Source organism: Methylobacterium sp. P3_A11, assembly GCF_056403155.1.
Genome location: NZ_JBFUGA010000012.1, coordinates 1 through 55,763 on the forward strand (window position 1 = coordinate 1; position 55,763 = coordinate 55,763).

Annotated in this window: 53 protein-coding genes (1 of these 53 running past the window's edge); 27 read left to right on the forward strand and 26 right to left on the reverse strand. The window is 68.7% G+C overall.

Annotated elements, in window-relative coordinates; translation table 11 throughout:
- The coding region (locus AC1DXK_RS05795) for a DUF1236 domain-containing protein (protein ID WP_477297141.1) at positions 1-369 on the forward strand (369 nt) is incomplete at its 5' end.
- 298 nt (positions 370-667) lie between these two features.
- Here AC1DXK_RS05795 and hrcA read toward each other — a convergent pair.
- A complete protein-coding gene (hrcA, locus tag AC1DXK_RS05800; protein WP_457105681.1) occupies positions 668-1,723 on the reverse strand; it encodes a heat-inducible transcriptional repressor HrcA in 1,056 nt (351 codons plus the stop codon).
- Positions 1,724-1,890: 167 nt separating this feature from the next.
- Between hrcA and rph the strand changes: the two genes are divergently transcribed.
- Genes rph through hemW form a run of 3 tightly spaced genes read left to right on the forward strand, consistent with a single transcriptional unit; the run spans position 1,891 to position 4,444 of the window.
- Positions 1,891-2,604: a ribonuclease PH gene (gene rph, locus AC1DXK_RS05805; RefSeq protein WP_457105599.1), complete on the forward strand. Its 714-nt coding sequence runs from the start codon at positions 1,891-1,893 to the stop codon at positions 2,602-2,604.
- The gene (rdgB, locus tag AC1DXK_RS05810) at positions 2,601-3,230 is read left to right on the forward strand and encodes an RdgB/HAM1 family non-canonical purine NTP pyrophosphatase (protein WP_457105600.1); all 630 of its coding nucleotides are present in this window, start codon (positions 2,601-2,603) and stop codon (positions 3,228-3,230) included. Before rph ends, rdgB begins: the two co-directional genes overlap by 4 nt.
- A 38-nt stretch (positions 3,231-3,268) precedes the next feature.
- On the forward strand, positions 3,269-4,444 hold the full coding sequence (hemW, locus tag AC1DXK_RS05815; RefSeq protein WP_457105601.1) for a radical SAM family heme chaperone HemW: 1,176 nt from the start codon (positions 3,269-3,271) through the stop codon (positions 4,442-4,444).
- Here hemW and AC1DXK_RS05820 read toward each other — a convergent pair whose 3' ends face one another.
- Complete coding sequence (locus tag AC1DXK_RS05820; RefSeq protein WP_477297144.1) at positions 4,445-5,710, reverse strand: penicillin-binding protein activator; 1,266 nt, start codon at positions 5,708-5,710, stop codon at positions 4,445-4,447. It lies immediately after the preceding gene.
- 134 nt (positions 5,711-5,844) lie between these two features.
- Here AC1DXK_RS05820 and rsmI point away from each other — a divergent pair, with 134 nt between their 5' ends.
- Positions 5,845-6,816: a 16S rRNA (cytidine(1402)-2'-O)-methyltransferase gene (gene rsmI / locus AC1DXK_RS05825; RefSeq protein ID WP_457105603.1), complete on the forward strand. Its 972-nt coding sequence runs from the start codon at positions 5,845-5,847 to the stop codon at positions 6,814-6,816.
- Positions 6,813-7,202 (forward strand): YraN family protein, encoded by a 390-nt coding sequence (locus AC1DXK_RS05830; RefSeq protein WP_457105604.1) that lies wholly within the window; start codon positions 6,813-6,815, stop codon positions 7,200-7,202. Before rsmI ends, AC1DXK_RS05830 begins: the two co-directional genes overlap by 4 nt.
- A 107-nt stretch (positions 7,203-7,309) precedes the next feature.
- On the opposite strand, the gene AC1DXK_RS05835 is transcribed toward AC1DXK_RS05830, so the two are convergent.
- From AC1DXK_RS05835 to AC1DXK_RS05845, 3 genes are all read right to left on the reverse strand, one after another.
- Positions 7,310-7,699, reverse strand: a complete 390-nt coding sequence (locus tag AC1DXK_RS05835) for a response regulator (protein ID WP_457105605.1) — start codon at positions 7,697-7,699, stop codon at positions 7,310-7,312.
- 258 nt (positions 7,700-7,957) lie between these two features.
- Positions 7,958-9,070: a L,D-transpeptidase family protein gene (locus tag AC1DXK_RS05840; protein WP_457105606.1), complete on the reverse strand. Its 1,113-nt coding sequence runs from the start codon at positions 9,068-9,070 to the stop codon at positions 7,958-7,960.
- Positions 9,071-9,146: 76 nt separating this feature from the next.
- Positions 9,147-10,076, reverse strand: a complete 930-nt coding sequence (locus AC1DXK_RS05845) for an extensin family protein (RefSeq protein ID WP_477297147.1) — start codon at positions 10,074-10,076, stop codon at positions 9,147-9,149.
- 183 nt (positions 10,077-10,259) lie between these two features.
- Here AC1DXK_RS05845 and AC1DXK_RS05850 point away from each other — a divergent pair, with 183 nt between their 5' ends.
- Positions 10,260-12,347, forward strand: a complete 2,088-nt coding sequence (locus AC1DXK_RS05850) for a M3 family metallopeptidase (protein WP_457105608.1) — start codon at positions 10,260-10,262, stop codon at positions 12,345-12,347.
- Between the two features lie 66 nt (positions 12,348-12,413).
- Entirely contained in the window at positions 12,414-13,295 is an 882-nt protein-coding gene (locus AC1DXK_RS05855; protein WP_457105609.1) for a hypothetical protein, read from the forward strand.
- A gap of 418 nt (positions 13,296-13,713) precedes the next feature.
- Here AC1DXK_RS05855 and AC1DXK_RS05860 read toward each other — a convergent pair whose 3' ends face one another.
- Positions 13,714-14,106, reverse strand: coding sequence for a DUF2267 domain-containing protein (locus AC1DXK_RS05860; protein ID WP_457105682.1), 393 nt, complete (start codon positions 14,104-14,106; stop codon positions 13,714-13,716).
- 324 nt (positions 14,107-14,430) lie between these two features.
- Between AC1DXK_RS05860 and AC1DXK_RS05865 the strand changes: the two genes are divergently transcribed.
- The 6 genes from AC1DXK_RS05865 (at position 14,431) to AC1DXK_RS05890 (ending at position 21,616) form a co-directional block, all read left to right on the forward strand.
- Positions 14,431-15,174, forward strand: coding sequence for a (Fe-S)-binding protein (locus tag AC1DXK_RS05865; protein WP_457105610.1), 744 nt, complete (start codon positions 14,431-14,433; stop codon positions 15,172-15,174).
- Positions 15,171-16,742 (forward strand): lactate utilization protein B, encoded by a 1,572-nt coding sequence (locus tag AC1DXK_RS05870; protein ID WP_457105611.1) that lies wholly within the window; start codon positions 15,171-15,173, stop codon positions 16,740-16,742. Before AC1DXK_RS05865 ends, AC1DXK_RS05870 begins: the two co-directional genes overlap by 4 nt.
- Complete coding sequence (locus AC1DXK_RS05875) at positions 16,739-17,332, forward strand: LutC/YkgG family protein (RefSeq protein WP_457105612.1); 594 nt, start codon at positions 16,739-16,741, stop codon at positions 17,330-17,332. Before AC1DXK_RS05870 ends, AC1DXK_RS05875 begins: the two co-directional genes overlap by 4 nt.
- A gap of 70 nt (positions 17,333-17,402) precedes the next feature.
- Positions 17,403-18,263 carry a transglutaminase-like domain-containing protein gene (locus AC1DXK_RS05880; protein WP_477297150.1) on the forward strand — a complete coding sequence of 287 codons (861 nt, stop codon included), beginning with the start codon at positions 17,403-17,405 and terminating at the stop codon, positions 18,261-18,263.
- 733 nt (positions 18,264-18,996) lie between these two features.
- A complete protein-coding gene (gene ilvD / locus AC1DXK_RS05885; RefSeq protein ID WP_477297152.1) occupies positions 18,997-20,727 on the forward strand; it encodes a dihydroxy-acid dehydratase in 1,731 nt (576 codons plus the stop codon).
- Positions 20,714-21,616, forward strand: a complete 903-nt coding sequence (locus tag AC1DXK_RS05890) for a tetratricopeptide repeat protein (RefSeq protein WP_477297154.1) — start codon at positions 20,714-20,716, stop codon at positions 21,614-21,616. The genes ilvD and AC1DXK_RS05890 overlap by 14 nt, the downstream gene beginning before the upstream one ends.
- Positions 21,617-21,740: 124 nt before the next feature.
- On the opposite strand, the gene AC1DXK_RS05895 is transcribed toward AC1DXK_RS05890, so the two are convergent.
- Together AC1DXK_RS05895 and xth are read right to left on the reverse strand one after the other, a co-directional pair.
- Positions 21,741-22,364, reverse strand: a complete 624-nt coding sequence (locus AC1DXK_RS05895; protein ID WP_477297156.1) for a glutathione S-transferase family protein — start codon at positions 22,362-22,364, stop codon at positions 21,741-21,743.
- A 71-nt stretch (positions 22,365-22,435) separates the two neighbouring features.
- Complete coding sequence (gene xth / locus AC1DXK_RS05900) at positions 22,436-23,230, reverse strand: exodeoxyribonuclease III (RefSeq protein ID WP_457105617.1); 795 nt, start codon at positions 23,228-23,230, stop codon at positions 22,436-22,438.
- Between the two features lie 95 nt (positions 23,231-23,325).
- Between xth and AC1DXK_RS05905 the strand changes: the two genes are divergently transcribed.
- Entirely contained in the window at positions 23,326-24,012 is a 687-nt protein-coding gene (locus AC1DXK_RS05905; protein ID WP_477297158.1) for a ceramidase domain-containing protein, read from the forward strand.
- Positions 24,013-24,167: 155 nt separating this feature from the next.
- On the forward strand, positions 24,168-25,208 hold the full coding sequence (locus AC1DXK_RS05910; protein WP_457105619.1) for a hypothetical protein: 1,041 nt from the start codon (positions 24,168-24,170) through the stop codon (positions 25,206-25,208).
- Between the two features lie 9 nt (positions 25,209-25,217).
- On the opposite strand, the gene tgt is transcribed toward AC1DXK_RS05910, so the two are convergent.
- Both tgt and queA read right to left on the reverse strand, forming a co-directional pair.
- Positions 25,218-26,351 carry a tRNA guanosine(34) transglycosylase Tgt gene (gene tgt, locus AC1DXK_RS05915; protein WP_457105620.1) on the reverse strand — a complete coding sequence of 378 codons (1,134 nt, stop codon included), beginning with the start codon at positions 26,349-26,351 and terminating at the stop codon, positions 25,218-25,220.
- Complete coding sequence (gene queA / locus AC1DXK_RS05920) at positions 26,348-27,412, reverse strand: tRNA preQ1(34) S-adenosylmethionine ribosyltransferase-isomerase QueA (RefSeq protein ID WP_457105621.1); 1,065 nt, start codon at positions 27,410-27,412, stop codon at positions 26,348-26,350. Before queA ends, tgt begins: the two co-directional genes overlap by 4 nt.
- Positions 27,413-27,510: 98 nt before the next feature.
- Here queA and AC1DXK_RS05925 point away from each other — a divergent pair, with 98 nt between their 5' ends.
- From AC1DXK_RS05925 to AC1DXK_RS05935, 3 genes are all read left to right on the forward strand, one after another.
- Positions 27,511-27,768 (forward strand): hypothetical protein, encoded by a 258-nt coding sequence (locus tag AC1DXK_RS05925; RefSeq protein WP_457105622.1) that lies wholly within the window; start codon positions 27,511-27,513, stop codon positions 27,766-27,768.
- A complete protein-coding gene (locus AC1DXK_RS05930) occupies positions 27,765-27,983 on the forward strand; it encodes a hypothetical protein (RefSeq protein ID WP_457105623.1) in 219 nt (72 codons plus the stop codon). Before AC1DXK_RS05925 ends, AC1DXK_RS05930 begins: the two co-directional genes overlap by 4 nt.
- 97 nt (positions 27,984-28,080) lie before the next feature.
- Positions 28,081-28,968: a cation diffusion facilitator family transporter gene (locus AC1DXK_RS05935; RefSeq protein WP_457105624.1), complete on the forward strand. Its 888-nt coding sequence runs from the start codon at positions 28,081-28,083 to the stop codon at positions 28,966-28,968.
- Between the two features lie 8 nt (positions 28,969-28,976).
- On the opposite strand, the gene AC1DXK_RS05940 is transcribed toward AC1DXK_RS05935, so the two are convergent.
- From AC1DXK_RS05940 to coxB, 10 genes are all read right to left on the reverse strand, one after another.
- Complete coding sequence (locus AC1DXK_RS05940; protein WP_457105625.1) at positions 28,977-30,233, reverse strand: SfnB family sulfur acquisition oxidoreductase; 1,257 nt, start codon at positions 30,231-30,233, stop codon at positions 28,977-28,979.
- 44 nt (positions 30,234-30,277) lie between these two features.
- Entirely contained in the window at positions 30,278-31,390 is a 1,113-nt protein-coding gene (gene sfnG, locus AC1DXK_RS05945) for a dimethylsulfone monooxygenase SfnG (protein ID WP_457105626.1), read from the reverse strand.
- A 212-nt stretch (positions 31,391-31,602) separates the two neighbouring features.
- The gene (locus AC1DXK_RS05950; protein ID WP_457105627.1) at positions 31,603-32,367 is read right to left on the reverse strand and encodes an SURF1 family protein; all 765 of its coding nucleotides are present in this window, start codon (positions 32,365-32,367) and stop codon (positions 31,603-31,605) included.
- Positions 32,364-32,738 carry a DUF983 domain-containing protein gene (locus tag AC1DXK_RS05955; RefSeq protein ID WP_457105628.1) on the reverse strand — a complete coding sequence of 125 codons (375 nt, stop codon included), beginning with the start codon at positions 32,736-32,738 and terminating at the stop codon, positions 32,364-32,366. Before AC1DXK_RS05955 ends, AC1DXK_RS05950 begins: the two co-directional genes overlap by 4 nt.
- Positions 32,739-32,890: 152 nt before the next feature.
- Positions 32,891-33,751, reverse strand: coding sequence for a cytochrome c oxidase subunit 3 (locus AC1DXK_RS05960; RefSeq protein ID WP_457105629.1), 861 nt, complete (start codon positions 33,749-33,751; stop codon positions 32,891-32,893).
- Between the two features lie 147 nt (positions 33,752-33,898).
- Positions 33,899-34,510 (reverse strand): cytochrome c oxidase assembly protein, encoded by a 612-nt coding sequence (locus AC1DXK_RS05965; RefSeq protein ID WP_457105630.1) that lies wholly within the window; start codon positions 34,508-34,510, stop codon positions 33,899-33,901.
- A gap of 10 nt (positions 34,511-34,520) precedes the next feature.
- Positions 34,521-34,685 (reverse strand): hypothetical protein, encoded by a 165-nt coding sequence (locus AC1DXK_RS05970; protein WP_043348492.1) that lies wholly within the window; start codon positions 34,683-34,685, stop codon positions 34,521-34,523.
- Positions 34,686-34,690: 5 nt separating this feature from the next.
- A complete protein-coding gene (locus AC1DXK_RS05975) occupies positions 34,691-35,641 on the reverse strand; it encodes a heme o synthase (RefSeq protein ID WP_457105631.1) in 951 nt (316 codons plus the stop codon).
- A 213-nt stretch (positions 35,642-35,854) separates the two neighbouring features.
- The gene (gene ctaD, locus AC1DXK_RS05980; protein ID WP_457105632.1) at positions 35,855-37,483 is read right to left on the reverse strand and encodes a cytochrome c oxidase subunit I; all 1,629 of its coding nucleotides are present in this window, start codon (positions 37,481-37,483) and stop codon (positions 35,855-35,857) included.
- A gap of 50 nt (positions 37,484-37,533) precedes the next feature.
- The gene (gene coxB, locus AC1DXK_RS05985) at positions 37,534-38,373 is read right to left on the reverse strand and encodes a cytochrome c oxidase subunit II (RefSeq protein WP_457105633.1); all 840 of its coding nucleotides are present in this window, start codon (positions 38,371-38,373) and stop codon (positions 37,534-37,536) included.
- 386 nt (positions 38,374-38,759) lie between these two features.
- Here coxB and fdhD point away from each other — a divergent pair, with 386 nt between their 5' ends.
- Complete coding sequence (gene fdhD / locus AC1DXK_RS05990; RefSeq protein WP_457105634.1) at positions 38,760-39,599, forward strand: formate dehydrogenase accessory sulfurtransferase FdhD; 840 nt, start codon at positions 38,760-38,762, stop codon at positions 39,597-39,599.
- Positions 39,600-39,624: 25 nt separating this feature from the next.
- Here the strand turns inward: fdhD and AC1DXK_RS05995 are convergent, their stop codons facing one another.
- Positions 39,625-40,233, reverse strand: a complete 609-nt coding sequence (locus AC1DXK_RS05995) for a hypothetical protein (RefSeq protein WP_457105635.1) — start codon at positions 40,231-40,233, stop codon at positions 39,625-39,627.
- 787 nt (positions 40,234-41,020) lie between these two features.
- Here AC1DXK_RS05995 and gltB point away from each other — a divergent pair.
- Together gltB and AC1DXK_RS06005 are read left to right on the forward strand one after the other, a co-directional pair.
- A complete protein-coding gene (gltB, locus tag AC1DXK_RS06000) occupies positions 41,021-45,736 on the forward strand; it encodes a glutamate synthase large subunit (protein ID WP_457105636.1) in 4,716 nt (1,571 codons plus the stop codon).
- Between the two features lie 98 nt (positions 45,737-45,834).
- Positions 45,835-47,268 carry a glutamate synthase subunit beta gene (locus AC1DXK_RS06005; RefSeq protein WP_457105637.1) on the forward strand — a complete coding sequence of 478 codons (1,434 nt, stop codon included), beginning with the start codon at positions 45,835-45,837 and terminating at the stop codon, positions 47,266-47,268.
- A 25-nt stretch (positions 47,269-47,293) separates the two neighbouring features.
- Here AC1DXK_RS06005 and AC1DXK_RS06010 read toward each other — a convergent pair whose 3' ends face one another.
- The 3 genes from AC1DXK_RS06010 to galE form a co-directional block, all read right to left on the reverse strand.
- Complete coding sequence (locus tag AC1DXK_RS06010; RefSeq protein WP_477297165.1) at positions 47,294-48,727, reverse strand: SGNH/GDSL hydrolase family protein; 1,434 nt, start codon at positions 48,725-48,727, stop codon at positions 47,294-47,296.
- A gap of 79 nt (positions 48,728-48,806) precedes the next feature.
- Entirely contained in the window at positions 48,807-49,997 is a 1,191-nt protein-coding gene (locus tag AC1DXK_RS06015; protein ID WP_457105639.1) for a lytic murein transglycosylase, read from the reverse strand.
- Positions 49,998-50,001: 4 nt separating this feature from the next.
- On the reverse strand, positions 50,002-50,994 hold the full coding sequence (gene galE / locus AC1DXK_RS06020) for a UDP-glucose 4-epimerase GalE (protein WP_457105640.1): 993 nt from the start codon (positions 50,992-50,994) through the stop codon (positions 50,002-50,004).
- Between the two features lie 174 nt (positions 50,995-51,168).
- Between galE and galU the strand changes: the two genes are divergently transcribed.
- Positions 51,169-52,038, forward strand: coding sequence for a UTP--glucose-1-phosphate uridylyltransferase GalU (gene galU, locus AC1DXK_RS06025; protein ID WP_457105641.1), 870 nt, complete (start codon positions 51,169-51,171; stop codon positions 52,036-52,038).
- 261 nt (positions 52,039-52,299) lie between these two features.
- Here galU and AC1DXK_RS06030 read toward each other — a convergent pair whose 3' ends face one another.
- Positions 52,300-53,202, reverse strand: a complete 903-nt coding sequence (locus AC1DXK_RS06030; RefSeq protein WP_457105642.1) for an N-formylglutamate amidohydrolase — start codon at positions 53,200-53,202, stop codon at positions 52,300-52,302.
- 207 nt (positions 53,203-53,409) lie between these two features.
- On the opposite strand from AC1DXK_RS06030, the gene cpdR reads away from it, so the two are divergent.
- From cpdR to AC1DXK_RS06050, 4 genes are all read left to right on the forward strand, one after another.
- Complete coding sequence (cpdR, locus tag AC1DXK_RS06035; protein ID WP_003603128.1) at positions 53,410-53,766, forward strand: cell cycle two-component system response regulator CpdR; 357 nt, start codon at positions 53,410-53,412, stop codon at positions 53,764-53,766.
- A gap of 122 nt (positions 53,767-53,888) precedes the next feature.
- The gene (grxC, locus tag AC1DXK_RS06040; RefSeq protein WP_457105643.1) at positions 53,889-54,158 is read left to right on the forward strand and encodes a glutaredoxin 3; all 270 of its coding nucleotides are present in this window, start codon (positions 53,889-53,891) and stop codon (positions 54,156-54,158) included.
- Entirely contained in the window at positions 54,151-55,008 is an 858-nt protein-coding gene (locus AC1DXK_RS06045) for a carbon-nitrogen hydrolase family protein (RefSeq protein WP_457105644.1), read from the forward strand. Before grxC ends, AC1DXK_RS06045 begins: the two co-directional genes overlap by 8 nt.
- A 20-nt stretch (positions 55,009-55,028) precedes the next feature.
- The gene (locus AC1DXK_RS06050) at positions 55,029-55,481 is read left to right on the forward strand and encodes a DUF1178 family protein (RefSeq protein WP_457105645.1); all 453 of its coding nucleotides are present in this window, start codon (positions 55,029-55,031) and stop codon (positions 55,479-55,481) included.
- A gap of 25 nt (positions 55,482-55,506) precedes the next feature.
- On the opposite strand, the gene AC1DXK_RS06055 is transcribed toward AC1DXK_RS06050, so the two are convergent.
- Positions 55,507-55,763 carry the 3' portion of a disulfide bond formation protein B gene (locus AC1DXK_RS06055; protein WP_457105646.1) on the reverse strand. The gene runs 232 nt beyond the window's last position, so the window shows 257 of its 489 coding nt (coding positions 233-489); the start codon falls outside the window, past its right edge; the stop codon is at positions 55,507-55,509.

Sequence of the window (55,763 nt, forward strand, 5' to 3'; positions counted from 1 at the left end):
GGCGAACGCGGCAACCGCGACGCGGCCGGGCCTGATCGGGGCGGTCGCGGTTCTGCCGGGGAGCGGGGCGGTCGGGCCGGCGCCCGCGAGCACGGCTCCGTCCGCGGCGCGGTCGGGCGGCTGGATACGCGGCAGCGGACGGAGTTCCGCAGCTCGATCACCCGCCTCGGTGTCTCGCCGCTCCGGGACGTGGCTTTCGGCTTGGCGGTCGGCACCGCGATCCCGCGGTCGGTGACGCTGCACCGGCTGCCGCCGGCCATCGTGTCGATCGTGCCGGAATACGAGGGCTACGAGTTCATTCTCGTGCGCGACGACATCGTAATCATCGATCCCGACACCTACGAGATCGTCGACGTGATCCCGGCCTGATCGGCAGCCGCGCGCCGGCCAGCGAGGGTTCTGTACGGCGCGCGGCGTTTTTCCCGAAATCGCGATCGAGACCCGCCTCGGATTGCACCTGCGCCGAGTCTGGCGCGGGTCCGTCCTCAGCGCGCCATGGCATCGAAACCACGTGACATTCAGACCGCCTCGATCACTCGTCAGACAGACGTAAGGACCACCGCATCGGCGCTGCGGTTCAAGCCTCGACCGGCGGACGTCGCGCGGGGTAGCCGCCTGCATCGTGGCTCCCGCCGCCGGCACGGTTGGCGCGGCCAGCGTCGCCGCCTTACCGTCCACCGTCCAGCAACTTCGAAACGACGCGGGCGGTGTAGTCGACCATCGGCACGATGCGGGCGTAATTCAGTCGGGTCGGGCCGATCACCCCGACGACGCCGACGATCTTCTGCGATCCGTCCCGGAACGGCGCGGCGATCAGCGACGAGCCCGAGAGCGAGAACAGCTTGTTCTCCGATCCGATGAAGATGCGCACGCCGTCGCCGCCCTCGGCGCGGGCCAGGAGGTCGATGACATCCTTCTGGGTCTCAAGATCGTTGAACAACAGGCGAATGCGCTCGAGATCCTCGACCGCGCGCAGGTCGTCCAGCAGGTTGGCCTGTCCGCGCACGATCAACTGGCGCGCCTCCATGGGGCCGACCGGCGTCGCGAGGCCGGCGTCGACCAGGCGCTCGGTGATCGCGTCGAGTTCGCGCTTCATCGCCTTGCGGCCTGCCTCGATCTCGGCGCGCAGGGACCCGAGGGTGCGGCCCTGCAGGCGAGCGTTGAGGAAATTCGTCGCCTCCTGGAGCGCCCCCGCCGGCAGGCCCGGCGGCAGGTCGACGAGACGGTTCTCCACGGAGCCGTCGTTCGAGACCAGGATCACCAGGGCGCGGGCCGGGTCCAGGCGCACGAACTCGATGTGCTTCAGGTTCACGTTCGCCTTGGTGGTCAGGACGACTCCGGCCCCGCGGGAGACGCCCGACAGCATGGTCGATGCCTCAGCAAGCGCCGTTTCGAAGGTGTGCCCCGAGGCGGCGGCGCGCATCTGGGCCTCGATGCGCGTCTGCTCGTCCTGACTGACGTCGCCGAGTTCGAGCATCGCGTCGACGAAGAACCGCAGCCCCAGCTCGGTCGGGAGGCGTCCGGCCGAGGTGTGGGGCGCGAAGATCAGGCCGGAATGCTCGAGATCCGCCATGACGTTCCGGATCGAAGCCGGCGAGAGCGCCATCGGCAGGATTCGAGCCAGATTGCGGGAGCCGACCGGCTCGCCCGTCGTCAGATAGCTTTCGACGATCTGCCGGAAGATCTCACGGGCACGCTCATTGAGGGCGGCGAGCGCCTGCATGGATTGGCCGTTGGAAAGGTTGGGACTGGGGTGTGTCACGCAATCATCCTGTGGTCCGATCATGTCCAACCGTCCCGCCCGGATCAATCCGTAAGGCGATGCTTGCCCGCGGTGGCGCGCCGGCCTAAGAGCCCGGCCCTCGACACTCTCGACAGAAGGGGCCCGCAATGCGGCCTTCCAAGCGTGCCGCCGACGAGCTGCGGCCCGTCACCCTGGAGCGCGCGGTCTCGCGCTACGCCGAGGGGTCCTGCCTCGTCAGCTTCGGCAACACCCGGGTGCTCTGCACCGCCTCGCTGGAAGAGCGGGCACCCCCGTGGCTGCGCGGCTCGGGTAAGGGCTGGGTCACGGCCGAGTACGCCATGCTTCCCCGTGCGACGCACGAACGCACCCGCCGCGAGGTCGGTTCCGGCAAGCCCTCCGGGCGCACGCAGGAGATCCAGCGGCTGATCGGCCGATCGCTCCGTGCGGTCACCAACCTTCCGGCCATGGGCGAGCGTCAGGTGACGATCGACTGCGACGTGATCCAGGCCGACGGCGGCACGCGGACAGCCGCCATCACCGGCGCCTGGCTGGCCCTGCACGACTGCTTCGCCTGGATGCGGACGCGCTCGATCATCTCGGTCGATCCGCTCCGCGATCACGTCGCCGCCGTGTCCTGTGGCCTGTACAAGGGGACCCCGGTCCTCGACCTCGACTATGCCGAGGACTCGGCCGCCGAGACCGACGCCAACTTCGTGCTCACCGGCCGGGGCGGCATCGTGGAGGTGCAGGGCACCGCCGAGATGGAGCCGTTCACGCAGGAGCAGCTCATCGACCTGCTTGGTCTGGCCCGCGCCGGCACCGATCGGCTTGTCGCCCTCCAGAAGGAGGCCCTCGCGTGAGCCGGCGCCTCACCGGGAAGGTGGTGATCGCCACCCACAACGCCGGCAAGCTCGTCGAGATGCGCGAGCTGCTGGCGCCGTTCGGGGTCGCGGCGGTCTCGGCAGGTGACCTCGGCCTGCCCGAGCCTGAGGAGACCGGCACGACGTTCGCCGAGAATGCGGCGATCAAGGCCCAGGCGGCCGCCGTCGCCACGGGCCTTCCCGCCTTCGCGGACGATTCCGGCCTGTGCGTGGACGGCCTCGACGGGGCGCCGGGCATCTTCTCGGCCCGCTGGGCTGGCCCGACCAAGGATTTCGCCGGCGCGATGGCGCGGATCTTCTCCGAACTCGACAGGCGCGACATGGCGGACCGCCGAGCGCACTTCGTCTCGGCCCTGGTGCTCGCCTGGCCGGACGGCCACACCGAGCTGTTCGAGGGCCGGGTCTTCGGCGACCTGGTCGCGGCGCGCGGGACCGCGGGCTTCGGCTACGACCCGATCTTCCGGCCGGACGGGCACGAGTGCACCTTCGGCGAAATGACGGCCGAGGAGAAGCACGGCGTCGATTGGCAGAAGGGGTATGGCCTCTCGCACCGCGCCCGGGCCTTCGTGAAGCTGAGCCGGGCCTGTCTCGCGTCCGGAACCTGATTGCCAAACGGCACGTCCGCGCTCACATCCCGGCCATCATGTCATTCAACGGCCCGGACCACCCGACCCGCGACGCGGGCTTCGGCATCTACCTGCACTGGCCCTTCTGCGCCGCGAAGTGCCCATACTGCGACTTCAACAGCCACGTCCGCCACGCGGGCGTGGATGAGCCGCGCTTCCTCGCAGCCTTCCGCGCGGAGATCGCCCACACCGCAGCCCGCACCCCCGGCCGAACCGTTACCAGCATCTTCCTCGGCGGCGGGACTCCCTCGCTGATGCAGCCTGCGACGGTGGCCGGCCTGCTTGAGGCCGTGGCGGCCCACTGGCCGGTCGCAGCGGACGCCGAGATCACCCTGGAGGCCAACCCGTCGAGCGTCGAGGCCAACCGCTTCCGCGGCTACCGAGCGGCCGGCGTGAACCGGGTCTCCCTGGGCATCCAGGCCCTCGACGACGTGTCGCTTCGAACGCTGGGCCGCCTGCATGACGCCGCGCAGGCCTTCGCGGCGATCGACTTGGCGCAGTCGGTCTTCGAACGGACGTCCTTCGACCTGATCTATGCCCGGCCCGGCCAGACTTCGGAGCTCTGGCGGGCGGAACTCGGCGAGGCGCTGTCCCGGGCCGCCGAGCATCTCTCGCTCTACCAGCTCACCATCGAGCCGGGGACGCCGTTCCACGCCCTGGCCGCGGCCGGCAGGCTGGTCACGCCGGACGACGATGCCGGGCGCGTGCTCTACGATGTCACCCAGGATCTCTGCGCGAAGGCTGGCCTCCCGGCCTATGAGATCTCGAACCATGCCCGGCCCGGCGCGGAATCGCGCCACAACCTGCTCTACTGGCGTTACGGCGAATATGCCGGCATCGGCCCGGGAGCCCATGGGCGGCTTGTCACGTCCGGCGGCCGGATCGGGACCATCACCGAGCGTTCCCCGGAAGGCTGGCTGGCCCGGGTCGAGCACGACGGCCACGGCGTCGTCGCGACCGAGGCGCTGTCGGCCGCCGATCAGGCCGACGAGTTCCTGATGATGGGCCTGCGGCTCCGCGAAGGGATCGATCCGGACCGCTACGCGGATCTGAAGGGGCGCCCGCTGAACGGCAACCGTGTGGGCATGCTGATCGGCGACGGCCTGCTGGCGCGGCTGCCCGGCGGTCGCATCGCCGCCACGGCCCAGGGGGCGCCGGTCCTGAACGCCCTGGTGGCCGACCTCGCGGCCTGATCAGATCCCGGGCTTCGCCAGGACCCGGGGTGCCGGGCTGACCGGGGTCGCGGCGTTGTTGCGGATCTCGTAGACCGCCAGGGCGCGCTCGCTCTGCCCGTCCGGCCGGAACCGGAAGGTCCCGTCGATGCCTGCGAAGCCCGACCCGTTGGTCAGGGTCGTCTCCGCGAAGCGCTGCGAACCGTACCGGCGGGACAAGGCGCCGACGAGCATGACGGCGTCGTAGGCCAGCGACGCGACCCGCGGCGGCACGGCGCCGAAGCGGGCTTGATAGCGGTCGCTGAAGTTGGAGAAGCCGGTGCGGTCCGGGCCGGCGAAGCGGCCCCCCTGAAGGGCGGGGAGCGCGAAGAGTGCCGGCTCGTTCCAGAGGGCAGTCCCGACGGGGCGCACTCGGGCCGGCGAGAAGCCGGCCTTGGTGAGCGCCGCCGCCACGGTCGGCATGGCGTCTGCCGTGTCCGGGATGAACAGCGCGTCGGCGGTGGCGCCCGGCCCGGCGACGACCCGCGCCAGCCGTTCCACCGCAGCGACGGGTGCGCCCGCCGGGTAGCGCTCCACGGCGGCCACCCGCGCACCCTTGCGGGCGACGGCCTCCCGGAACTCCGCCTCGACGGCGTTGCCGTAGGCCGTCTCCGGAATCAGCGCCGCGAAGGACCGCTTGCCATCGGCGACGGAATCCTCGACCGCGCGGTCGACCTCGGGTTGGGGCAGGAAGCTCAGCAGGTAGACGCCGCGGTTGGCCACGGTCGCGTCCGTCGAGAACCCGATCACCGGCTTGCCGGTCGTCTTCGCCACAGTCGCGGCGGCTTGGACGGAGCCGGCGAAGAGCGGCCCCAGCACGATCTCGGCCCCCTGACGCAGCGCATCCTGGGTCGCGTCCCGGGCACCGTCCGGGCTGCCCCGGTCATCCTCGACCAGGATCGTGAGATCCGGCTGCTGCGCCTCGTCGAAGGCGAGCTGCGCCGCGTTGCGCATGGCCGCGCCCACCGTCGAGCCTTGGCCGGTCAACGGCAGCACGAGGGCGACCTTCACGGTGCCCGCGCCGATGCGCGCGCCGCCGCCCGCGGCGGGCAAAACCGGCGCGGCTGGCGTGAGCGCCTGCGCCTCCGGTACGGCGGCCGGCGGCGTCAGGTCGGCCTCCGGTCCCGGCCGGCGCCGGGCCAGATCGGTGCCGACGCAGGCGCCCAGCGACAGCAGGACGGCGCCCATCGCAGCGGACCGGGCGGTGACGCGCACGAGACGGTCCCGCGCGCTTGTCGGGCGCGCCATGGCGCGAACTCCTTCGAGCATGAAGGCCAGCCTGACTGCCGGATTTCGAAATGTAAACGCGGTGCCGCGGACTTGCCCCCGGTTGCATGACCTTGCCGCGACGCGCGGCGGCCGGTGTGGCAAGATCGCCGGTGATGACCCGCCGATTCGAAGACCCTGGGCTCGCCGCCCCGACCCGAGGCCCGTCCCCGAAGCTCGCCCCCGACCGACCGCGCCGCACCACTTTTACGGCTTTCGGCCTCGCGAGCGAGGCCGAGCCCCTGGCACCGGGCCTGCACATCGTCGCGACCCCTATCGGCAACCTGCGCGACATCACGATCCGCGCGCTGGCGACGCTGGCGGCCGCCGACGCGGTCCTGGCCGAGGACACCCGGGTCACCCGGAACCTGCTGGCGCATTACGGGATCACGACGCCGCTGCTCGCCTATCATGAACATTCCAACGACGCGGTGCGCGAGCGGATGGTCGCACGGCTTCGGGCCGGAGAGGCCCTGGCTCTGGTCTCGGATGCCGGCACGCCGCTGGTCTCCGATCCCGGCTACAAGCTCGTTCAGGCCGTCATCGAGGCCGGGATCGCCATCACGCCGGTTCCCGGCCCGTCGGCGGTGATGACGGCGCTGGTCGCAGCCGGTCTTCCCACCGACCGCTTCTTCTTCGAGGGCTTCCTGCCGCAGAAAGCCGGTGCCCGACGCAACCGTCTCGAGGCCCTGCTCCACGTGCCCGGAACGCTGGTCCTGTTCGAGTCGCCCCACCGCTTGCCGGACATGCTGACCGATGCCGCCGCGGTACTCGGCCCGGAGCGTCCGGCGGCGGTAACCCGCGAACTCACCAAGCTCTACGAAACCATACGGCGCGATACGTTGGGCAGCCTGAGCGAACGGTTCGCCCAGGAAGGACCGCCGAAGGGTGAGATCGTCGTGATCATCGGTGCGGCAACCGCCCCGGAGCGGCCCACGGACAGCGATGCCACCCTGGACGCGCTGATCCTGGCAGCCCTCGAACGGCACTCGATCAAGGACGCCGCGAGCCTCGTGGCCGACGAGACCGGCCAGCCCCGCCGGCTCATCTACACGCGGGCGCTGGCACTTGCGCGGGGGCAGGGATGAACGGGGTTCTGCCGGACCGCTCCGGCAGGCGCCGCGCCGCCTATCTGCGGGGCCACCACGCCGAGTGGCTCGCGCTCGCCGCCTTGATGCTCAAGGGCTACTGGCCGATCGGCCGACGGGTGAGCTTCGCCGGCGGCGAGATCGACCTCGTCGTGAAGCGCTGGAACACCGTCGTGTTCGTGGAGGTGAAGGCGCGCGCCCGGCGCGACGATGCACGGGAGGCGATCGACGCGGCCAAGCGTCGTCGGTTCTCGCGGGCGGTGCGCGCCTGGATCGGACGCAACGCATGGAGTGGCGGTGCGACGTTCCGCGCCGATGCCGTCTTCGTCGGCGCCCGGGGCTGGCCGGCCCATGTCGAGAACGTCTTCCCGATCGAAGGGCTCTGAGGCGCCGATCCCGAGCGGTCGCACCCGCGCGGTCGGGAGGGAGCGGTCAGGCAGAGGGCAAGGGCCGGAGGGAGGCTGCGGGAGCAGCCCCCGGGCGGGCGCCAGCGTCAGGCGCGGGCAGCCCGGATCGCTCCGATCAAGGTGCGCTTGAGGTCGGCCTGGCTGAACGGCTTCTGGACGACAGGCCGATCGCGGAACGGTTCGCGAATGCCCGCGCCGCCATAGCCGGTCGAGAACACGAGCGGTAGATCGCGCTTCGCGATGGCCTCGGCCACCGGATAGATCGGCTCACCGGCGACGTTCACATCGAGGATGGCAACCTCGAATGTTTCCTGCGAAGCCATTTCCAAGGCTGAGGACAGCCGCGCAGCAGGCCCCACGACGGCACAGCCGAAATCGAGGAGCATGTCCTCCAACAGCATCGAGATCGCGGCCTCGTCTTCGACGACGAGAACGCGGACACCTTGGAGAACGTCATCGTTGGGGTCAGCAATCACGCCGGGCCGTCTTCCCTTCGAACGCCCCCGTCACCGGGGATCTTGCCGTGCGGTTTGTCGAGCCCCGCGCACCTGTTGAGCAGCGTCCGGATGTCTGAACGCGGCTCGAAGGGCGGCCCGCGAGACTGCACGAGGGGTCGCCCGTATTCAGCAGTGTGTCAAGCGTTCTCGGCCCGTTCCGGATGCCAGTGACGCCGCTATGTTAACCGATGATACATTTTTGTGCGCGGGGTCGCGCGAGCGGGCGTCCGCTGCGGGTCAATCGTCCTTGAAGCTGACCTTGGCCCCGCGCGTCACATGAGACGCGAGATCACGCACGTTCCAGTTGGTCAGTCGGATGCAGCCGTGGGATTCGGTCTTTCCGACCTTTTCGGGCTCCGGCGTGCCGTGGATCCCGTAGCTCGGGATCGCCAGGTCGATCCAGACCAGGCCAACCGGATTGTTGGGGCCTGATTGGATCGTGAACTTGTGCTGTGCTTTCACGCCCTTGAACGCGTATTTCGGATTGTAGGTGTAATCGGGATCGAAGGCGACGCCCTTCACCTTGGTGTCGCCGCTGGGCGCCGGCTTCTCGGCGCTGCCGATCGAGGCGGGATAGTAGGCCAGGAGCTTCCCGTTGGCATCGAAGGCGCGGACGTCTCGGCTCGACTTGTCGACCTCGATGCGCTCCACTTTCGGTTCCTGAGGAAGGTCCTTGCCCTTCGGCTTGTCCAGGCCCATCGGATCCACGGCCGCGACCACGATCGTCGTTCCCGCCTTGTCGAGGGGCTTGCCGGGGTTGAGGGCGCTGACGAGATCGCGGCCCATGTGGAAGCGCTCGGCCAGCATCTCGCGGGGGTTGGTGTAGTCCAACGCCTTGAGATCGGCCTGCTCCTCCATCTTGGGCGGGATCCGGTCGACATAGGGTCCCGACGCGTCGGAATCCGTGACGGTATAATCCGTCACGACCGGTTTATCGCTGGAGGCCTGGAGCTTGTCCCAGACCTCCTGCGTCAACGCCTGCGTGGCGGGAAGACCCTGTGCCACCGCGAACGCCGAGAGCGCGCGCCGGTAATTGTCGCCTTTCAGGCCGTCGATCGCCCCGGGATAGAAGTGCGCGCGATCGAGCAGGACCTGCGCCTTGATGATCAGCGCGTCGGGCTTTTCGTCGGAAGCCTTGATCCTGCGCGCCCGGGCTCCGGATTTCGATCCGTTGGCCTTGCCGGAGTCGGGGGAGGCCAGGGATGCGGCATTCACCGCATCGGCGGTGAGCGGCGCCTTCTGAGGCGTTTGCTCCTTCTTGACCTTGGCCGGCCGCGCCGCCGCGCCATGTGCGGCGACGCAACTCGCCAGGAGAGCCACGCAAACCGGCCGCCAGGATGTCGGGATCATCGACGTCGTCATTCCCGGGAGCGGGCGCGCTCCCGAGCCATGAAATGCCGAGTCCGCCGGAACGTTCCACGCGAGGCTATTCGCAGAGACGGTGACCGGCGCTGCGCTCGCGCTCGTCGAAGTGGAGATGGTTGGCATGGGCCGCGTTCGTGCCCGGCCCGAGGACGGTCCGAAAGAAGCCGCAAGCCTTGGTTCGGACCGAACCGAGGAACTGCGCCTCCTCCGATCCGTCGGGCATCGCCTTCACGGGGATGGTCGCGCGGCCCGCAAAAGTAAAACCCATGATGTCGGCGGCGTTGGCGAAGGCGTGCTCGCTCAGCTTGGCATCGAGGTCGTGGTTCTGGCCGCGGCACACATAGGACCCGCCGAGTTCGAGGCCGGTCAGCGGATGCTTCAGAGTCCGCTCGGCCTCGACCTGCACCTCGGTGACCCAGCGCGCCAGCGCTTCGGCGGCGCGGCAGGTCAGCGTCGCGCCCTGGGGCAGCGCAACCCCGTCGGCGAACCGCGTCACCTTGAGCGGCAGCGGTGCGGTGCATTGCCCCTCCGCGATGGGTGGTAGCGGCTCGAAATCGACGCCGAGCCGCTTCAGTCGCGTCCGACAGGCCGTATCGTCCGGCGGCGCCACCTTGAGGGCCAGGGCCGCCTCGCCCGTCAGTTCCGGAGGGCGCCCCGGCGGTGTCGGCGGCGGCGACGGAATCTCAGGTCTGGCCGTTTCGGTCGGCCTCTCGCCGCCCGCGTCCTTCGTCGGCTCCTTGGCTGGTAGTGAGACGGCCGGCGTCAGTTCCGGCGGACGGGCCGGCGGCGTCGGGAGCGCCAACTTCGCAGCGGCGGGCGGCTTTAACGCGTCGGGGCGCTCCGGGGGCAGAGGCGGCGGGGTCGGAACCGTGGGGGCCGGTGCCTCGGCCGCCTGGCTTCGCGCGATCGGAAACAGGCAGAGCGCATGGGCGAGGGCAGCGCCCGCCAGGAATGCGGACGGTCGGCGGATCGACAGGATACGTCCCGGCATGGGGCCTCGAAGCGTGGGCGTGGGCCTCTACAAACGAGCGAGACGCCATTCGGATCGCACCCGACCGGTTGACGGCCGCGTCGAACGGGCCACTGTCTTCCCGATCGTGCCCCTGCACCCCATGTCGGCGCGCTGGCGGGGCGATGGGATTCGCCGTCGCGGGGACGTACCGTTGAGGATCGCATGTCGGACGCAGTAGAGGCCGGGCTTCCGAGCCTGCCGCAGGACAATCCTTTCCGCGAGGCGCACTGGAGCACACCGCACGGACTTCCGCCCTTCGATCGGATCCGTCCGGAGCATTACAGCCCGGCCTTCGACGCGGCCCTCGCCGTTCACGACGCGGAGATCCGCGCCATCGCGACCCGGACGGACCCGGCCACCTTCGGCAACACCGTGGAAGCGATGGAGCGGGCCGGCCTCGCCCTCGATCGCGTGGCCGGCGTGTTCTACAACCTGACCGGCAGCCACACGAATCCCGAGTTGCAGGCCATCGAGCGGGAGATCGGTCCGAAGCTCGCCCGGCACGGCAGCGCCATCTACCTGAATCCCGACCTCTGGGCGCGGATCTCGGCGATCGAGGCCGAGGGTCTGGGTCCGGAGGAGCGCCGGGTGCTCGACCGGTATCGGATCCGCTTCCGGCGGTCGGGCGCCGATCTCGGCCCCGACGCCAAGGCCCGCATCGCCGAGATCGCGGCCCGGATGTCGGAGCTGGGCACCCGATTCAGCCAGAATCTCCTGGCGGACGAGAGCAGCTTCACGCTTCCGCTCCAGGGCGAGGAGGATCTGGCGGGACTGCCGCCGTTCCTGCGCGCCGCCGCGGAGAGTGCCGCCAGGGAGCGCGGTCTCGACGGCCACGTCATCACGCTGTCCCGCTCGCTGATCGAGCCGTTCCTGGTCTTCTCGACCCGGCGCGACCTGCGTGAGCGCGCCTACGCGGCCTGGACGCGCCGCGGCGAGAACGGGGGTGCCACCGACACCCGCGCGATCATCGCCGAAATCATCCGGTTGCGGGCCGAGCGTGCGCGTCTGCTCGGATTCGAGAGCTTCGCGCATTTCGCCCTCGACGATACCATGGCGGCGAGCCCCGATGCCGCAACGGGGCTGCTGCGCGATGTCTGGACGCCGGCCCGTGCACGGGCGGCCGACGAGCGCGACCGCCTTCAGGCGACGATCCAGGCGGAGGGCCATGACTTCGCCCTCCAGGCCCACGATTGGCGGCACTACGCCGAGAAGGTCCGGCGCGCCGAGCACGACCTCGACGAGAGCGAGATCAAGGCCTACCTGCCCCTCGAGCGCATGATCCAGGCGGCGTTCGACACCGCCACGCGGCTGTTCGGCCTGACCTTTTCGGAATTGTCCGACGTCCCCCGGTATCACCCCGACGTCCGCGTCTGGCGGGTTGGCAATCCCGACGGTTCGGAAGTCGGCCTGTTCCTCGGCGATTACTTCGCCCGCGCGTCGAAACGGTCCGGCGCCTGGATGAGTGCGTTCCGCTCGCAGGAGCGCCTGAACGGGCCGGTCACGCCGATCATCGTCAACGTGATGAACTTCGCCAAGGCGCCCGACGGCGAGAGTACGCTGCTGTCCTTCGACGACGCCCGCACGCTGTTCCACGAATTCGGCCACGCCTTGCACGGTTTGCTGTCGGACGTGACGTACCCGCTTCTGTCCGGGACGGCGGTGTCGCGCGACTTCGTAGAGCTGCCCTCGCAGCTCTACGAGCACTGGCTGGAGCAGCCGGAGGTTCTGCGCACTCACGCTAGGCACCATCGCACGGGCGAGCCGATGCCCGACGCCCTTTTGCAAAAGCTGCTGGCGGCGCGGACCTACAATCAGGGTTTCGCCACGGTGGAATACACCGCCTCGGCAATCGTCGACATGACGCTGCACCTCTCGGCCGACGGCGAGGCCGGACTCGACGTGCCCGCCTACGAAGCCGAGGCGCTGCGGCGGATCGGCATGCCTTCCGAGATCAGCATGCGGCACCGGACGCCGCACTTCGCCCACATCTTCTCAGGGGACGGCTACGCGGCGGGCTACTACAGCTATCTCTGGTCGGAAGTCCTCGACGCCGACGCGTTCGACGCGTTCCGCGAGGCCGGCGACATCTTCGATCCGGACACGGCCCGACGGTTGCGGACCTTCGTCTACGGTGCCGGCAACCTGCGCGACCCGCGCGAAGCCTACACGGCCTTCCGGGGGCGGATGCCGAGCATCGAGCCGCTCCTGAAAAAGCGCGGTCTGGCGGCGAGCACCGCCGGCGCGCGGTAAGGGTTTCGTAAACAAACGTCCTTAACGAACGCTTGCAGCGGGATCCCGCGAGCGGAGTTCGGGGCGATGACGAAGATCGAGGCCATGCCAGCGGTGTCGCCGGCCGACCTGCTCAAGGCTGTCGTGACCGGTAAGGAGGCGCCGGCAGCGGCCGTGGGCGAAGCCACGGTGGCGCCCGCCGCCGGGCTCACCGCGTTCTCGGCTTTGCGGACCATCGATCCGAAGCGTCTCGCGCTTCCGGGTGCGGCGCTGGCGATCGGCGCTCTCCTGGGCGGGGGCATGATCGCTCTGGCCCGCCCCGCATCCGTCCAATCCGACGCGATCGCGGCGCTCGGCACGACCCTCGATGCCGGCCGGACCGAGACTGCGCGGCTCGCGAGCGACATCGCACAGCTTCACACCGTGCTGGCCGATCTGCGCGCCTCCACGGATGCCGCGCGGAAGGAGGCTGCGACGCGGAGCAGCGCCCTCGGCGAACGCATCGCTCAGGTGGACAAAAATCTAGGCTCTAAGAGCGCCGCCCTCGGCGAGCGTCTCGAGCAGGTCGAGCGCGAGCACAACACCCGGCTCGCCGGCCTCGCCGCCCAGCTCGACCGGCGGACGGCGGCGGCGCCGACCGTCACCAAGGCGGAACCGACGCAGACGGGAAGTCTCGCCGAGCCCCCCCGCAACGTCGAAACGAAGCCGGAGGTGAAGGTCGCGGACGCCAAGGTCGCCGACCAGAAGGTGAAGCCGGCAGCGACCGACAAGCCGCCCGTCATCGACGGCTGGGCGTTGCGCGACGTGTACGAAGGAACCGCGATCCTCGAAAACCGCCGTCGCCGCCTGGTCGAGGTCTCGCCGGGGGACATTCTGCCGGGTGTCGGTCGCGTCGAAGGTGTCGAGCGGCACGGTCGGGAATGGGTGGTGGTGACACGCCAAGGCTTGGTCACGCCACAACCCTGGTAGGGCGGCCGAACAGCCGGCTGCGCGTCAGCGGCCTGGGCAGGCGGTCGGAGCCAGCTCGCCGGGAGCGATCGGGAAGCGAGGCTCGATTGTCATCGGATCAGCGAGGGCGGACGCGCGCTCGGCCCGCAGCCGTCCGTGCCTCAGAGCTCGGGTTTGTGCCGCCCGAGTGGGATGCAGGATCGCCGCGAGCAGAGCCTGCCCTTCGAACTCGCTGTCCAGATTCTTTGCTTCGAAGACGGGCATGGCCGGCCTGCATGAGTGCGGACGCGGACACTGCCAAAGGCGTCGATCCGGACCGCATCCCGAATAACGGGGATGGCGTGGACAGGTTCCGTCAAGCTTTCGCTCCGAAACCACTTTTTTACGTTCGTCCAGGCGCATCCCGAATGCAGTGCGGCGACGCACATCGATTGTCTGGTCAGACGAACTGGTTGAGGCCGGGGATCGAGCCGATGATCGGACCCATCGCGTCCTCGCCCACCTTCTCGCGGCCGAAGGCAAACAGCTCCTGGCCGAGCGGCTGCATCTGACCCATCGGCACGCCGGCGGACATCAGCTTCTGCCCGAGGGCCATGACGCCGCCGCCGCCCATCATTCCGCCGAGCATGCCCATTAGGCCGCCGCCCCCGCCCTCGCCGGCATTCGATTCGGCGATGAGCGACTCGGAGCCCGGCAGCGCGGCCAGCAATTGGCCGACCTCGTCCTCGGGTCCTTCCTTCTGCAGGAAGGCCAGGATGTGCCCGATGGCGCTCTGAGCGGTCGCAGTGTCGAGCCCGGTGCGAGCGGTGACGCGGGCGAGCAGTTCGTCCATGGCGATAATCTCTTCGGAACGTTTCGAGACGTCCTTCGACTCTGAGGCCGCGGAAATCAAGCGCCCGACCAGACTCCCCGGAAAAACTTCCCGTGTCGCCGATTCCAGTGCCTGACGGGGGGGCACGGCTGCAGCGCTATCGTCACCGAAATGCTCGTCGCCGGACAGGCCGGCGGGCGACGCAAACTCGAATTGTTGTCCCGCGCTGTCACACGGTGACGCAGCGTGCGACCTCGCCAAGCCGTGCCCCTTCCGATAGAGCCTTCTGTCAGTCTCGAACCGTTCCAGACCGCCGGGGCGGGCGATCCAGGGAGTTGTCGGACCATGCGGGTCGGCCTGTTCGTGCCGTGCTACGTCGATGCCTTCGAGCCCGAGGTTGGGATCGCCACCCTCGAATTGCTTGAGCGGCTGGGCTGCACGGTAGAGTATCCGTTCGATCAGACCTGCTGCGGCCAACCGATGACCAACACCGGTTGCCACGCTGAGGCGGCAGCGACCGAGGCCCTGTTCGTCAAGAATTTCTCCGGCTTCGACTACGTCGTCGCGCCATCGGGATCCTGCGTGCATCAGGTGCGCGAGCACCTGACCGCGATCCCGCAGACCGACGCGGTGCGCCACGTCCGTGCCAGCACCTACGAGCTTGTCGAGTTCCTCCACGACGTCCTGAAGGTCGAGGCGTTGCCCTGGGCGAATTTTCCTCACAAGGTCGCCTACCACACGAACTGCAACGCCCTGCGCGGCATCCATCACGCGCGACCGTCGGAGCTGGTGAAGCCGTACTTCTCCAAGCCCCTCGACCTCCTGCGCCTGGTGAACGGGGTCGAACTCGTCGATCTGGCCCGTCCGGACGAGTGCTGCGGCTTCGGCGGCACGTTTTCGGTGTTCGAGCCGGCGGTCTCGGCCAAGATGGGCTACGACAAGGTCGCCGATCAGAACCGGGCCGGTGCCGCATACGTCGTCTCGGCGGATTCCTCGTGCCTGATGCACCAGAAAGGCTGCGCCGAACGCCTGGGCCTGCCGCTGAAGTACATCCACATCGCGCAGGTGCTGAACGGAGCCACGGCATGAGCGTCGAGGATCTCAATCCACGCGAGGCCGAGGGCGTCATCCATCCCGAGGTGCGTGCCCGCGACGACGAGAGCGCGCGGGCGCCGGACGGCCGGCGTCTCCAGCACGCCGAGGCCGCATCGAAGCCGATCCGCGCGCCGCAGATCCGCGAGCCCCAGCCTCGCGGGGCGAAGGTCCGTGGCGACCGGCCGATCGATCAAGCGGAGGCCGCCGAGCGGTTCCTCGCCGCGCCGCTGCATCAGGCGGCCCACGACGAGCGCCTGTGGGACCTGCGCAAGAAGCGCGACGCCTCGGCCCACGGCATCCCCGAATGGGAGGAGCTGCGGGACCTCGCCTCGCAGATCAAGACGCACACCCTCAGCCACCTCGATCAGTACCTCGAACAGTTCGAGGCTGCCGCGAAGGCGAACGGCGTGCACGTCCACTGGGCGAAGGATGGCGCCGATCACAACCGGATCGTCCTCGAGATCCTGCGGAGCCACGGCGCCAGGACGCTGGTGAAGTCGAAATCGATGCTCACCGAGGAGTGCGGCTTTCGCCATCACATGGCGGCCAACGGCATCGAGGTGATCGAGACCGACCTCGGCGAGCGGATCCAGCAGCTCGACAACGAGGAGCCGAGCCACGTCGTCGCCCCGGCGGTCCACAAGACGCGCATGGACGTGGCCGAGGTCTTCGCCAAGACTCTCGGCACCGACCCCGACAACGACGATGCCCATTACCTCGCCGAGAGCCAGCGCGAGACGACCCGGCCCTACATCCTGCAGGCGGATGCCGGGATGACCGGCTGCAACTTCGCCATCGCCGAGACCGGCGCGGTGGTCACCTGCACCAACGAGGGCAACGCCGATCTCTCCGGCAACGTCCCGCCGCTGCAGATCCACTCGATCGGCATCGAGAAGATCATCCCGAGGACCGAACATCTCGGCATCTTCATCCGCCTGCTCTCGCGCTCGGCGCTGGGCTCGCCGATCACGCAGTACACCTCGCATTTCCGCGGACCCCGCACGGGCACCGAGATGCACATGGTGCTGGTCGACAACGGCCGCTCGGAGCGGCTGGGCATGGAGGAGTTCTGGACCTCCCTGAAGTGCATCCGCTGCGGCGCCTGCATGAACACCTGCCCGGTCTACCGTCGCTCGGGCGGCCTCTCGTACGGGGCGACCTATTCGGGGCCGATCGGGCTGATCATCGATCCGACCTTCAACAAGCGGAAATACTCGACGCTTCCGTTTTCCTCTACGATGAATGGCTCCTGCACCAACGTCTGCCCAGTGAAGATCAACATTCACGAGCAGATCTTCGCGTGGCGGAAGGTGCTGGTCGAGGAGCACCAGATCCCGGCGCTCAAGCAGGGCATGATGAAGGCGGCAGGCGCCGTGCTGTCGCGGCCGGCCGCCTACCGGGCGGCGATCGGTGCGGCGGATTCCGCCCTCAAGGTCCTGCCGCGCTTCGCGGTCTACAATCCGCTCAACACCTGGGGGAAGAAGCGCGAGATGCCGGAGGCGCCGCGCCAGACCTTCCACGCCTGGTACAAGCAGAACCGCATGAAGGACACGGGTCGATGAGCGCCCGCGACGGGATCCTGGCCGACATCCGCAGGAACCGCCCGGCGGGTGACTACCCGCTGCCGGAGCTGCCGCTGTTCGCTCCGCTCGTCGGCGACGACCTGGTGGCCGAGTTCGGCGAGCGGCTGAAGCGGATGGGCGGCCGGGTCGCGGAGCCCGGCACCGGCGACGTCTTCGCCGGCGTGCGCGACCGCCTCGACACCGCGAAGATCGTCGCATCCGCGGTGCCGGAACTGACCGGCAACCGCGACCTGCGGACGGTGCGCGCGCCGCAGGAGGTCGAGGACGTCGACGTGGCGGTGGTCCGTGCTGTGTTCGGCATCGCCGAGACCGGCTCGGTCCTGTTCACACAGGACCAGCTGATCGTGAACGCCGTGGCCTATCTCGCCCAGCACCTCGTCGTTTTGCTGGATCCGGCCGACATCGTGACGAACGTGCAGGCGGCCTATCGGCGGCCCGAATTCGGACGCGCGGCCTATGCCGTGCTGCACACTGGCCCGTCGGCCACCGCCGATATCGAGGGCGTCCTGATCCACGGGGCGCAGGGCGTCCGCTCGCTGACCGTCCTGATGCTGCCGCGAGCGGCCTGAGCCGGAACAGGCGATCGGGCGCGGCCCTTGCTTGAGTTGCCGATAGGCCGCCATCCGGCAAGGAGATCCGATGCGCTATACTCTGGGTTGTAGTCTGTCCTACAACATCCTCTCCGACACGACCTTCATCTTCAACCTCGAAGTGGCGAAGCTGAAGAGCATCGAGATCCTCAGCGAGACCCTGGTTCTGACGCCGAATCTGAAGCGCGACATCTACGTCGCGCCCGATCAGCGCAACCGGTACCTGGGCGTCAACGTGCCCACCGGCCCGTTCGCTCTGGAATACAACGCGGAGGTTGACCTCACAGTGCACCGGGCCGACCCGGCGACCATCAGCGAGACGCCTGTCGGGCAGCTGCCCCTCGACATCCTGCCGTTCCTGCTTCCGAGCCGCTTCGTGTCCTCGGACAGGCTCACGCCCTTCGCACAGGCCGAATTCGGAGCTCTTCCGAAGGGGCATGCCCGCGTGAACCAGATCTGCAACTGGATCCACGATCACATCGCCTATCAGCCCGGAACCAGCGACGGCGAGACGACGGCGCACGAGTCGCTGCTGAAGCGGGCCGGCGTATGCCGCGACTTCGCGCATATCGGGGCCGCCTTCTGCCGAGCGCTCGGCATCCCGGCCCGTTTCGTCAGCTGTTACRCCCACGGGCTCGTCCCGAGCGATTTCCACGCGGTCTTCGAGGCCTATCTCGACGGCCGCTGGTGGCTGTTCGACGCAACCCGGCAGGCCGATCTGGACGGTCTCGTGCGGATCGGCGTCGGCCGCGACGCCGCCGAGATCGCCTTCTCGACGCCCTTCGGCAACATGCAGCCGGTCAACCAGCAGGTCCGGATCCAACGCTCCGACGGGCAGGGCAGCCCGATGCCGCGCACGGTGGACGCCATCTCGACCGAGATACCGGCGCCCCATGCCGGGGCCGCCTGAGCGCGCAATCCGCACGGGATCACGCCCTCCTGTCATCCGGTGATCCTGTCATGAGGTACGCGTCGGTCCGCCGTCGAACCGGGCGGCCATGGTGTTGCCGACCGTATATCCGCGCGGGCCGCTGCCGCGCCCGTCCGTAATCCGGCGCGATCGCGGCCTGCCGGCCTGGCTTGATCACGGCGCCGCCTGGGTAGGGTGAGCGCGAACCACATCCCGATCGCGGAGAGCCTCGACCTTGAGACGGTCGGGACCCGCGCTGTTGGATCCTTCACCAACTAAAACGTCGTTCCGCGGGCGCTCGACGCGAAGCGCGCAAGTCGCGCTCCGAATAGAACCCCTCTGAATTGCTTCACATGACCGGGACACATCGGAAAAGAGCCGAGCCAAGCGCGGTGACACGTCGCGACCTGATCAAGCATCCGACGGCTCCGACGAGATTGTCCTTCGTCGCGTTCCCGCGTGCGAAATGGCCTCAAGCGTGGCTGTGGCGGGGTCGCAACACCGTAAAACGATCCCGGCTTGGCCCCGAGACCTGCCCGTAAACGCCGCGATCCCGCCATAGTCCGGGCTCACCTCAACATCCGCGGTAAACGGCAATTTCGACAACGATTTACCGTTTAGAAACGAGGACTTCCCGAGCACGCGGACGGATCACCCGGCGCTTCGCGAACGGCGACGCGCTGCGGTCCAACGCACCCTCGGGATCGGCTGTGCGAAGGCTTGGTCTGGGGTCATGGTGACGCGTTTGAACGACAAGTCGAAGCTGCCGAGCCGCCACGTCACGGAGGGGCCGGACCGCGCCCCGCATCGCTCGTATCTCTACGCCATGGGTCTGACCCGCGAGCAGATCCATCAGCCGCTGGTCGGCGTCGCGTCCTGCTGGAACGAAGCCGCGCCCTGCAACATCTCGCTGATGCGCCAGGCCCAGGCGGTCAAGAAGGGCGTCGCCGCGGCCCACGGCACGCCGCGCGAGTTCTGCACCATCACGGTCACGGACGGCATCGCCATGGGCCATGGCGGCATGCGCGCCTCGCTGCCGTCCCGCGAGGTCATCGCCGACTCGGTCGAGCTGACCATGCGCGGTCACGCCTACGATGCCCTCGTCGGGTTGGCCGGATGCGACAAGTCCCTGCCCGGGATGATGATGGCGATGGTGCGCCTCAACGTGCCGTCGATCTTCATCTATGGCGGCTCGATCCTGCCCGGCTCGTTCCGCGGCAAGCCGGTCACCGTGCAGGACCTGTTCGAGGCGGTGGGCAAGGTCGCGGTCGGCGACATGAGCCTGGAGGATCTCGACGAGCTGGAGCAGGTCGCCTGCCCGTCGGCGGGCGCCTGCGGCGCGCAGTTCACCGCCAACACCATGGCGACCGTCTCCGAGGCGATCGGCCTGGCGCTGCCCTATTCGGCCGGCGCCCCCGCGCCCTACGAGATCCGCGACAAGTTCTGCGCGACCGCCGGCGAGAAGGTGATGGAGCTGCTGGCCAAGCAGATCCGCCCGCGCGACATCGTCACCCGCAAGGCTCTCGAGAACGCCGCGACCGTGGTGGCCGCCTCCGGCGGTTCGACCAACGCGGCATTGCACCTGCCGGCGATCGCGCACGAGTGCGGCATCGAGTTCACGCTGTTCGACGTCGCCGAGATCTTCCGCCGCACCCCCTACATCGCCGACCTGAAGCCCGGCGGGCGCTACGTCGCCAAGGACATGTTCGAGGTCGGCGGCATCCCGCTGCTGATGAAGACGCTCCTCGACCACGGCTTCATGCACGGCGACTGCATGACGGTGACCGGTCGCACCATCGCGGAGAACATGGACCGCGTGACCTGGAATCCGGACCAGGACGTGGTCTACCCGGCCAATCGCCCGATCACCCCGACCGGCGGCGTCGTCGGCCTCAAGGGCAACCTCGCCCCCGAGGGCGCCATCGTGAAGGTCGCGGGCATACCGGCCGAGAAGCAGGTCTTCACCGGCCCGGCTCGGGTGTTCGACGGCGAGGAAGCCTGCTTCGAGGCCGTGCAGACGCGCGCCTACAAGGAGGGGGAGGTGCTCGTCATCCGCTACGAGGGTCCGCGCGGCGGCCCCGGCATGCGCGAGATGCTCTCCACCACGGCCGCCCTCTACGGCCAAGGCATGGGCGACAAGGTGGCGCTCATCACGGACGGGCGCTTCTCCGGCGCGACCCGCGGATTCTGCGTTGGCCATGTCGGCCCGGAGGCGGCTGTCGGCGGCCCGATCGGCCTGATCCGCGACGGCGACATGATCACCCTAGACGCCATCCAGGGCACGCTCAGCGTCGCCTTGTCGGATGAGGAGCTGGCCGAGCGCGGGAAGGCCTGGACGGGGCGGCCCAACACAGCGACCTCGGGCTATCTCTGGAAATACGCGCAAGGTGTCGGGCCGGCCCTGTATGGCGCCGTGACCCATCCGGGAGGTGCCAAGGAGACGCAGAGCTATGCGGACGTCTAGGACTGACCTCAGCCGGCGCAGGGCGTCGGCCGGGGCGGGTCCCGGTCGGTTCAGAGGCGGCTTCAGATGCACCGCCGCGGCCCTGACGCTCGCCCTCTGCGCCGTCCCGACGGCCGCGCCCCGGGCGCTCGACGCCAATGTCCGCACGCCGGTGCAGGTGCCGGTGGCGGACAAGAGCTATCGCTCGGCGAAGGATGCGCTCAGGGCCGGCGTGCGTGAGTACAATGCCGGCGACAAGCAGGGTGCGGCCCGTGCCCTCGAGTACGCGGCCGGCCAGGGCCACGCCCTGGCCTTGTGGAAGCTCGGCCGGATGTATGCCGAGGGCGACGGCGTGCCCCACGACGACCTGAAGGCCTTCGAGTTCTTCTCCCGGATCGCGGATGCCAGCACCGACGACGGGCCTGATCCGCAGAATTCCGCGGTTCTCGGCAGTGCCTTCACGGCGCTGGGCACCTACTTTCTGGAGGGGATCAAGGGCACTTATGTTCGCCCGAATCCCGAGCGTGCCTACGATATGTTCAACTACGCGGCGTCGTACTATGGCGACCCGAACGCGCAGTACAATCTGGCCCGGCTCTACCTCGACGGCACCGGCGTCGAGGCTGATCCGCGGCAGGCGGCACGCTGGTTCAACTTGGCGGCCGAGAAGGGCCACCATCCGGCCCAGGCCCTGCTCGGCGACATGCTGGTCAACGGCCTTGGCGGCATTCCGGTCCAGCGCGTGAGAGGGCTGATGTGGCTCTCCCTCGCGCGGGAGGGGGTGGAGAGCCGCAAGGACGACTGGATCGTCGCGCTGTACGACAAGAACTGGGCCGCCGCGAACGAGGATGACCGCGCCGAAGCCCAGACGCAGCTTCAGACGGTGGGCTCCATCCGGCGGCGGCGCTGATCGCCGCCGGATGAAGCCGGCCCTGATCGCGGCCCGGTCGTGATCGACTTTCGACCCATGTCCTGACGGCTCGCGTTCGCCGAACCGTCAGCCACATCTGCGGCGAGCGTCCATGCGCGGGGGATCAGCCCTTCCTGGCGTCCATGGCGGCCTTGAAGGACGACCGCGCTAGCGTCCCGGCGACGTAAGCCGCGAGCTTCGGCCAGCGATCGGCGTCGATCTGGGCCTTTGCCAGCTGGAAATTGTAGAACCCGGTCGCGATCGAGATGTCGGCGATGCTGAAGGCGTCGCCCACGAGGTACGGACCCGAGATCTGTCCTTCCAGATAGTCGAAGATCGGCGGCAGATCCTTGTCGAGCGCCTTGGTCACCGCACCCTCATCGGTGGGCTGCTTCATCATGTTAGGCTTCAGCACGCGCTCCACGAAGGGCACGATCAGCTTGCCGAAAAGTTCGGTATCGCCAAACTTGTCGAACCAGACGGCGCGGCCGAGGTCCTTCGGATCGACCGGTGCGAGAGCCGGGGACGGATGTTTGCGCTCGATGTACCAGAGGATCGCCGACGAGTCGGCGAGCCGGAAACCGTCATCCTCGATGGCCGGGATCTTTCCAAGCGGGCTGGCCGCCTGGAAATCCGGATCCGGAGCGTGGAACATGACGGGCCTGTGCTCGTAGGCGACGCCCTTCTCGGCGAGGGAGACCAGGACTTTGCGGACGTAAGGCGAGTAGCCGGTGCCGTAGACGATCAAGCGTGACTCCTGTGTTCGGCGGTGCGGCGGCATACGATCCGCCGGTGCCGCCCTCTACATAGGGCTGTCCGTCACGCTGCCGAAAGCTCCGCCGTCACCGGCACGTGGTCCGAGGGCTTCTCCAGGCCGCGCAGGTGTTTCTGCACCGAGGCCGAGACCAGCCGGTCGGCGGCCTGCGGCGAGAGCAGCAGGTGATCGATGCGGATGCCGAAGTTCCGCTGCCAGCAGCCGGCCTGGTAGTCCCAGAAGGTGAAGAGCCCGTCACGCGGGTCGCAGGCACGCAGACCGTCGGTGTAGCCTTCGGCGAGCAGCGCCCGGAATGCGGCCCGGCTCTGCGGCAGGAACAGCGCATCCGTACGCCACGCTTCCGGATCGGCCGCGTCGGCGGGCTCCGGGATGACGTTGTAGTCGCCGGCCAGCACCACGGGGATCTCGTCCTGCATGAGGGCGCGGGCGTGCAGTCGAAGCCGTTCCAGGAAGGCCAGCTTGTAGGGGTATTTCGGGCTGTCCACCGGGTTGCCGTTGGGCAGGTAGATCGAGGCGACCCGCACGGGCTTCGAGTCCGAACCGGAGATCAGCGCCTCGATGTAGCGGGCCTGCTCGTCGTCGCCATCGCCGGGCAGACCGCGCCGGACCTCGCTCACCGCCAGGGGGGCGCGGACCAGCAGGGCCACGCCGTTATAGGCCTTCTGGCCCAGGGTCTCGACGGCGTAGCCTGCGCCCTCGACCTCGGCGCGGGGGAACGCCTCGTCCTGGCATTTCAACTCCTGAAGGCAGACCACATCGGGTTTCGCCTCCTCGAGGAAACCGAGCAGGTGCGGCAGCCGCTGCTTGATCGAATTGACGTTCCAGGTCGTGATCCGCATCGCTTCGCTTCCGGTCGCCGCCGCGCCGTCATCCGCGCTTCGCCGCGCGCTGACAAGGCCATCCCGGCGCAAGGACGGGGATCTAGGGTCCGCCGATGGATTGGTTCGAGCCGGTGAGCGCCTATTGCGAGCGGGGTGGCCCTCAATTCTGGGCCGAGCCGGCCAATGCCCTGTCGAACGTGGCCTTCCTCCTGGCCGCCGCGGCGGCGGCGCGCCGCGCAGCTACGGCTACCCCGACCGACCGGTCCTGCCTCGGCCTCTCCGCGCTGATCGCGGTCGTGGGCGTGGGCTCGTTCCTGTTCCACACCCTGGCGGTCTACGGGGCGATGCTCGCCGACGTGATCCCCATCGCGCTGTTCATCTACGCGTATCTCGCCCTCGCGCTGCACCGATTCCTTCGCCTCCCGCCGGTCCGTGTCGCGGCGGCGACCGGTGGCTTCGCCCTGTTCGGCTTCGCACTGACGCCGATRCTCGACGGGCTAACCGGCCTCGACGTCGCGCAGCTGACCAACGGTTCCATCGATTACCTGCCAGCTCTAGTTGCGCTGTTCGGGGTGGCGTGGGCGGCGGCGCACCGTCCCGAAGAGCGCTTCGTGGGAACGGGGCGGCGGCTTGCCGGCATCGGCATGCTCTTCCTGATGTCGCTCGCCGCGCGGACTGCCGACTGGGCGGCTTGTGCGATCCTGCCGACGGGCACGCACCCGCTCTGGCATGTGCTGAACGCGGCCGTCCTCTACGCCCTTGTGGCCACCGCGGTCCGTCACCGCCAGACGGCCGGGTGAGCCGGTCGACGCCCGTGTCTTTCCGGCCCGGGCAGGATCGGCAGCGCATCAGGGCGGAAGGGACTTGCGCGCCATCGCGGTCCGAGACGACTGCCGGCGACAGGCGCGAGGCCGCACAGCGACGCGCAGGGCGGAAGCGCGTATGGAGCCGGTGCATGGCTTCGCCCCACCCACCCTCCGTCGGACGGCCCGCAGATTGGTTCGGCTTCGCCCGCAGTTTCGTCGTCGGCGCCATCGTCACGGGCGTGGCGGCGATCGCCTTCGTCACGGCCACTGATCCCTACGGTCTGCGGGCAGCCCCCGGCCGTCCGCCGGGGCCGATCATGGACGCCAACCAGCGTCTCTCCTACCCGCAGATCGCCCGCGGCGGCCCATTCGACGCGGCCGTCTTCGGCACCTCGACCGCACGGTTACTCGACCCGCATGCGCTCGATGCCGCGTTCGGCGTCCGGTTCGCCAACCTTGCCGTCAACGCCGCGACGCCCGACGAGCAGATCCGACTGGCCGCCTTGTTCCTGGCGCATCGTCAGGTCCGCGCCGTGCTGTTCGGCCTCGATGCGACCTGGTGCGCCGCCGATCCGCCGATGCGGACGGCCAACGCCTTTCCTGAGTGGCTCTACACCGAGGGAACGCCGGGCGGTCTGCTCCGCCAGATGAACCTGCGCGCCATCACGACGGCCGTCCAGGTGGCTTTCGCGGACCTGGGCCTGGCGAGGCCGAGGATCCGCGGGGACGGCTACGCGGTGTTCACGCCGCCGGAGGAGCGCTACGACCTCGCGCGTGCCCGGGCGCACATCCGCGCGGGCACGGTCGATCCGGCCGCCGCGGACGCCCCCGAGAGCCCCATGCCGGCCCTCGACCGGCTGGACGATCTCCTCGGACGGATCCCGCCGGACGCCCTGAAGCTGGTGGCCTTCATGCCTGTCCATGCCGCGGCTCAGGGGGCGCCCGGCTCACCGGCGGCCCGTCGCGCGGAGGCCTGCAAGGCGCGCACCGCAGAGATCGGTGCGCGCCGGGGCGCCGTGGTGGTGGATTTCCGCCGGATATCGCCGCTCACGACCCAGGACGCCAACTACTGGGACGCCTTGCATTACCGGCTCCCCGTGGCGGCGCGCCTCGTGGCGGACCTGAAGGCGGCCGTATCGACCGGCCTCGACGATCCCGACGGGACCTACCGGGTTCTCACGCCTCCGTAACGCGCTGAGTCAGGCCGAGGCGCGTTCGGCCCTTGCCCAGCCCGCGCGGGTGCCGGCGCAGTAATCCGCGAAGCGGCCGTCCCGGATCGCCGCACGCGCTCCAGCCATCAGATCCTGGTAATAGGCGAGGTTGTTCCAGGTCAGCAGCATCATCCCGAGAATCTCGTTCGACCGCACGAGGTGATGCAGGTAGGCGCGGGAATAATCTCGGGCGGCCGGGCAGGTCGAGGCTTCGTCCAGGGGGGTAGTGTCCTCGGCATGGCGGGCGTTGCGCAGGTTGACGCGACCGTGACGCGTGTAGGCCAAGCCGTGGCGGCCCGCGCGGGTGGGCATCACGCAATCGAACATGTCGATGCCGCGGGCGACCGCACCCAGGATGTCGTCCGGCGTGCCGACACCCATCAGGTAGCGGGGCTTAGCCGTGGGAAGGTGCGGCTCCACGGTCTCGATCATGGCGAACATGACTGCCTGCGGCTCGCCCACCGCGAGACCCCCCACCGCGTAGCCCTTCAGGTCGAGGTCGGTCAGCGCCCGCGCGCTCTCCACCCGCAGGGCCGGGACATCGCCGCCCTGGACGATGCCGAACAGAGCCCGACCGGGCTGCTCCCCGAAGGCGACGCGGCAGCGCTCCGCCCAGCGCAGGGACAGGTGCATGGCCTTCTCGATGGCCGCGTGATCCGCCGGCAGCCGCACGCATTCGTCGAGCTGCATCTGGATGTCGGAGCCGAGCAGCCCCTGGATCTCGATGGAGCGTTCCGGACTCATGTGGTGGGCGGTGCCGTCGATATGCGAGCGGAAGGTCACGCCCTGCTCGTCGATCTTCCGGAGGGCGGACAGCGACATCACCTGGAAGCCGCCGGAATCCGTCAGGATCGGCCGGTCCCAATTCATGAACCGGTGCAGGCCGCCGAGGCGGGCCATGCGCTCCGGCCCGGGCCGCAGCATCAGGTGATAGGTGTTCCCGAGGACGACGTCGGCGCCCAGGTCGCGGACCTGGCCCGGATACATCGCCTTGACGGTCGCGGCCGTGCCCACCGGCATGAAGGCCGGGGTACGGATCTCGCCGCGCGGCGTCGCGATCAAGCCCGTCCGGGCGGTGCCGTCCTGCTTCAGCAGGCTGAAGCCGAAGGAAGTCTCGGTCATGGAAGGTCCGCGCGCGGGCTCGGGAAGAGCAGGCTGGCGTCGCCGTAGGAGTAGAACCGGTATCCGGCCTCGATCGCGTGCGCGTAGGCCGCACGCATCGTCTCCAGGCCGGAGAAGGCCGAAACCAGCATGAAGAGTGTCGAACGGGGCAGGTGGAAGTTGGTCACCAGCGCATCGACGGCGCGGAACCGGTGGCCCGGCGTGATGAAGATCTCGGTTGGCCCCGAGAACGCCGAGAGCGTCCCGTCCGGGGCGGCGGCGCTCTCCAGCAGGCGCAGGGCCGTGGTGCCCACCGCGACGACCCGGCCGCCTGCGGCCCGGGTGGCGTTCAGGGCGTCGGCCGTGGCGGCGTCGAGGATACCGACCTCCGCGTGCATGCGGTGCCCGTCGGTATCCTCGGCCTTGACCGGCAGGAATGTGCCGGCGCCGACATGGAGGGTGACGTGGTGTCGTCGCAGCCCAGCGGCATCCAGATCGGCCAACAGCGCCTCGGAGAAGTGGAGGCCGGCGGTCGGGGCTGCCACGGCTCCCGGATTGCGGGCGTAAACCGTCTGATAATCGGTGGTGTCGCGGGCGTCCGTGGCGCGCTTGCCCGCGATGTAGGGGGGCAGCGGCAGGGCTCCTTCGCGGGCGATGGCGGCGTCGAGCTCGGCGCCGCCCCGGTCGAAGGCCAGGACGATCTCGCCGGCCTCGGCCTTCTCGACCACCGTGGCGGCGAGGGACCCGAATTGCAGCGCGTCGCCGGGCGCGAGGCGTTTGGCGGGTCGCGCGAAGGCGCGCCAGCGGTCGAGGGATTCCCGCAGATGTAGCATGACCTCGGTGCGTTGGCCGGGTGCGCCGGGACGCGTGCGCACTCCGTTCAGCCGCGCGGGGATCACCCGCGTGTCGTTGAAAACCAGCGCGTCGCCGCTCCGCAGGACGTCCGGCAGGTCGCGGACGGCGCGATCAGCCAGCGGCTCACCGGGACGCACCACGAGCAGGCGCCCGGCATCGCGCGGCTCGGCCGGGCGCAGGGCGATGCTGGTCTCCGGCAGCTCGAAATCGAAGAGGTCCACGCGCATCGCCGGTTGCCTGCACTGAACCCGACGCGGTTTCAACCGCGGAACCGTCGGGGAGCACACCCGTTTTCCGCGTCACCGAGACGCCTGAGGCCCCATCGATGCCCCGGTACGCCGTTCGCCCCCGTGACGAGGCCGATCCACGCTGGCCGCTGCCCGGCACCCCCGAGATCGTGCTCAAGGCAGAGGATCCGAAGGCCGCGCGCGCAAAGTTCGAGTCCGCTTATCCGAGCCAACCCTTCGGCAGCCCCGCCGCGCCGGTTCCGAATGCCGGCGCCGGGAGTTTCCGCGGCGACGTGGACGCGCTGATCGTGGCCGAAACGGGCGAGCCGGCCGCCCGGCGGGGTGGTGAATCGTGACGGCGCCGGGCCGCCCCCGCCGGGTCACGTTGGACGGGCAGCTCCTGACCTACTGGGAGCGCGAGGCCGGGCGCCTGGAGGCCCTGGCGGCGGCGGCGCGCTTCGCCTGGCAGCGCCGCCGCTACCTGCGCAAGGCCGAAGCCGCCCGCGCCAAGGCGGAGGTGAGCCGCCGGCGCGAGGCCGCCCGCGGCCAGGATACCGCCGCGGAGACTTAGCCGCGGCTAACAGGTTTTCGATTCCGTCGAACCTTTGCCGTGGCCTTGGCCCTGACAGGTGCCGTATGGGCGCCGCGTCACCGCAACGGCGTACGTCATGGACCGCACCCAGAAAGCCGCACTTCACAGCGCGGGCATCGGACTCGCTGTCACGGCGCTGAAGTTCTACGCCGCGTGGCTCACCGGCAGCCTCGCCCTGTATTCGGATGCGCTGGAGAGCATCATCAACGTGGTCGCGGCGGTGGGCGCCTTCGTGGCCCTGCGTGTCGCCGCACGACCGGCCGACGAGGACCACCCTTACGGGCACCACAAGGCCGAGTTCTTCTCGGCGGTGATCGAGGGCGCGCTGATCATCGTGGCGGCGCTCCTGATCCTCCGCGAATCGTATTTCGGGCTGCTCGTGCCGGTCCCCCTCGACGCGCCGGCCCTCGGTCTCGCGATCAACTTCGCTGCCGGGATCATCAATGCCGCGTGGGCGGTGGCCCTCATGCGTTGGGGCCAGCAATGGCGTTCGCCCGCGCTCATCGCTGACGCGCGCCACATCTTCGCGGACGTCGTCACCTCCTGCGGCGTGCTGGCTGGCGTGGGCGCCGTGGTTCTGACGGGCTATCCGATCCTCGATCCGTTGGTGGCGGGTCTCGTCGCCCTCAACATCCTGTGGTCCGGTTTCCGGATGGTCAGGGAATCCGTCGACGGCCTCATGGACCGGGCCGCACCCCCCGAGATGGTCAGCCAGATCCGCTCGCTCATCTCACAGCACGGGGAGGGGGCATTGGAGGCCCACGACGTCCGCACCCGATCGGCCGGTCAGGCGACCTTCATCGATTTCCACCTGGTGGTGCCCGGCACCATGACGGTCGAGGCTTCCCACGCCATCTGCGATCGGCTGGAGACCGCCCTGGAGACGACGATCCAGGGCGCCGTGGTGACGATCCATGTCGAGCCTGGCGAGGAGGCCAAGGCCCGGGGGCTGCCGGTGCTGTAGGGGTGCGTTCAGCTCCAGGCGTGGAGCGGCGGATTCACGCCGTTCAACGCGTGGTTGCCGATGATCGCGTATTTCCAGCGCACCGGATCGTGCAGCGTGTGGGTACGGGCATTTCGCCAGTGACGGTCGAGGTTCTCCGCGGCCAGCGTGGAACGGGTCCCCGACAGCTCGAAGAGCTTGTTCGACGCTGCCAGTGCCACCTCGGTGGTCAGCACCTTCGCCTCGGCCACGGCGAGCTGCGCGGCCGCCACGCGCGCGGCGTCCGGCCGAGCGACGGCCGCGTCGAGGGCGAGCCCGGCGCGGTCGAGCAGCGCCTCGGCGGCGTGCTGGCGGATGGTCAGGTCGCCGATTGCATGGATCGTGTAGGGATCGTCCGCGGCCCTTTCCAGGCCGCTGTCGATCCAGGGACGGGCCTTCTCGCGAACGAAGCGGATCGTGTCGTCGAGGGCCTCGCGGCCGATCCCGGCGTCCACGGCCGCCTGGATGATCTGGAAGACGGCGCCGTCGGCGGTGGGCGCCTCGTAGCCCTTCCAGGCCGGCACCAGATGGGTCTTGGGCACGCGGACGTCCTCGATCAGCACGGTGCCGCTCGCCGTGCCGCGCTGGCCGAAGCTCGACCAGTCGTCGATCACGGTCAGGCCGGGCGCATCCCGCGCAGCGATGGCGTACCAAGCGCGCCCTTCGGCATCGAGGGCGACGATGGGAACGCTGTGCGCCAGCAGGGCACCGGTGGCGTAGAACTTCTGGCCCCGGACCACGACATGGTCGCCGTCATCGGTGAACCGTGTGTCGAAGTCCGCCGCCCGTTTGGTGCCGCGCTCCGAAAACGCGTTGCCGAACCGCGTGCCGCGCAGCACCTCCCCGAACAGCAGGTGCTTCTGCGCCTCGTTCGACACGGTCCGGATCGCTGCCAGGATTCCGAGATGGTTCTGAGCGATCTGCGCGATGGCTGGGTCGGCGGCTGCCAGGATGGCGATCACCTGGGCGAGCGTCCGGTACGAGATCTCCGGGCCGCCATAGGCCCGCGGCACATTGATCGACCACAGGCCGCTCTGGGAGAAGGCGTCGAGTTCCGCGATCGGCCGCACGGCGTGGCGGTCCCGCTCGGAAGCGCCGGCCCGGAACTCTTCCGCCAGCCGGTGGGCGACGGACAGCGCCTCGGCATCGTCTCGGATCACATGAGCGGGGGAGGGCGGCCGCGCGGGGCCGGGCACGCCCTGGGGGCGCGAGGGTTCGAGCGCGCGCGCATCGACGGCGATGGTCATGGCTCACTCCGGTCTGTCGGGATTCGGATCGCGGTAGGCGGCGGTCAAGCCGCCTCGACGCGCCGGTCGCGGGCGGCCTCAAGGGCGCGGACCCGCGGGATCACGTGCGCGCCGAAATACGCGACGTCCTCCTGGAAATGCAGGAACGCCAGCAGGGCGAGGTCCGCACCCGCATCCTTCAGCGCCACGATCCGTTCGGCGATCTGGTCAGGCGTGCCGATCAGGTTGGTCTTGAAGCCGTCGTTGTACTGGACGAGATCCTCGAAGCTCGACTTCGCCCAGTTGCCTTCCCCCTCCGGTGAGGCCTTGCCGGCATTCTTCACTTCGTGGCCGAAGGCCTTCACGGCGTCCGGGTCGGCATGGTCGATGATCTCCTGGAGGGCGGCGCGGGCCTCCTCCTCGGTGTCGCGGGCGATCACGAAGGCATTCACCCCGATGCGGGGATGGTTGCCCGTCTCGGCCGACTTCGCGCGGATGTCGTCCACCTGGGCGCGGATCGTCTCCGGCGTGCCGCCATTGGTGAAGTACCAATCGGAGACGCGGGTCGCCATGTCGCGAGCCGCCCGGGACGAGCCGCCCTGGAAGATCTCGGGTAACGGCTGCGCGGGCTTGGGCTTCAGGGTGTAGTCGCTGTAGCGATAGAAATCGCCGCGGAAGGTGAAATTGTCCTGCGTCCAGATTCCGCGCAGGCTGCGGATGAACTCCTCGGACCGGCGGTAGCGCTCGTCGTGATCGAGCCAGGGCTCTCCGATCGCGCGAAACTCCCCCGAGAACCATCCCGAGACGATGTTGACCGCGATGCGCCCCTCCGTGAGCTGCGAGATCGTGGCGATCTGCTTGGCGGCGAGCGTCGGATGCCAAGGTCCGGGCAGGAGGGCGGCGATCACCTTGAGCTTGGTCGTCGCGGCCAGGAGCGCATGGCTGATGGCAACCGATTCATGCTGGTTCTCGGCACCGTACCCTGCGGTGAACCGAATTTGCGTCAGGCCGTAATCGAATCCCGCCTCCTCGGCGATCTGGGCCAGCTTCCGATTGTAATCGGCATCCCAGCTCGTCCGCTGGGGTATCTTGCTGATCACCAAGCCCCCGGAGACGTTGGGCACCCAGTACGCGAAGCGGATAGGCTCGCGCGGTCCGTGGTCGAAATGGCTGCTCATTCGGCGTAACCTCAGTTGCACGACGTCCAGGCGCCGCGTCGTCTTCGGATGATCGACGCGAACTGTATACACAATGCAGGACGCGATCGATCGCTCAAGAACACCGAAAGTATTCCGGGGCGACGACGCGCGGTCAAAGGAATGAGGTGCCGTTTTTCGGCCGATCCGGGCGAGACTGTTCCTTGCCGTAACGGCGAGGCCGCTGCTTTTTTCTAGGCGCCCCGGGCCGCCGATGAATCGTGCAGGCGGCGCCACGCGAAGACCGAAAACACGCCGATCAAGCAGGCGGCGAGGCCGAACCACGTGAACGCGTATTGCAGGTGGTTGTTCGGCAGGTCGACCCGCAATTGGCCGCCGCGGGGCCACGTCGTCTGTCCTGGCACCGCGTCGGCCTCGATCAGGTACGGCGCGACAACCCCGAGGCCGCGGGCCGATGCGATGCCGGCAATGTCCCGGTTGAACCATTCCCCGCGGGCGGGATCCGGCTCCGGCACGAACAGCCCGCGGGCCTCGCTCGCGCGGAGGATGCCGGTGACCGTCGTCGGTCCCTCGATGAGGCCGTCCCGCCGATCGCTCTGCCCCTTGAGTTCGGTCGGAACGAAGCCGCGGTTGATCAGCACCACGCCGCCGTCGTCCCGCTCAAGCGGGGTGAGAACGTAGTAGCCCTGCAGGGCTCGACCCGGCGTCTCGCCGGCCGCGAGGCCGTGCACCAGGGTCTCCTTGTCGTTGCGGAAGCGTCCGGAGACGCGCACGTGGCGAAACTCGTCGCGGCCGGGATCCCAGGCCTCCGGCGCCGGCGGTGCCACGGGTTCCGCCCGGCTCTGCCGGACGATGCGGGCGATGAGGTCTTCTTTCCAGGCCTTCCGCTCGAGCTGCCACGTCCCGAGGCCCAGCAGGATCGCCAGCGCGATCAGCGAGGCGAGCCCCGGCGCCAGGAGGTCGCGCCAGGCGGGCCGGGTCTGTGCAGCCGCGCTCACCGCTCGAAGCGCCCCTCTTCGGCCCGATTGCTGAACTGGAGGGCGATCAGGAGGCCCTTCAGAGGCCGGACCAGGAGCAGGCTGAGGCCGATCGACAGCGTCGCAGCGACCAGCGCATGAACCCAGATCGGCGGCTCGTAGGTGATCTCGAGCCACAGGGCGAGGCCGACGACGATCAGGCCGACGATCGACATCACGAAAAAGGCCGGCCCGTCCGCCGAGTCGAATTTCGCGTAGTCGAGGCCGCAGGCGTCGCAGGCCGGGCGCAGGGTCAGGAAGCCGCGGAACAGATGGCCCTCGCCGCAGCGCGGGCAGCGGCCGCGCAGGCCGGTGGGGATCGGAGGCGGTGGCGCGTAGGTTCGGTCGTCCACAGGCACACTCCAGGGCTGATCCGCGCAGTCCGCGGTCCTGCCGCGTCTGCTCCGTCACATCCGATATGGGGATTTCGAGGGATCGGAAACGCGAAAGGGCGGCCGAAGCCGCCCTTCACAGGTCCGCCATGCAACGGCGGGATGGATCGGCCTCAGTGCGCGGCGCCGTGGAAGACGCCCGAGCCCCACACGTAGATGGCGGCGAACAGGAACAGCCACACCACGTCGACGAAGTGCCAGTACCAAGCCGCGAACTCGAACCCGAGATGCTGGCGCGGCGTGAACTGGCCCGCGTAGGCCCGGAACAGGCACACCGCCAGGAAGATCGTGCCGATGATCACGTGGGCGCCGTGGAAGCCCGTCGCCATGAAGAAGGTCGACGAGTAGATGCTGCCCGAGAAGCCGAATTCGGCGTGGCTGTACTCGTAGGCCTGGCAGGCAGTGAACAGCACGCCGAGGATGATCGTCAGCCACAGGCCGTACTTCAGGCCCTTGCGGTCACCCTCCAGCATCGCATGGTGCGCCCAGGTCACGGTGGTGCCCGAGGTCAGCAGGATCAACGTGTTGAGGAGCGGCAGGTGCCAGGGATCGAACGCCTCGATGCCCTTCGGCGGCCAGACGCCGCCGGTGAACTCCACGCGCGACACCTGGATGGGGTCGGCGGTGTAGAGGGCGGCCTCGAAATAGGCCCAGAACCACGCGACGAAGAACATCACCTCGGAGGCGATGAACATCATCATGCCGTAGCGGTGATGCAGCTGGACGACGCGGGTGTGATCGCCCGAATTCGCCTCGTGCGCCACGTCCTTCCACCACGAGAACATCGTGTAGAGGACGCCGATCGCGCCGGCACCGAAGATGTACGGACCCGGGGACAAGGTGCCGATCTGGAGGCTCTTCATCCAGAAGACCGCACCGAACGCCATCAGGAAACCCGAGAAGGCGCCGATGAGCGGCCATGGGCTCGGGTTCAGGATGTGAAAGTCGTGATTCTTGGCGTGCGCCTCGGCCATCGTCCCGTTGCTCCTCACCCTCGCGCCCTGCGCCGTTACCGGCATCCGGCCTTACGCTGCTTACTCTTGACCGGGCACGGTCTGCACCACGCCCAAGCTTGTCGGCACGTGTAGGCGGTGCGGGGCCGTGTTGTCACGGTCCCGCGATCAGAAATCGCCCTTCGTGCCCGGTGAACCGGAATTCGCCACCGCCGCGGTGACCGGCTGCCCGTTCTTCGCGGCGAAGTAGGTGTACGACAGCGTCATCTCCGAGAGATGCGCGGTGTTGGAATCATCCCGCACGGCCGGGTCGACATAGAACACCACCGGCACGTCGAGCGTCTCGCCCGGCTGCAGCGTCTGCTCGTTGAAGCAGAAGCAGGCGACCTTGACGAAGTAGCCGCCCATCAGTCCCGGCTGAACGTTGAAGGTCGCGACACCCGTGGACGGCTTGGTGCCGGTGTTCTGCACCCGGAAGAAGACCGTCTTGGTCTCGCCGAGCTTTGCCTCGACGCGATTGGCCTCCGGGGCAAACTTCCAGGGCAGGCCCGGCGCGACGTTCGTGTCGAAATGCACGATCATGCTGTCGTCGGACCGCGTAGCGACGGCAGCGAGGGCCGGTCCCTGACGGGGCGTCCCGTCGTACCCGGTCGCCTTGCAGAACGCGTCGTAGAGCGGCACAGATGCGAAGGCGAGGCCGACCATGCCGACGGCGAGGCCGGCGCAGGCGAGCGCGGTGCGCGTCGCCCCGCGGTTCGGGTTCGGGCGGGGAGCTGTCATCGCGAGCGCCTCAGAGCGGCCGGCTGAGGATCTGCGGCCCGAGCTTGACGATCGTCAGCACGAAGAACAGCAGGACCCAGGCGCCGAGGGCCAACGCGATCGCGACAGAGCGCTTGCGCCGGCGCGCCTCCTCTTCGGGCGTCAGCGGTCGATACTGGATCTCGGGATCCGCCATCGTAATCAGCCCAGCACCGGGTGGAACAGGCCGAAGCTCTGCTCGGCCAGCAGCGCCGAGAACAGCGCGAACAGATACAGGATCGAGAAGCCGAACATGCCCATCGCGGCGCGCTTCTCGGCCTCGCCCTCGCGGTTCCGGAGCACCCGGATGCTGAAGGCCACCATGCCGAGACCGCCCACGAGGCCGATCACCGCATAGATCACGCCGCCGAAGCCCAGGGCCACCGGCGCGAGGCCGAGGGGCGCGAGGAGCAGGGAGTACCATACGATCTGACGGCGGGTGGAGGCCGGGCCGGCGACGTTCGGCATCATCGGGATGCCGGCACGGGCATACTCGTCAGCCTTGATCAGGGCGAGCGCCCAGAAATGCGGCGGGGTCCAGATGAAGATGATGGCGAACAGGACGAGCGACTCGATCCCCACCGAACCGGTGACCACCGCCTGGCCGATGACCGGCGGAAGGGCGCCCGCGGCGCCGCCGATGACGATGTTCTGCGCGGTCGCCCGCTTGAGCCACATCGAGTAGACCACCGCGTAGAAGACGATGGTGAAGGCGAGGAGCGCCGCGGCCAGCCAGTTCGCGGTCAGGCCGAGAACCAGCACCGACGCCACCGAGAGGAACAGCCCGAAGCCGAGGGCTTCCTCGGACGTGATCTTGCCGGCCGGGATCGGCCGCGTGGCCGTGCGGCTCATAACGGCGTCGATATCCGCGTCCCACCACATATTGAGGCAGCCGGAGGCGCCGGCGCCGACCGCGATGGCCAGCAGCGAGATGGCGCCGATCGCCGGCTGCACGTGGCCCTGGGAGACGACCATCCCGACCAGGGCGGTGAAGATGACGAGGACCATCACCCGCGGCTTGAGCAGGGCGAAATAGTCCGGAACGTCGCCGCCGGCGCTCGTGAGGGCCGGGGTCGGAACGTCCGGTCCGAGGGTGTTCGTCAGGCTCGTCATCGCGTCTGCCGCTGCTGTGTCGGCGCCCGGCCGCGCGCGTCACGGTCGGGTCGTGTCTTGAAGTCGACGTGTTCCAAGGATTGGCGTGAGCGGGGCTCGGGATAAAGCCCGAACCCATGCGGATCGCCCTCGTCGCTCGCCCTTGCCGGGAGGTCGGTGACCGGCCTCCGGGAAAGGGCGAGGGCCGCGGATGCGGCCCTCGCGGTTTGTCTATCAGTGCGCGCCGGGCTCGTCGACGATGCGGGGCAGCGTCTCGAACTGGTGGAACGGGGGCGGAGAGGACAGCGTCCACTCGAGGGTGGTGGCGCCTTCGCCCCACGGATTGTCCGCGGCCCGCTCCTTGGAGCGGAAGGCCAGGACCACGCCGATCACGAACACGAACATGCCGAGACCGAAGATGTGGCCGCCGTAGGTCGACACCTTGTGCCAGCCCGCGAAGGCCTCCGGATAGTCGGCGTACCGACGCGGCATGCCGGCGAGGCCGAGGAAGTGCATCGGGAAGAACAGGACGTTCGCGCCGATGAAGGCCAGCCAGAAGTGCAGCTTGCCGGCCCATTCCGGGATGATGTGGCCGGTCATCTTCGGGAACCAGTAGTAGACACCGGCGAAGATGATGAACACGGCACCGAGAGACAGCACRTAGTGGAAGTGCGCGACCACGTAGTAGGTGTCGTGCAGGTACTTATCGACCGCCGAGTTGGCGAGCACGACGCCGGTCACGCCGCCGACGGTGAACAGGAAGATGAAGCCCACCGCCCAGTGCATCGCGGCGGTGAAGCGGATGGAGCCGCCCCACATGGTGGCGATCCACGAGAAGATCTTCACGCCGGTCGGCACCGCGATCACCATGGTGGCGAACACGAAGTAGGACTGCGTCTGGAGCGACAGGCCGACCGTGTACATGTGGTGCGCCCACACGACGAAGCCGACGACGCCGATCGCCACCATGGCGTAGGCCATCGCGAGGTAGCCGAAGACGGGCTTGCGCGAGAACGTGGCGATGATGTGCGAGACGATGCCGAAGGCCGGCAGGATCATGATGTACACTTCGGGGTGACCGAAGAACCAGAACAGGTGCTGGTACAGGATCGGGTCACCACCGCCGGCCGGGTCGAAGAAGGTCGTGCCGAAGTTGCGGTCGGTGAGCAGCATCGTGATGGCGCCCGCCAGAACCGGCAGCGACAGCAGCAGCAGGAAGGCGGTCACCAGCTCGGCCCAGGCGAAGAGCGGCATTTTGTGCAGCGTCATGCCCGGGGCGCGCATGTTCAGGATGGTGGTGATGAAGTTGATCGCGCCGAGGATCGAGCCGGCGCCCGAGAGGTGCAGGGCGAAGATCGCGAAGTCGACGGCCGGGCCGGGATGGCCGGCGGTCGAGAGCGGTGGGTAGACGGTCCACCCGGTGCCGGCGCCGGACGCGCCCGGCGCGCCCTCGACGAACAGCGAGCAGAGCAGGGAGCAGAAGCCCGCCACCGTCAGCCAGAACGAGATGTTGTTCATGCGCGGGAACGCCATGTCGGGCGCACCGATCATGAGGGGCACGAACCAGTTGCCGAAGCCGCCGATCAGCGCCGGCATCACCATGAAGAACACCATGATGAGACCGTGGCCCGTGACGAACACGTTGTAGGTCGCGGGGTTCGAGAAGTACTGCAGGCCGGGCGCCTCCATCTCCATCCGGATGCCGAAGGAGAGGAACGCGCCGATCATGCCGGCGCAGAAGGCGAAGAGCAGGTAGAGAGTGCCGATGTCCTTGTGGTTCGTCGACAGGAACCAGCGGGCGAAGAACGACGGCTTGTGGTCGTGGACCTCGTGGGCCTCGGCATGGGCTGCGGCTGTAGCCATGGATTCGGGTGCCTTGTGGATCTGATGGGTTCGGATCGGTCAGCCGGGGCTCAGCGCGCCTCGGCGACGCTCGTGCCGTTGTCGATGCGGGCGTACTTGGTCTTGGCCTCCTTCAGCCAGTCGGCGTAGGCCTGCTCGCTGACGACACGCACCACGATCGGCATGTAGGCGTGGCGCTGGCCACATAGCTCGGAGCACTGGCCGTGGAACGTGCCTTCCTTGTCGGCCTTGAACCACATCTGGTTGAGGCGGCCGGGAACGGCGTCGATCTTGAAGCCGAAGGCCGGCATGGCCCAGGAATGCAGCACGTCGGCGGCGGTGACCTGGATCTTCACGATCTTGCCGACCGGGACGACCATCTCGTTGTCGGTCTGAAGCAGGCGCGGCTGCTTGTCCTCGTCGATGTTCGCATCGAACGTGAAGCCGCCGCCGGCCTCGGTCTGCGGGTATTCGTAGGACCAGTACCACGCGTGACCGATGACCTTGACGATCATGTCAGCCTTCGGGTCCGAGAGCTGCGTGCGCAGCAGACGGAAGGACGGGATCGCCACGGCCACCAGGATCAGCACCGGCACGATCGTCCAGGCGATCTCGATGGCGGTGTTATGGGTGGTGCGCGAGGGGGTGGGATTCCGCTTCTCATTGAAGCGGAAGACGCACCAGAGGATCAGGCCCAGTACGAACACCGAGATCGCCAGGGACAGCCAATGCAAGCCGACCTCGAAGCTCAGGATGTCGCGCGCATTCTCCGTCACCGGGATCTGCCGGCTCATTTCCCACGGAACCGGTTGACCGAAGCCCGCAGCCTGCGCGCCTGCTATCGGGAAGAGCGAGGCGCCGAGCGAGGCGAGGCTCCAGAGTGACCGGTTGATCGTCCGCACCGTCCGCATCTGCCTCTCGTGGCTCCCCTGGCTGTCTGACTGTCGCCGGACCTCCCCGTCTTGATCGAGTGCGGGATCGTACCGACGTAACGGAGTACCGGTTGTGTCACCCGGCATTATCCGACCGGGGCTTCAGACCACAAGGGCCGGCGCGGTGCAACCGCACAAGCGTCGCATCGCACGCTTTCCCGCCGGTTCGCGAACCGTCGTGGCGCCTGCGCACTACCACAATGGCGGATACGCGCGGCGCGTCCGCGGTCCCCTTCGGCGTTCCCGCCGGGTCCCGGGATCCCGATGGTGGGAATGCGATCCCGCGGACGCGAAATCCGTCCCCGTGACGTTGCAACGCGGGTCGGGCGGCGCCTACCGTCCCCGACGTGTCATCGGAGTTCGAAATGTCGACGCAGCCGGAAGGCCCCTCGTCCGGTCCGCTGCCCTGTGCAGTGCGCCTGCCCATGCAGGTGATGGCCTATTCCGGCTCGATGTCGAAGCACGACACGCGGGCGTTGGCGGTGGAAGCGCCGGTCAACCTCGTCTACGGCAGCGTTCCGCACGCCGTGATGATGGCGACCCCTGCGGACCTGGAGGATTTCGCCTACGGGTTCAGTCTCACGGAGGGGATCGTGGACAGCGCGGCGGAGATCCGCGCGACCCGGGTCGAGACCGGCGCGGATGGCATCCGCCTCCACGTCGAACTGGCGCCCGGGCGCCTCCGCGAGCATCTGGCGCGGAAACGCGCCATCAGCGGCCGCACCGGCTGCGGCGTCTGCGGCATCGAGGATCTGGCGCAATTGCCCCAGGCCGACGGTGTCCTGGCGGCCGATGTCCGGGTCAGCCTGCCGGCCATCGCCCGTGCTCTGTCGAGCCTCGACCGGGCTCAGGTTCTCGGTGCCGAGACACGCGCCGTCCACGCCGCGGCCTGGGCCGGCCTTGACGGCACCCTCTGTGCGCTGCGCGAGGACGTTGGCCGCCACAATGCCCTCGACAAGCTGATCGGCGCGCTGATGCGGTCGGGAACGGCGCCGGATGCCGGTTTCCTCGTCATCACGAGCCGCTGCTCGTTCGAGATGGTCGAGAAGGCGGCCAGCCTCGGCGCGGCCGTGATCGTCGCGATCTCGGCACCCACATCCCTGGCGCTCGAACGCGCCAAGGCTCACGGCATGACGCTCTGCGCCATCGCGCGATCCGATACGGTCACGGTCTTCACGGGTGCTGAGCGGCTGATTCCGGGTTAGCAGCCGGCCGTTCGGCGACTGGTCTCTATTCGGCTGTGCCCGGGACGATGGTGGCGCCGCCGATGACCCGAACGTGCTTCTTGTCCGACGCGGGCGGATCCTTCCAGTCCTTCGCAGGCGGCTTTGCCGTCTCCGCGACGACAGCTTCAGCCGGCTTCGAGGCCACGGGCGCCGATGTATTGGGCGCCGGTGCCGGAGGCGCCGCCTTCTCGATCGCGGCCGCCTTGGTATCGGTTCCCGATGCCGGTTTGGGATCCAACTTCGCCGCTTCGGCAGGGGCGATCTGCGGCGTGGGCGCTTCGGGCGACGTGCGGTGCGTCGGCTTCACGTCCGTCGGCCGAGGGGGCACAGCACGGGCGACCTTCCGCGGCGGCGGTGTGCGGACGATCCCGTCGGGGTTCAGGCCGTCGGGATTGCCATCCGGTCGAAGGGCCTCGTTGGTCGGCCGGCGCTGAAGCCGCAGCGCCGGGCCTTCCTCCTGCGGCACGGGTCGGATCACTCGCCGCGGAGCCGCGTCGTCCTCGGTCCAGCCGAAACCGGGGGCGGGGCGCTCCAGCCGCGCATAGGTTTCCGGCGCGCCGATCCGCTGGCGCCCAACGATCGCACCGGTTGTCGAATCGACGAAGAGCCGCACCGGGATGCCGGTCGGTCCGACCGCGTCGACGACATAGCCCCGTCCGTCGAAGCGCGGGCGGCTGAGGCCCGTGAAACCGCGATCGGCGAGACGCCAGGCCACGACCCGCGGCGGCAGGATCTCATCCTCGAAGGCGAATTGCGCCCGAGCGCCGCTGGATACGCCCAGCAGGATCGCCCCCATGAGGAGGGCGGTTCGCAGCGTCCGTCGCGGCGAACGGTCCGGACGTGAGGCGGCTCTGCTCTGTGACGTCACTCTCGTGCGTTCCTGATTTGGAGACCCGGCAGAGTGTCCGGTTCCGGCATGGTCCGGGCCGGTGAACCCGGACCTCGACCATGCCGGCGAGGTCGTTGCCCCGCATGCCGCTTGTGCTCGGCCCGCACGGTAGACCCCGCGATTCGGGCGAGATTGCGGAGGCCGTTGCCCGGGTCCGACCCGTCATCCAGAGCGGCGACACCGTAGCCGCAGGCTCTCTCTTGCTGAAAACATTTCAATCTGGCAGTTTCGCGACTTAGGACAGCAGAACTGTCCCATCGGCCGTGCATCCCGGCCGTCGCCGTCTCGCGCGCGGGCGAGAAATTCGGCAGACGGACACGGGCGCGCCAGCGCACCGCTCCTCGAGCGGTCCGGGTCCTCGATGAACGCAAGTCGACGGACGTGTCCCCGGGGACCGGACGGATGGCCTGCGGCAACGGGAGGGAGCGCCAGGCGCCGACGGCCGCGGGCATGAAACGTGCTCGCGGGTCCAGGGGCGACGGACGGGTTCGAGGGAAGGACGAGACGAAGCATGTCACAGCGCAGACCCGCCGAAGAGTTTGCCGCTTCCACGATCCAGGCTGCCGCTCCGCGCGGCGCCGCGATGCCGCTCATCGTGCGCGACCCAGCGCTTCCGAAAGCCGAGGGCGCCTACGATCCGGCCCACGAGCGCGACGCCTGCGGCGTCGGCTTCATCGCCGACATGCACGACCGGCGCACGCATGCCATTGTCGAGCAGGGCCTGAAGATCCTGGAGAACCTCGACCATCGCGGCGCCGTGGGTGCCGACCCCAAGATGGGCGACGGCTGCGGCATCCTCACGCAGATCCCGCACGGCTTCTTCGCGGAGGAATGTTCGCGTCTCGGATTCGAACTGCCGCCGGCCGGTTCTTACGCGATCGGTCAGTTCTTCATGCCCAAGGCCGAGGAGCCGCGGGCGATCATCCAGACGATCGTCGAGGCGGCCCTCGCCGCCGAGGGCCTGCCGCTGCTCGGCTGGCGCGACGTCCCGGTGGATCCGGAGGATCTCGGCGTGGCCGTTAAGGCCACAGAGCCGCACCACCGTCAGGTCTTCATCGGCCGGCCGGCCTCGGTCGCCGATCAGGATGCCTTCGAGCGCCGGGTCTACGTCGCCCGCAAGGTGATCTCCAACAAGGTCTACGCCCTCGAAGACCCGCGGGTGAAGGAGTTCTACCCCGTCTCCGTCTCGAGCCGGACGATCGTCTACAAGGGCATGGTGCTCGTCACCCAGCTCGGGGGCTATTTCCTCGACCTGAAGGACAAGCGGTTCGTCTCGGCGATCGCCCTCGTTCACCAGCGCTTCGCGACGAACACGTTCCCGACCTGGCGGCTGTCGCACCCGTACCGGATGGTCGCGCATAACGGCGAGATCAACACCCTGCGCGGCAACGTCAACTGGATGGCGGCGCGTCAGGCGAGCGTCGATTCCGACCTGTTCGGCAACGACATCTCGAAGCTGTGGCCGATCTCCTACGAGGGCCAGTCCGACACCGCCTGCTTCGACAACGCCCTCGAGTTCCTCGTGCAGGGCGGGTACCCGCTGGCCCACGCGATGATGATGCTGATCCCGGAAGCCTGGGCCGGCAACCCGCTGATGAGCGAGGAGCGGCGCGCCTTTTACGAGTATCACGCGGCTCTGATGGAGCCGTGGGATGGCCCGGCCGCGGTCGCCTTCACGGACGGGCGCCAGATCGGCGCGACCCTCGACCGGAACGGCCTGCGTCCGGCCCGCTACATCGTCACCGATGACGGCCTCGTGGTGCTCGCCTCCGAGATGGGCACCCTGCCGATTCCGGACGAGAAGATCGTGCAGTCCTGGCGCCTGCAGCCGGGTCGCATGCTGCTGATCGACCTTCAGAAGGGGCGGATCGTCTCCGACGAGGAGATCAAGGGCGAACTCGCTGCCGCCCACCCCTATGCCGACTGGGTGAAGAACACCCAGATCGTGCTGGAGGATCTGAGGCCGGTGCAGCCGCGCGAGTCGCGCGGCGACGTCAGCCTGCTCGATCGCCAGCAGGCCTTCGGCTACACCCAGGAGGACCTCAAGCTGCTGATGCAGCCCATGGCCGTGACCGGCCAGGAGGCGGTCGGCTCCATGGGCACGGACACGCCGCTCTCGGCGCTCTCCGAGAAGTCGAAGCTGCTCTACACCTACTTCAAGCAGAACTTCGCGCAGGTGACGAACCCGCCGATCGACCCGATCCGCGAGGAGGCCGTGATGAGCCTCGTCTCGTTCATCGGGCCGCGGCCGAACCTGCTCGACATGGAGGGTGCGTCCCGGCGCAAGCGTCTGGAGGTCCGCCAGCCGATCCTGACCAACGGCGACCTGGAGAAGATCCGCTCGATCGGCCATTTCGAGGATCGGTTCGACACCAAGACCCTGGACATGACCTACCCGGCCGAGATGGGCGCCCAGGCCATGGACGGGGCGCTCGACCGCCTCTGCGACCGCGCTGAGGCGGCGGTGCGCGGCGGCTACAACATCATCGTGCTCACCGACCGCGCGGTCGGGCCGGACCGGATCCCGATTCCGGCGCTGCTCGCCACCGCGTCCGTGCACAACTACCTGATCCGCAAGGGTCTGCGGACGTCGGTCGGCCTCGTGGTCGAATCCGGCGAGCCGCGGGAGGTCCATCACTTCGCCTGCCTCGCGGGCTACGGCGCCGAGGCGGTCAACCCGTACCTCGCCTTCGAGACGCTGCTCGAAATGAAGGACGAGTTCCCGCCGGACCTCACCGACGACGAGATCATCTACCGCTACATCAAGGCGATCGATAAGGGCCTGCTGAAGGTGATGTCCAAGATGGGCATCTCCACGTACCAATCCTATTGCGGCGCCCAGATCTTCGATGCGGTCGGGCTGAATTCGACCTTCGTGGGCCGCGACTTCTTCGGCACGGCGACCACGATCGAGGGCGTCGGCATGTCCGAGATCGCCGAGGAGACGTTCCGCCGTCACCGCGACGCCTTCGGCGATGCGCCGGTCTACCGCAACGCCCTGGATGTCGGCGGCGAATACGCCTACCGGCTGCGCGGCGAGACCCATACCTGGACGCCCGACACGGTCGCGACGCTGCAGCATGCGGTGCGCCTCAACGTGCCTGAGCGGTATCGGGAATACGCCGCCCTGGTGAACCGCCAGGAGCACCAGCTGAAGACGCTGCGGGGGCTGTTCCGCATCAAGTCGGCGTCCGAGATCGGCCGCGCGCCCGTGCCGGTCGAGTCGGTCGAGCCGGCCTCCGAGATCGTCAAGCGCTTCGCGACCGGCGCCATGTCGTACGGCTCCATCTCCAAGGAGGCCCACGAGACGCTGGCCATCGCGCTGAACTCCTTCGGCGGCCGCTCGAACTCCGGTGAGGGCGGCGAGGAGGTCGAGCGCTTCAAGCCGCTGCCGGACGGGCGCTCGCGCCGGTCGGCGATCAAACAGGTCGCCTCGGGCCGGTTCGGCGTCACGACGGAATACCTCGTCAATTCCGACATGATGCAGATCAAGGTCGCGCAGGGGGCCAAGCCCGGCGAGGGCGGCCAGCTGCCCGGCCACAAGGTCGATGCCAAGATCGCCAAGGTCCGCTACGCCACCCCGGGCGTCGGCCTGATCTCGCCGCCGCCGCACCATGACATCTACTCGATCGAGGATCTGGCTCAGCTGATCTTCGACCTGAAGAACGTGAACCCGTCGGCGGACGTGTCGGTGAAGCTCGTCTCGGAGGTGGGCGTCGGCACGGTCGCGGCCGGCGTCGCCAAGGCGCGGGCCGACCACATCACGATCTCGGGCTTCGACGGCGGCACCGGCGCAGCGCCCCTGACCTCGCTCAAGCACGCGGGCGGCCCCTGGGAGACCGGCCTGGCCGAGACCCAGCAGACGCTGGTGCTCAACAACCTGCGCGGGCGCGTTGCCCTTCAGGCGGATGGCGGCATCCGCACCGGGCGCGACGTGATCATCGCGGCCCTGCTCGGCGCCGACCAGATGGGCTTCTCCACGGCCCCTCTGATCGCGGCCGGCTGCATCATGATGCGCAAGTGCCACCTGAACACCTGCCCCGTGGGCGTTGCCACCCAGGATCCGGTGCTCCGCAAGCGGTTCAAGGGCACGCCCGAGCACGTGGTGAACTACTTCTTCTTCGTGGCCGAGGAGGTGCGAGAGATCCTGGCCTCGCTCGGATTCACCAAGCTGGAGGAGGCGGTCGGCCGCTCCGACGTGCTCGACAAGGTCGAGGCCATCACGCACTGGAAGGCTCGGGGACTCGACTTCACCAAGCTCTTCCACCGGCCGAAGGTGGGCGAGGGCACGGCGATCCGCCACGTGGAGGTGCAGCACCACCCGATCGATACGGTCCTCGACCGGCGTCTGATCGAGAAGGCGCAGCACGCCGTCGAGACCGGCGAGCCGGTCGTGATCACCGATACGATCCGGAACTCGGACCGTGCCACCGGAGCGATGCTTTCGGGCTTGGTGGCGAAGGCGCACGGCCATGAGGGCCTGCCGGACGACACCATCGTGGTGAAGCTCTCCGGCACCGCCGGCCAGAGTTTCGGCGCGTGGGTCGCTGCCGGTGTCACCCTCCAACTGACCGGTCACGGCAACGACTACGTCGGCAAGGGCCTGTCGGGCGGCAAGCTGATCATCCGGCCGAGCGACGCGCTGAAGGCGCCGCCGAACCGGACCATCATGGTCGGCAACACGGTGCTCTACGGCGCTATCGCGGGCGAGTGCTACATCCGCGGCTCCGCGGGCGAGCGCTTCGCCGTGCGCAACTCTGGCGCCATCACGGTTGTCGAGGGCATGGGCGACCACGGCTGCGAATACATGACCGGCGGCGTCGTCGTGTCGATCGGCGAGACCGGGCGCAACTTCGCGGCCGGCATGTCGGGTGGGATCGCCTACGTCCTCGACGAGGACGGGTCGTTCTCAGCGCGTTGCAACTTGTCGATGGTCGATCTGGAGCCCGTGGAGGAGGAGGACGACCTGATGCGCCGCTTCCACCAGGACGGCGACCTCGAGACCAAGGGGCGGGTCGATATCCTGGCCGACATGTCGGGCCATGACGAGGAGCGCCTGACGCAGCTCATCACCAACCATCTCAAGTACACGGGCAGCCCGCGCGCCAAGGCGATCCTCGACGACTGGAGCCGCTACCGCACCAAGTTCGTGAAGGTGATGCCGGTGGAGTACCGCCGGGCGCTGCGCGAGATGGAGATGGCGCGGATGCCGGTGGCCGCGGAGTAGTCGGCTTCCCAAAACCGGGCGGTCCGCCGCCCGGTCAAGCACACAAGAGGACGACGCGGGCAGCGCAGTCACAGACTGGCCGGCCCAGGGGCTGACCGATGGGCAAGATCACAGGTTTTCTAGAGTTCGACCGGCAGGAGCAGAAGTACCAGCTCGCCGCCGACCGGGTCCGGCACTTCCGGGAGTTCACGCTCCCTCTGGACGAGCATGACCTGACGAAACAGGCCGCCCGCTGCATGGATTGCGGCATCCCGTTCTGCCATGGCCCGACCGGCTGCCCGGTCCACAACCAGATCCCGGACTGGAACGACCTCGTATTCCAGTCGGATTGGGAGGAGGCGTCCCGCAACCTGCACTCGACGAACAACTTCCCGGAGTTCACCGGGCGCGTCTGTCCTGCCCCCTGCGAGGAAGCCTGCACGCTGAACCTCGAGAACCAGCCGGTCGCCATCAAGACCATCGAGCAGGCGATCGCCGATCGGGCCTGGAACATGGGCTGGGTGAAGCCCGAGCCCGCTCAGACCCGGACCGGCAAGCGCGTGGCGATCGTCGGCTCCGGGCCGGCCGGGATGGCTGCGGCCCAGCAGTTGGCTCGGGTCGGTCACGACGTCCACGTCTTCGAGCGGGAGCCGAAGGCCGGTGGCCTGCTGCGCTACGGCATACCGGACTTCAAGATGGAGAAGCGGCACATCGACCGGCGGGTGCGGCAGATGGAGGCCGAGGGCGTGGTCTTCCATTACAATCAGAACATCGGCGTGACGAAGCCTGTCGACGAGCTGAAGGCGGAGTTCGACGCGGTGATGTTCTGCGGCGGCGCCGAGGATCCTCGTAACCCGCAGCTGCCGGGTCAGGACCTCGACGGTGTCCATTACGCGATGCCCTACCTGGTCCAGTCCAATCGTCGAGTGGGCAACGAGCCGATCCGCGGCAACGGCGAGCTGCCGATCCTGGCCGCCGGCAAGAACGTGGTCGTCATCGGCGGTGGCGACACGGCCTCCGACTGCGTCGGTACGGCGTTCCGCCAGGGCGCCCTGTCGGTCACGCAGCTCGACATTCGCCCGCGGCCGCCGGAGCGCGAAGACAAGCTGACTGTATGGCCGTATTGGCCGACGAAGATGCGGACCTCGTCCAGCCAGGCCGAGGGGGCCGAGCGCGAGTTCCAGGCGGCGACGCTCCGCCTCGAAGGCAACAAGAAGGGTCGGTTGACCGGCGTGGTCTGCGCCCGGGTCGATGCCAAGCGTCAGCCGATCGCCGGGAGCGAATTCGTTCTCCCCGCCGATCTGGTCTTCATGGCGATCGGCTTTGCGGGCTCGGTTCAGAAGGGTCTTCTCGAACAGTCCGGCATCGACGTCAGCAAGCGCGGGAATGTCGAGGCCAACGAGGACGATTACCGCACATCCGATGCCAAGATCTGGGCGGCGGGCGACATGCGTCGCGGCCAGTCGCTGGTCGTCTGGGCGATCCGAGAGGGACGCCAGGCGGCGCGCGCCATTGACGAGACCCTCATGGGCGCCAGCCTCCTGCCGCGCTGAAGCAAACGCGCCAGGACGGCCGGCGTCAGCCGGGCGGCCAGCGGAAGTCGTCGGCGCGTCCCGGCTGCGGCATCGGGGCGTTTCCGCGGAGCAGCGTCCGCTCCACGGTGCCGAGGCTGTCCGAGTCGCGCGGGCGACCGTTCAGCAATGTGCCGCCTGGTGAGACTTCCGTCCGGCTCAAGGGCACGACCGGTCCCGCCGCGGGCTTCACCGGGAGTGCCGGGATGCCGGGTGGTTCCGGCAGGCTCGGCAGCATGGCGGTGATCTGCCGATCGATCGCCGCGGTATCGGTCGCCTGTCCGGCCCCATCGAGGCTGGGGCCCGGGGTCACGGAGGGGGAGGCCGGCGTCACGGTGGCCGTGGGCGCGGGGTCGGGCTGCCCCGGGACTGTCCCCATCAGGCGCTTCAGCTCCACATCGGCGAAATGGGCGAGCTTGCGGTCACCCGCCTTGGTGAAGTGGACGCCGTCCGCGGTGCGGAGCTTGGCGATCTGGCCCTCGGGATCCGGCCCCGAGGCGGCGTACCGGTCCCGGTCGTCGACGAAGCCGGGCCAGATGTCGACATAGGTCCCGCCGGCCTTGGTGACGCTCTCGCGGACGATGTCGTTCAGCGACGCGAGGTCCCGGCTCAGCGCCTCGTTCTGCACGGGCGGGAGCCCAACCCAGATCAACGGGATCTTGCGATCGGCGAACACCTTGGCGAGGGCTTCCGCCCGGCCCCGATAGAGGGCGCGCCAGCGATCCGTCAGAGGCTCGACCGTCTCGTCGCCATCGCGGATTGGCTGCCGGTCGTTGGCGCCCATCATGACGAGGGCGTAGCGCACCTTGGCATTGGTCTGGAGATAGTCCTGGGCCACCTTCGGCCAGTCGACCACATCCTTGCGCACCAGACCGCTGTCGCCCTTGGCGCGGTCGATGACGGCGACGTCGGCATTATCCTCGAACACGTCGTCGAGGCCCTTCGCGAGGTGATCGGCGAGGGAATCGCCGAAGACGGCGATCTGGACGTTCGGCTCGGTCTTGGCGACCGCGGGTTTCGGCGGTGTGGGTGCGCGGGCGGGGCGGACCCGCCGCTTGATCGCGGGGGTCGGTCGTTGCGCTTCCCCGGTTCCGTAGGTGCTGCGCGGCCGCGGCGCCCGGTAGGTGCGCTCGGGCTGCGGCGCCGCCGGTTGCGGCCTGTCTTCCCAGGGCCAATAGAACTGGCGCGGTGCTTCCTGTTGCGGCGCATAGCGGGGCTGGCGCCCATAGGATCCGTCGTCGCGATAATAGGCGTCGCGCGGTCGCCGTCGCGGCGGCGCCTCGTAGTAGGTACCGCCGCCGGGCTGCTGATAGCTGTCACCCCACTGGGCGTGCGCCGGCATGCTGCCGACCGCCGTCATCCCGGCCAACCCCAGCAGGGCCGCCAGTCCGAGGAGCAACGGGCGTTCCGATTGACGCCGACCAGCGAATTCCATGCGCATCCCGTACGCTTACGCCGAACCGAGACCGTTCGGAACGCACCCACTATAGGTGGAAGCGAGGCGCGGGTCTAAACCGGCGTCAGGGCCGCGGAGCCGGCCTCCCCGTGATTCGGGCCAAAAGCGTTGGCGTGGCATAGCCGTCGGCGGGCAGCCCGACGCTGATCTGATAACGCCGCACAGCCTCGCGAAGCTTGGGGCCGGCGCGGCCATCCGTCGGCCCCTCGTAGAAGCCTGCCGCTGCGAGACCGGTCTGCAGCGCCTTCAGGCCGGTTCCGTCGAGACGTCCGCCGGCCGCCGGCCAGGATGCGGCGAGCGGCGGGCCGCCTCCCAGACGATCCGCGAGATGACCGACCGCCAGGGCGTAGGAATCCGAGGTGTTGTAGCCGCGAAACACCTCGAAATTCCCGGTGATCAGAAAGGCCGGAGACCCGAGGCCGCCGGGCAGGAACAGACTGGCGTCGCCGCGCCCCGGGAGCGGCTTACCGTCCGCGCGCCGGATGCCCCGCTGCGCGAACGCGCCGAGATCGCCCGCATACCGACTGAGATCGAACTCCTTCGGCAGGAGAACCTCGTATCCCCAAGACAGCGCGGGATCCCAGCCGAGATCCCTGAGGTAGGCCGCGATGGAGGCGAGCGAATCCGCTTCGCTGGTCCAGATATCGCGTCGCCCGTCCCCGTCGAAATCCACCGCATGCGCGAGATAGGTGGAGGGAAGGAACTGGACCTGACCCATGGCGCCGGCCCAGCTGCCGCTCATCCGGTCCGCGGTGATGTCGCCGCGTTGCAGGATCGTGAGCGCGGCCAGGAGTTCGTCGCGGAACAGCGTTCCCCGATGGCGCGCCTCGGCCAGGGTCGCCAGAGCCCGGATCGTCGAGACGCTGCCCGCGCTGGCTCCGAAGTCGGATTCGATTCCCCAGAAGGCCAGCACGACCGGGCCAGGCACACCGTACCGGGTCTCGATGGCGGCAAGTGTCGGCGCCAGGGCGTCCGCCCGGGCGCGTCCGCGCGCGATGCGGCCGGGCGAGACGGCACCGACGAGATAGTCCCAGACCGGCCGGACGAACTCGCTCTGGCGGCGCGTGCGGGCGAGGATGGCGGGATCCGGACCGGTGATGCCTCGAAAGGCCGCATCGAAGGTCTGGGCGGAGACACCCCGGGCCTCCGCATCCGGGCGGAGGGCGTCCACGAAGATTTGGAAAGTGTCGGCGGCGGCGGCACGATTTGCCGCGAGGCACGCCGCCGTGGTCAGAAAACCTCTGCGGGACAGCATCCGGTCAGATCCGGTTGCGTTTGCCCAAGTGGTCCTCCCAGGCCAGGGCCTGTCCGACGATCGCGTCCAGGTCGTCGAAGCGCGGCTGCCAACCCAGGCGTTGGCGCACCCGACCCGCCTCGGCCACGATCCGGGCCGGGTCCCCCGGACGGCGCGGGCACAGGCGGACCGCGAAGTCGCGGCCCGACATCCGCTTCACCACCTCGATGACCTCCAGCACGGAATAGCCGCGGCCATAGCCGCAGTTGAGCGTCAGGCTCTCGCCGCCGGCGCGCAGGTGGTCGAGGGCCAGCCGGTGCGCTTCCGCGAGGTCAGAGACCTGGATGTAGTCGCGCAGGCACGAGCCGTCGGGGGTCTGATAGTCGGTTCCGAAGACGTCGAGCCGGGGGCGCTGACCCAGGGCGGCCTGCGTGGCGACCTTGATCAGGTGCGTCGCATTCGGCGTCGATTGCCCCGATCGGCCGTCCGGATCCGCGCCCGCGACGTTGAAGTAGCGCAGGACGACGTACGAGAATCCGTGCGCGGCCGCGGCGTCGGCGATCATCCACTCGCTCATCAGCTTCGAGCGACCGTAGGGGTTGATCGGGTTCAGCGGGAGATCCTCGGGGACCGGAACGACCTCTGGCTCCCCGTAGACGGCCGCGGTGGACGAGAAGATCACGTGCCGCACGCCGGCACGGACCGAAGCCTCGATCAACGAGCGGGTCTTCACCGTGTTGGACAGATAGTAGCCGAGGGGATCGGCCACGGAATCGGGCACCACGATCTTGGCGGCGAAGTGGGCGAGCGCATCGATCCGATGCTGAAGGATGGTCTGCGTGACGAGGGCTTGATCGGCCACGTCGCCGACCACGAGCTTCACGCCCTCCGGAACCGCCCAGTCGAATCCGGTGGAGAGATCGTCCAGAACGACGACCTCCTCATGGCCGGCGTCGAGGAGGGCCAGAACCATGTGGCTGCCGATGTAGCCGGCACCGCCCGTGACCAGAACCGCCATGTCGCCCCCGCTGTCGCCGCCCCGTGTCCGCTGACTACGCGTTTGCAGACGGGAAATTTACGGCCCGCTGCCTCATACTAACGGCGTAGTGGCCTTGCGAGGTCTGGCGTAAGCCTATCTCAGTGACCGCACCGTTGACCACGTCGTCCCATCCTGTCCCGGGGTTACCGCTCGATGAAACCGATCCGCAAGGCCGTCCTGCCCGTAGCGGGCCTTGGCACGCGCTTCCTGCCCGCCACGAAGGCGGTCCCGAAGGAGATGCTCACGGTCGTCGACCGGCCGGTGGTGCAGCATGTGGTCGATGAGGCCCGTGAAGCCGGTATCGAGCACTTCATCTTCGTCACCGGTCGCGGCAAGGCCGTGATCGAGGATCATTTCGACATCGCGTTCGAACTCGATCACACCCTCCAGGAGCGCGGGAAGACGGCAGCCTACGAAGACCTCAAGAAGGATCTTCCCAAGGCCGGTCAGACCAGCTTCACCCGCCAGCAGGCGCCCCTCGGGCTCGGCCACGCGGTGTGGTGCGCCCGCGAGATCGTCGGCGACGAGCCCTTCGCGGTGCTGCTGCCGGACATGCTGAGCCGCGGCTGCATGCAGCAGATGCTGGCGGCCTACGAGCGCCACGGCGGCAACATCATCGCCGTCGAGGAGGTGGCCCCTGCGGAGACGCATCAATACGGCATCGTCAGCGTCGGCGAGACCTACGGTCAGTCGTTCGAGATCACCGGCATGGTGGAGAAGCCCAAGCAGGGGACGGCACCGTCCAACTTCATCATCTCGGGCCGCTACATTCTGCAACCGGAGATCTTCGGCATCCTGGAGCACGGCAAGAAGGGCGCGGGCGGCGAGATCCAGCTCACCGATGCCATGATCGACCTGATGGAGACGCAGGCCTTCTTCGGCATGCGCTACCAGGGCCGGACCTACGATACTGGTTCGAAGCTCGGCTTCCTCACGGCGAACCTCGCCTATGCCCTCGAGAGGGACGACCTGTCGGAGCCGCTTCGCGCCGAGATCGAGAAGCTTCTCAAGGATCGTGCCTGAGGCGTGACGCGGCGGCGGGTTGTCCCGGGGCTGCCCTGCGGACGCGGTCCAGCCATGCACGCAGTGCGGCGTCCGAGAGCGATTTGCCCTTGCCTCTTGTGCGGCGCACTCTATTTTGTGCGTTGCGGGATGGCGATGGCGTCGCGATCCCGCTGCCCTTCTTGGGCGTTTCCTCCCTAGACTTCGGGCCGCTCCTTCGGGAGTGGCCTTTTTTCTGTCCGGGACCCCGGTGGCTCACCGGGGAGCGCGACGGTCCCGACGCTACTCGGCGGCCATCCGACGCGGGACGAGGTCTCCGAGATCCGACGCGACGCCGATGATCACGGTGCGCAGGGCGTCGACCAGGATCGGGAACCCGGGTGTCGTCGCGAGGCTGATCTCGTTCATGTAGAGCCCACGATTGACCTCGATCTGCAGCGCGTGGCGGCCGAGATTCGGCTCTCCGTAATGCTCGGTTATGAAGCCGCCCGCGTACGGCTTGTTGCGCGTCACCCGAAAGCCCTGCGCGCGGAATGCCGCCTCGAAACCATCGATCAGAGCGGGGGCGCAGGCCGTCCCGTAGCGGTCGCCCAGCACCACGTCCGCCTTCATCTCGGGATCACGCCCGAGGCTCGATGACGGCATCGAGTGGCAGTCGATGAGCATGCAATGCCCATGGGTTCGCGCCGTGCGCTGGACCAGGCCCCGCAGCACGCGATGATAGGGTTTGTAGAGGCCGTCGATCCGGGCGGTCGCCTCGGCCACGGGCAGTCGGCGCGCGTAGATCTCCTGGCCGTCGGCGACGACGCGGGGCACCGTGCCGAGGCCGCCGGCAACGCGCATCGATCGGGTGTTGGCGAAGGGCGGCAGCCGACCGTCGAACATGCGGGGATCGAGTTCGAACGGCTCGCGATTCACGTCGAGGAAGGCGCGGGGGAAGTTCGCCCGCAGGAGCGGCGCGCCCAGCGCGACCACCGGCGCGAACAGGCGCTCGACATAGGCGTCCTCCGACCGACGCAGCGCCAGGGCGTCGAGTCGCGAGGCCGCGATGAACTCTGGGGGGTAGACGGCCCCGGAATGACCGGTATTGAAGACGAAGGGCAGGGTGTGAGTCGCCGGCTCGTCGACCGCGAAGGCCGGGGCAAATCCGAAGGCGTCTGGCTTTACCGGTTCGGATGCGGTCATCGGCTGGTGGACACCCCGTCGGCAGTGCGATCACGGTCGGCGCTCACTGTGGTGCGCGATCGACCGCCTGTCCACTCCATGCCGGCGGCAGACGTGAGTCGCCCGTGACACACGCGGCTCCGGCCGCGTGCTCCATGCTAACACCTTGTTTACCATCGCCTCCCTTTATGGGATCAACACCTCGACTCGAAGGCTCGGATCCGGCCGATGAAAATCCTGCTGGCGGAAGACGACAACGACATGCGCCGCTTTCTGGCCAAGGCGCTTCAGAACGCGGGTTACGATGTCCTGTCCTTCGACAACGGCCTCTCCGCCTACAACCGGTTGCGCGAAGAGCCCTTCGAGCTGCTGCTGACCGATATCGTGATGCCCGAGATGGACGGGATCGAGCTGGCGCGCCGCGCCACCGAGCTGGATCCGGACATCAAGGTGATGTTCATCACCGGTTTCGCGGCTGTCGCGCTCAATCCGGACTCGAAGGCTCCGAAGGATGCCAAGGTCCTCTCGAAGCCGTTCCACCTCCGCGATCTCGTGAACGAGGTGGAGAAGCTGCTGGCTGCCTGAGGTCGGCACCGGCCGAATTTCACCCTGCGGGCGAGGGATCGTGCCTGTGACCACGCGGGCATAGGCAAGTTGCGTCCCGCGCTCCTATATGACCGGACTTCACGCGCGGGACCACGATCGCGATGCAGCCGGTCACAATCTACACCACGGCCTGGTGTCCCTATTGCTCGGCGGCCAAGAGCCTGCTGAAGGAAAAGGGCGCCGCCTTCCAGGAGATCGACGTCGAGCGCGTTCAGGGCGCCCGGACCGCCATGGTCGAACGGGCCGGCGGTCGCACGAGCGTCCCCCAGATCTTTATCGGCGCCGCGCATGTCGGCGGATGCGACGATCTCTATGCCCTCGACCGCTCCGGCAAGCTCGATCCGCTCCTGAAGGACACGGCCGATGCCTGACGCCCGCTTCACGGCCGCCTGCGTGCAGATGCGGTCCGGGCGGGACCCGGCGGCCAACCGCGACACGGCCGTGGCGGGCGTGCGCGAAGCCGCCGCACGCGGCGCGGCCTACGTGCAGACCCCCGAGATGACCTCCCTGGTGGAGCGAAGCCGGGAACGCCTGTTCGCGCAGGTGACCACTGAAGAGCAGGACGCGACTCTGGCCGCTCTCCGCGAGGCCGCACGGCAGACCGGCACAGTCGTGCAGATCGGTTCCATCGCGGTCCGGTCGGGCGACAGGATCGCGAACCGCGCCTATCTGATCGGCCCCGATGGCGACATCCTGGCCTCCTACGACAAGCTGCACCTGTTCGACGTGGATCTCCCCAGTGGCGAACGCTGGCGGGAGTCGGCGACCTATTCCGGCGGGAGCTGCGCGGTGCTCGCGGCGACGCCCTGGGCCATGCTGGGCCTGACGATCTGCTACGATATCCGCTTCCCGGCGCTGTACCGGGCGCTCGCCGAAGCGGGCGCCGAGGTGCTGACCGCGCCGGCCTGCTTCACGCGCCAGACCGGCGAAGCCCACTGGCACGTCCTGCAGCGTGCGCGGGCCATCGAGACCGGCGCCTTCGTGATCTCGGCGGCCCAGGGTGGCTTGCACGAAGATGGGCGCGAGACCTTCGGCCATTCGCTGATCGTCGATCCCTGGGGCCGGGTGCTGGCCGATGCCGGCGGGTCCGAACCCGGGATCATCCTGGCGGAGATCGACCTCGCACAGGTCGCGGATGCGCGGGCACGCATCCCGTCGCTTCAGCACGGACGGCCCTTCACCATCGAGCGCGCCGGTTCCCAGGTCCGGGCGGCGCAGTAGTCGGCACAGCAAGCAAGCGAATGATCCGGTACAGTCTCGTCTGCGAGGCCGGCCACGGCTTCGAGAGCTGGTTCCCGTCCTCCGAGTCCTACGATGCTCAGGCCGCACGGGGCCTCGTCACCTGCCCGGTCTGCGACAGCGCCAAGGTCGCCAAGGCCCTGATGGTGCCGAACGTCGCCCGGACCGATCGGGGGCGTGCGCCCGCGCCGCCGGCGAAAACGGATGCGCCGGTCACCATGATCGCCGAACCGGAGCGCCAGATGCGGGCCATGCTGCGGGCGCTCCGGGAACACGTCGTGGCGAATTCCGAGCACGTCGGCGCGCGCTTCCCCGAGGAGGCGCGCAAGATCCATTACGGCGAGGCCGAAGGCCGCTCGATCTACGGTGAGGCAAGCCCTGCGGAGGCGCGGGCGCTCATCGACGAGGGCATCGAAGTGGCTGCGATCCCGGTCCTGCCGGACGACCGCAACTGAGCGGCCTCCGGCGCGGACCGACGACTCAAGGCCGCAACGCGGCGGTGCCCGCGAAGGAGCCTAGCACCCCGGACACGATGGCGCTCCAGCCGGCGAGGGAGATCCCGAGCACGCGCAGCGCCGCTACGGAGCAGTCGACGACCTTCGTGGCCTGCAGCGCGTTCAGGAATTCGCCGACCTGGCCGGGATTGGCCCCGGTGCCGCCGCCGCAATCGGTGGGTCCCGGCCAGAATCCCCACTCCGCACCGGCGTGGTAGACTCCGATTCCGGCTCCATAGAGCA

What these genes read in the sequence shown, in the direction of transcription:
- hrcA (WP_457105681.1), bottom strand. Translation starts at nt 1,723, where the DNA reads ATGCAGGCGCTCGCCGCCCTCAATGAGCGTGCCCGTGAGATCTTCCGG.
- rph (WP_457105599.1), top strand. Translation starts at nt 1,891, where the DNA reads ATGCGGCCTTCCAAGCGTGCCGCCGACGAGCTGCGGCCCGTCACCCTG.
- hemW (WP_457105601.1), top strand. Translation starts at nt 3,269, where the DNA reads ATGTCATTCAACGGCCCGGACCACCCGACCCGCGACGCGGGCTTCGGC.
- AC1DXK_RS05820 (WP_477297144.1), bottom strand. Translation starts at nt 5,710, where the DNA reads ATGGCGCGCCCGACAAGCGCGCGGGACCGTCTCGTGCGCGTCACCGCC.
- rsmI (WP_457105603.1), top strand. Translation starts at nt 5,845, where the DNA reads ATGACCCGCCGATTCGAAGACCCTGGGCTCGCCGCCCCGACCCGAGGC.
- AC1DXK_RS05830 (WP_457105604.1), top strand. Translation starts at nt 6,813, where the DNA reads ATGAACGGGGTTCTGCCGGACCGCTCCGGCAGGCGCCGCGCCGCCTAT.
- AC1DXK_RS05840 (WP_457105606.1), bottom strand. Translation starts at nt 9,070, where the DNA reads ATGATCCCGACATCCTGGCGGCCGGTTTGCGTGGCTCTCCTGGCGAGT.
- AC1DXK_RS05845 (WP_477297147.1), bottom strand. Translation starts at nt 10,076, where the DNA reads ATGCCGGGACGTATCCTGTCGATCCGCCGACCGTCCGCATTCCTGGCG.
- AC1DXK_RS05850 (WP_457105608.1), top strand. Translation starts at nt 10,260, where the DNA reads ATGTCGGACGCAGTAGAGGCCGGGCTTCCGAGCCTGCCGCAGGACAAT.
- AC1DXK_RS05855 (WP_457105609.1), top strand. Translation starts at nt 12,414, where the DNA reads ATGACGAAGATCGAGGCCATGCCAGCGGTGTCGCCGGCCGACCTGCTC.
- AC1DXK_RS05860 (WP_457105682.1), bottom strand. Translation starts at nt 14,106, where the DNA reads ATGGACGAACTGCTCGCCCGCGTCACCGCTCGCACCGGGCTCGACACT.
- AC1DXK_RS05865 (WP_457105610.1), top strand. Translation starts at nt 14,431, where the DNA reads ATGCGGGTCGGCCTGTTCGTGCCGTGCTACGTCGATGCCTTCGAGCCC.
- AC1DXK_RS05870 (WP_457105611.1), top strand. Translation starts at nt 15,171, where the DNA reads ATGAGCGTCGAGGATCTCAATCCACGCGAGGCCGAGGGCGTCATCCAT.
- AC1DXK_RS05875 (WP_457105612.1), top strand. Translation starts at nt 16,739, where the DNA reads ATGAGCGCCCGCGACGGGATCCTGGCCGACATCCGCAGGAACCGCCCG.
- ilvD (WP_477297152.1), top strand. Translation starts at nt 18,997, where the DNA reads ATGGTGACGCGTTTGAACGACAAGTCGAAGCTGCCGAGCCGCCACGTC.
- AC1DXK_RS05890 (WP_477297154.1), top strand. Translation starts at nt 20,714, where the DNA reads ATGCGGACGTCTAGGACTGACCTCAGCCGGCGCAGGGCGTCGGCCGGG.
- xth (WP_457105617.1), bottom strand. Translation starts at nt 23,230, where the DNA reads ATGCGGATCACGACCTGGAACGTCAATTCGATCAAGCAGCGGCTGCCG.
- AC1DXK_RS05910 (WP_457105619.1), top strand. Translation starts at nt 24,168, where the DNA reads ATGGCTTCGCCCCACCCACCCTCCGTCGGACGGCCCGCAGATTGGTTC.
- tgt (WP_457105620.1), bottom strand. Translation starts at nt 26,351, where the DNA reads ATGACCGAGACTTCCTTCGGCTTCAGCCTGCTGAAGCAGGACGGCACC.
- queA (WP_457105621.1), bottom strand. Translation starts at nt 27,412, where the DNA reads ATGCGCGTGGACCTCTTCGATTTCGAGCTGCCGGAGACCAGCATCGCC.
- AC1DXK_RS05925 (WP_457105622.1), top strand. Translation starts at nt 27,511, where the DNA reads ATGCCCCGGTACGCCGTTCGCCCCCGTGACGAGGCCGATCCACGCTGG.
- AC1DXK_RS05935 (WP_457105624.1), top strand. Translation starts at nt 28,081, where the DNA reads ATGGACCGCACCCAGAAAGCCGCACTTCACAGCGCGGGCATCGGACTC.
- AC1DXK_RS05940 (WP_457105625.1), bottom strand. Translation starts at nt 30,233, where the DNA reads ATGACCATCGCCGTCGATGCGCGCGCGCTCGAACCCTCGCGCCCCCAG.
- sfnG (WP_457105626.1), bottom strand. Translation starts at nt 31,390, where the DNA reads ATGAGCAGCCATTTCGACCACGGACCGCGCGAGCCTATCCGCTTCGCG.
- AC1DXK_RS05960 (WP_457105629.1), bottom strand. Translation starts at nt 33,751, where the DNA reads ATGGCCGAGGCGCACGCCAAGAATCACGACTTTCACATCCTGAACCCG.
- AC1DXK_RS05965 (WP_457105630.1), bottom strand. Translation starts at nt 34,510, where the DNA reads ATGACAGCTCCCCGCCCGAACCCGAACCGCGGGGCGACGCGCACCGCG.
- AC1DXK_RS05970 (WP_043348492.1), bottom strand. Translation starts at nt 34,685, where the DNA reads ATGGCGGATCCCGAGATCCAGTATCGACCGCTGACGCCCGAAGAGGAG.
- AC1DXK_RS05975 (WP_457105631.1), bottom strand. Translation starts at nt 35,641, where the DNA reads ATGACGAGCCTGACGAACACCCTCGGACCGGACGTTCCGACCCCGGCC.
- coxB (WP_457105633.1), bottom strand. Translation starts at nt 38,373, where the DNA reads ATGCGGACGGTGCGGACGATCAACCGGTCACTCTGGAGCCTCGCCTCG.
- fdhD (WP_457105634.1), top strand. Translation starts at nt 38,760, where the DNA reads ATGTCGACGCAGCCGGAAGGCCCCTCGTCCGGTCCGCTGCCCTGTGCA.
- gltB (WP_457105636.1), top strand. Translation starts at nt 41,021, where the DNA reads ATGTCACAGCGCAGACCCGCCGAAGAGTTTGCCGCTTCCACGATCCAG.
- AC1DXK_RS06005 (WP_457105637.1), top strand. Translation starts at nt 45,835, where the DNA reads ATGGGCAAGATCACAGGTTTTCTAGAGTTCGACCGGCAGGAGCAGAAG.
- AC1DXK_RS06010 (WP_477297165.1), bottom strand. Translation starts at nt 48,727, where the DNA reads ATGCGCATGGAATTCGCTGGTCGGCGTCAATCGGAACGCCCGTTGCTC.
- AC1DXK_RS06015 (WP_457105639.1), bottom strand. Translation starts at nt 49,997, where the DNA reads ATGCTGTCCCGCAGAGGTTTTCTGACCACGGCGGCGTGCCTCGCGGCA.
- galE (WP_457105640.1), bottom strand. Translation starts at nt 50,994, where the DNA reads ATGGCGGTTCTGGTCACGGGCGGTGCCGGCTACATCGGCAGCCACATG.
- galU (WP_457105641.1), top strand. Translation starts at nt 51,169, where the DNA reads ATGAAACCGATCCGCAAGGCCGTCCTGCCCGTAGCGGGCCTTGGCACG.
- AC1DXK_RS06030 (WP_457105642.1), bottom strand. Translation starts at nt 53,202, where the DNA reads ATGACCGCATCCGAACCGGTAAAGCCAGACGCCTTCGGATTTGCCCCG.
- cpdR (WP_003603128.1), top strand. Translation starts at nt 53,410, where the DNA reads ATGAAAATCCTGCTGGCGGAAGACGACAACGACATGCGCCGCTTTCTG.
- grxC (WP_457105643.1), top strand. Translation starts at nt 53,889, where the DNA reads ATGCAGCCGGTCACAATCTACACCACGGCCTGGTGTCCCTATTGCTCG.
- AC1DXK_RS06045 (WP_457105644.1), top strand. Translation starts at nt 54,151, where the DNA reads ATGCCTGACGCCCGCTTCACGGCCGCCTGCGTGCAGATGCGGTCCGGG.
- AC1DXK_RS06050 (WP_457105645.1), top strand. Translation starts at nt 55,029, where the DNA reads ATGATCCGGTACAGTCTCGTCTGCGAGGCCGGCCACGGCTTCGAGAGC.